This is a genomic window from Arthrobacter sp. NPDC093125 (assembly GCF_044754225.1).
Lineage (GTDB): Bacteria > Actinomycetota > Actinomycetes > Actinomycetales > Micrococcaceae > Arthrobacter.
The window spans coordinates 1-51,359 of the sequence record NZ_JBIVOQ010000006.1 but is presented as its reverse complement, the minus strand read 5'-3'; the positions used below and the strand labels follow the sequence as shown (position 1 = coordinate 51,359).

23 protein-coding genes and 3 pseudogenes are annotated in these 51,359 nt (G+C 61.7%); 17 read left to right on the top strand and 9 right to left on the bottom strand.

The window, feature by feature from the left end; genetic code table 11:
- Window positions 1-919, top strand: a pseudogene (locus tag ACIP9X_RS13100) (hypothetical protein); the annotation flags it as partial.
- Window positions 920-1,437: 518 nt separating this feature from the next.
- On the opposite strand, the gene ACIP9X_RS13095 reads toward ACIP9X_RS13100, so the two are convergent.
- Window positions 1,438-1,680: a hypothetical protein gene (locus ACIP9X_RS13095; RefSeq protein ID WP_400480183.1), complete on the bottom strand. Its 243-nt coding sequence runs from the start codon at window positions 1,678-1,680 to the stop codon at window positions 1,438-1,440.
- A 79-nt stretch (window positions 1,681-1,759) separates the two neighbouring features.
- On the opposite strand from ACIP9X_RS13095, the gene ACIP9X_RS13090 reads away from it, so the two are divergent.
- A complete protein-coding gene (locus ACIP9X_RS13090; protein ID WP_400480182.1) occupies window positions 1,760-2,095 on the top strand; it encodes a cupin domain-containing protein in 336 nt (111 codons plus the stop codon).
- 125 nt (window positions 2,096-2,220) lie between these two features.
- Here ACIP9X_RS13090 and ACIP9X_RS13085 read toward each other — a convergent pair whose 3' ends face one another.
- The 3 genes from ACIP9X_RS13085 to ACIP9X_RS13075 all read right to left on the bottom strand — a co-directional run bounded on the left by ACIP9X_RS13085 (window position 2,221) and on the right by ACIP9X_RS13075 (window position 5,613).
- A complete protein-coding gene (locus ACIP9X_RS13085) occupies window positions 2,221-3,336 on the bottom strand; it encodes a hypothetical protein (protein WP_400480181.1) in 1,116 nt (371 codons plus the stop codon).
- Window positions 3,337-4,032: 696 nt separating this feature from the next.
- Window positions 4,033-5,268, bottom strand: coding sequence for an MFS transporter (locus ACIP9X_RS13080; protein WP_400480180.1), 1,236 nt, complete (start codon window positions 5,266-5,268; stop codon window positions 4,033-4,035).
- Window positions 5,269-5,475: 207 nt separating this feature from the next.
- Window positions 5,476-5,613 (bottom strand): hypothetical protein, encoded by a 138-nt coding sequence (locus tag ACIP9X_RS13075; RefSeq protein ID WP_400480179.1) that lies wholly within the window; start codon window positions 5,611-5,613, stop codon window positions 5,476-5,478.
- 1,361 nt (window positions 5,614-6,974) lie between these two features.
- Between ACIP9X_RS13075 and ACIP9X_RS13070 the strand changes: the two are divergent.
- Window positions 6,975-7,360 (top strand): annotated as a pseudogene (locus tag ACIP9X_RS13070) (NAD-dependent epimerase/dehydratase family protein); the annotation flags it as partial.
- Window positions 7,361-7,372: 12 nt separating this feature from the next.
- On the opposite strand, the gene ACIP9X_RS13065 reads toward ACIP9X_RS13070, so the two are convergent.
- Entirely contained in the window at window positions 7,373-7,882 is a 510-nt protein-coding gene (locus ACIP9X_RS13065) for a GNAT family N-acetyltransferase (RefSeq protein WP_400480178.1), read from the bottom strand.
- 422 nt (window positions 7,883-8,304) lie between these two features.
- Between ACIP9X_RS13065 and ACIP9X_RS13060 the strand changes: the two genes are divergently transcribed.
- Both ACIP9X_RS13060 and ACIP9X_RS13055 read left to right on the top strand, forming a co-directional pair.
- Complete coding sequence (locus tag ACIP9X_RS13060) at window positions 8,305-10,992, top strand: trehalase-like domain-containing protein (protein WP_400480177.1); 2,688 nt, start codon at window positions 8,305-8,307, stop codon at window positions 10,990-10,992.
- 1 nt (window position 10,993) lies between these two features.
- Window positions 10,994-11,752, top strand: a complete 759-nt coding sequence (locus tag ACIP9X_RS13055; protein WP_400480176.1) for an aspartate/glutamate racemase family protein — start codon at window positions 10,994-10,996, stop codon at window positions 11,750-11,752.
- On the opposite strand, the gene ACIP9X_RS13050 is transcribed toward ACIP9X_RS13055, so the two are convergent.
- Window positions 11,727-12,656, bottom strand: coding sequence for an NADP-dependent oxidoreductase (locus ACIP9X_RS13050; RefSeq protein WP_400480175.1), 930 nt, complete (start codon window positions 12,654-12,656; stop codon window positions 11,727-11,729). The genes ACIP9X_RS13055 and ACIP9X_RS13050 overlap by 26 nt on opposite strands.
- 20 nt (window positions 12,657-12,676) lie before the next feature.
- Between ACIP9X_RS13050 and ACIP9X_RS13045 the strand changes: the two genes are divergently transcribed.
- Together ACIP9X_RS13045 and ACIP9X_RS13040 are read left to right on the top strand one after the other, a co-directional pair.
- A complete protein-coding gene (locus tag ACIP9X_RS13045; RefSeq protein ID WP_400480174.1) occupies window positions 12,677-13,690 on the top strand; it encodes an aminotransferase class I/II-fold pyridoxal phosphate-dependent enzyme in 1,014 nt (337 codons plus the stop codon).
- 40 nt (window positions 13,691-13,730) lie between these two features.
- Window positions 13,731-15,142 (top strand): annotated as a pseudogene (locus ACIP9X_RS13040) (amino acid permease).
- Between the two features lie 146 nt (window positions 15,143-15,288).
- Here the strand turns inward: ACIP9X_RS13040 and ACIP9X_RS13035 are convergent.
- Together ACIP9X_RS13035 and ACIP9X_RS13030 are read right to left on the bottom strand one after the other, a co-directional pair.
- The gene (locus ACIP9X_RS13035; RefSeq protein ID WP_400480173.1) at window positions 15,289-15,912 is read right to left on the bottom strand and encodes a hypothetical protein; all 624 of its coding nucleotides are present in this window, start codon (window positions 15,910-15,912) and stop codon (window positions 15,289-15,291) included.
- 271 nt (window positions 15,913-16,183) lie between these two features.
- Window positions 16,184-17,497, bottom strand: a complete 1,314-nt coding sequence (locus ACIP9X_RS13030) for a hypothetical protein (protein WP_400480172.1) — start codon at window positions 17,495-17,497, stop codon at window positions 16,184-16,186.
- Between the two features lie 505 nt (window positions 17,498-18,002).
- On the opposite strand from ACIP9X_RS13030, the gene ACIP9X_RS13025 reads away from it, so the two are divergent.
- The 10 genes from ACIP9X_RS13025 (at window position 18,003) to ACIP9X_RS12980 (ending at window position 50,964) form a co-directional block, all read left to right on the top strand.
- The gene (locus ACIP9X_RS13025) at window positions 18,003-21,122 is read left to right on the top strand and encodes a DUF3427 domain-containing protein (RefSeq protein ID WP_400480371.1); all 3,120 of its coding nucleotides are present in this window, start codon (window positions 18,003-18,005) and stop codon (window positions 21,120-21,122) included.
- Between the two features lie 231 nt (window positions 21,123-21,353).
- Window positions 21,354-22,673 (top strand): AAA family ATPase, encoded by a 1,320-nt coding sequence (locus ACIP9X_RS13020; protein WP_400480171.1) that lies wholly within the window; start codon window positions 21,354-21,356, stop codon window positions 22,671-22,673.
- Window positions 22,670-23,644: a hypothetical protein gene (locus ACIP9X_RS13015; protein ID WP_400480170.1), complete on the top strand. Its 975-nt coding sequence runs from the start codon at window positions 22,670-22,672 to the stop codon at window positions 23,642-23,644. The genes ACIP9X_RS13020 and ACIP9X_RS13015 overlap by 4 nt, the downstream gene beginning before the upstream one ends.
- A gap of 251 nt (window positions 23,645-23,895) precedes the next feature.
- Window positions 23,896-26,817 (top strand): helicase-related protein, encoded by a 2,922-nt coding sequence (locus ACIP9X_RS13010; protein ID WP_400480169.1) that lies wholly within the window; start codon window positions 23,896-23,898, stop codon window positions 26,815-26,817.
- 1 nt (window position 26,818) lies between these two features.
- The gene (locus tag ACIP9X_RS13005) at window positions 26,819-31,399 is read left to right on the top strand and encodes an Eco57I restriction-modification methylase domain-containing protein (RefSeq protein ID WP_400480168.1); all 4,581 of its coding nucleotides are present in this window, start codon (window positions 26,819-26,821) and stop codon (window positions 31,397-31,399) included.
- 302 nt (window positions 31,400-31,701) lie between these two features.
- Window positions 31,702-37,761 (top strand): DEAD/DEAH box helicase, encoded by a 6,060-nt coding sequence (locus tag ACIP9X_RS13000; protein ID WP_400480167.1) that lies wholly within the window; start codon window positions 31,702-31,704, stop codon window positions 37,759-37,761.
- Window positions 37,761-39,980 (top strand): 3'-5' exonuclease, encoded by a 2,220-nt coding sequence (locus tag ACIP9X_RS12995; RefSeq protein ID WP_400480166.1) that lies wholly within the window; start codon window positions 37,761-37,763, stop codon window positions 39,978-39,980. Before ACIP9X_RS13000 ends, ACIP9X_RS12995 begins: the two co-directional genes overlap by 1 nt.
- Window positions 39,981-40,306: 326 nt before the next feature.
- The gene (locus ACIP9X_RS12990) at window positions 40,307-42,529 is read left to right on the top strand and encodes a HelD family protein (protein WP_400480165.1); all 2,223 of its coding nucleotides are present in this window, start codon (window positions 40,307-40,309) and stop codon (window positions 42,527-42,529) included.
- Between the two features lie 87 nt (window positions 42,530-42,616).
- Complete coding sequence (locus ACIP9X_RS12985; RefSeq protein ID WP_400480164.1) at window positions 42,617-48,175, top strand: DUF3320 domain-containing protein; 5,559 nt, start codon at window positions 42,617-42,619, stop codon at window positions 48,173-48,175.
- A 173-nt stretch (window positions 48,176-48,348) separates the two neighbouring features.
- Window positions 48,349-50,964, top strand: a complete 2,616-nt coding sequence (locus tag ACIP9X_RS12980; RefSeq protein ID WP_400480163.1) for a DUF4268 domain-containing protein — start codon at window positions 48,349-48,351, stop codon at window positions 50,962-50,964.
- Window positions 50,965-50,993: 29 nt separating this feature from the next.
- On the opposite strand, the gene ACIP9X_RS12975 is transcribed toward ACIP9X_RS12980, so the two are convergent.
- On the bottom strand, window positions 50,994-51,359 hold a 366-nt coding region (locus tag ACIP9X_RS12975), incomplete at its 5' end, for a hypothetical protein (protein ID WP_400480162.1).

The window sequence follows — 51,359 nt, the reverse complement described above, 5'->3', positions numbered from 1 at the left end:
CGGCAAGCCCAAGGATGACGGTTACAACAGCGGCAAGCCCAAGGATGACGGTTACAACAGCGGCAAGCCCAAGGATGACGGTTACAACAGCGGCAAGCCCAAGGATGACGGTTACAACAGCGGCAAGCCCAAGGATGACGGCTACAACAGCGGCAAGCCCAAGGACGACGGCTACAAGAACGACAAGCCCAAGGACGGGAACCACAAGACGCCCGGCGCGGGACCGTGGATCAATGCGGTGACCTCCGGTGATCACAGCATTCTCTCCGGAAACCAGGTCATCGTCCCGGTTACTGCCCCTGTTACCGTGGGTGCCGTTTCGACGGCCGTTCTGGGTGATTCCACTGCCATCAATAAGGACGGCGGTTACAAGGACGGGAACCCCAAGGGGTCCGCGGCGGGACCTCGGATCGATGCGGTGACGTCCGGTGATCACAGCATTCTCTCCGGAAACCAGGTCATTGCCCCGGTTACTGCCCCTGTCACGGTGGGTGCCGTTTCGACGGCGGTCCTGGGTGATTCCACTGCCATCAACAAGGGCGGCGGGAACCACAAGGAGTCCGCGGCGGGACCGCGGATCGATGCGGTGACGTCCGGTGATCACAGCATTCTCTCCGGAAACCAGGTCATTGCCCCGGTTACTGCCCCTGTCACGGTGCGTGCCGTTTCGGCGGCGGTCCTGGGTGATTCCACTGCCATCAACAAGGGCGGCGGGAACCACAAGGGGTCCGCGGCGGGACCTCGGATCGATGCGGTGACGTCTGGTGATCACAGCATTCTCTCCGGAAACCAGGTTATTGCCCCGGTTACTGCCCCTGTTACCGTGGGTGCCGTTTCGGCGGCGGTCCTGGGTGATTCCACTGCCATCAACAAGGGCGGCGGGAACCACAAGGATGGCAACTACCACGGTGGCGATTAAACCGGTGCCCCGTTAGGGAACTCTCACCGTCCGGTGGCCGGCAAGCGTGCCGGTCACCGGACGTGGCTTGCCCTTCCTTTCGGGCACTGCCCGGCTTCCCGAGGCAGGACGTAATCGAGTTGTGGCAGCTCACTGCCGGCGAATCCCTGCAGTCTCGTGTATCGGCCAGCGGCCACGGCATCCGATAGCGGGCTCCAGGCGGCCCGGCAGTAGGCAGGTCTCGCTGCCCACTGTGCCGTCCCGAAAGCGGTCCAGCAGGCGCGGCCGGCGGGGTTTAGCAGTGTGGTCGCGGCCGGAAGTGCTGGAGGGCGTGCGGCGCCGGTTTGCGGGGACCACGCCGGAGCGAGGTCAGGGTCCGCGCCGAGGCGAGCAGCGTGAGCGCCGTAGATGTGCAGGCCGTAGCGGGCTCTTGACGCATCCGCCGCGGTTCCCGTTTGCGCGTTCCTGGTTGAAAGCGGCAGATAGCTGCGTATGGGCCGACTGACAGGATTCCCGACGTCGGAACTTCCGTCTTGCTGCTACCGCTGAAGCAGTGCTTCTTTGACTTCGGGTTCTGACCGGACTGACTCTTTGCGGCCGGGCGGGTAGGCGTGCTTCCTGCCGGCGAGCGTGATGAAAAGGGCGACGACGACCGGCAGCGCCGCGGCGACAGGCACCATGAGCGGGTCGGCCAGGACCAGGGCCGCGGAGCCGTAGAGCGCTCCGATGGTGATGCCGAGGGTGTTCGTCCATCGCCCCAGGTCCTTGGCCGCGTCCGACAACCGCGTCGATGGAGATCATGGGCAAGATCGGTCCCATCCAATCGAGGATGCCCGGGCGTTCCGCCGGTACCGTGGCCTCATGCAGAAGATATCGATCGATGCCCTGGCCCGTCAGCAGCTCACAGCAGCCGTGGCGGCGCCCAGCGGGCGCGCCGCGGACACGGCGTTCGGCGGCCACGAAAAGAAGCTGCGCCAGACCGTCATGGCCTTCCGCGCGGGCACCCAGCTCAGTGAACACCAGAACCCCGGCGAGGCGACGGTTTACGTGCTCACGGGGTCGGTCTGGCTGAAGTCCGGCGGCGAGGCGTGGCAGGGCAAACCCGGAGACCTGCTGATTGTTCCGGACGGGCTGCACAGCCTGGAGGCGGAAGAGGACTCTGCGGTGCTTTTCACCGTGGTCAAGACGGACCGTTAACGGACTTACAAGAAGTACGACGGCGGCGCCCGGCTAGGTCCGGTGCGGCACCTGCCTGCCTGCTGACGCGGCCTGATGGTGCGTCAGTAAGCGGCCTGTACCGCACCGGAAAAGTTATGCCTGGCTCACCGGCTGTAATAGTGCCAGTACCGGCTTGTGGCGTTCACATCGGCAAGCACCAGCAGTCCGCTGTTGGCCGTACCCCGGGCCGTGCTGTTGAGGTTCTGCTTCGTTGAGGTCACGTTGTGGACATACTGGTCGGCGTCCACTATGCGGGCCGTCTTCGTGGTGGTGAAGCTGATGCCGCTCAGCGGGGTGGACTTCTCGTAGATCGCACCCCCCGAGCTGGTGCAGACGCCGGCGTTGGTCGTGCCGCTGGGCTTGGGATAGGTCGCGAAGGTCCGCAGCCTCTGCGTGCTCTCGTCAATCATGACGATCACCCGGTTCGGGCACTCCGCCACGGTCGCGATCGTGTGCGCCGACCATGAGGATGTCGCATTATTCAATGCCAGCAGCTGGATCAGCGGCTGCGACGCCGACGTGAACGACGTCTTGATGGCGGCGAAAACCCTGCCACCGGAGGAGTCCAGCCACTTCAGGTTCATGTGGTCATCACCGCTGCGCTGCCCCTTAACCGCCGCCACTGGAGAGGTCCAGGTGGTTTTCGACGCTCCATCGACGTGGTAGCTCCAGTACATGCCGTCGGTGGCGTCACCGACCTGCCGACTCCACATCACCCCCATCTTGCCGGGTCCGAACGCGATCACAGCAGAGGTGTCGTCCACCGAGACGTTGCTCAACGATGCAGGATGCGGGAACGGCGTCCCCCAGGTCTTCCCGTCCGTGCCCGTGACGTTCAGATAGATCCGGTTGCCCTGCTGCCACGTGGCCCACACCTGGCCCTTCGAGTCCTTGTCGATGGTCAGGGCCTCAACGCGTTGGTTGTTGATGTTCCCAGAATCCCGCAGCGAATACGTCTTCGTACTCGAGTTGTAGCTGTAACGCCGCATCGTCGTCGGGAAGTTCGGCTCAGCCGGCACACCATCGTCGACGAACCGGTAGCTCGCCACATGCAAGGTCGTCCCGTCCCACAACACGTCATGGTGAGTATTGGCCCGCGTGTCCGTGGCGACACCCGTATCCACCCACGAGCTCGTCGAGGCGTTGAACCGGAAGATATGAAAATCCGAGCTGGCAGTGTCCCACAGGTTCCCCCACCAGAGCCCGTCGTTGAACCACAAGCTACTTGTCGCCCGCTTCGAACCCGTCGGCGTCCCCGTCCCCGAGTGTGACCGACCCTCAATCCCGACATCACCCGGGGCAGCCGACGCCGCAACCGGCACCACCAGAACACCACTCAGCGCCAACAGCAACGATGTCAGCAGTGCAGGGAGCCGCAGATTCCGCGAGCCGCGCAGACGAAGGCCAGCCGAGCGGGCACCTCCGCGCCCTACGCCAGGCCAGGAAGTCCTGCGGCCTCTACCGCGCCCGCCCGCGCGAAAAAGTGTTGCTCGCCGGAGTTTAACGTCGGTCTGTTTAGGGTTGGTCACTAGCCTCACCACTCTTTGGAGTTGTTTGCCTATGCCAGTCCTGAGCGACGTTCCCGGTTGGGCGTGAGAAATCGAAGCTTACTGCTGTCCTGGCAACTTACGCGCACTCCCCTCGGACCATGCTCAGCCGAACAACCTATAGAAAGCTTCGGAATTTCTTTAACCGGCCGGGTTCAGCGGTTGAGAGACCTCTGGGTACGCAGTTATCGGCCTGTGGTTTCTCATCTGGCTGACCTGGTACCGGAAGGCTTTCGGGGTCAGGGCAGCCTCGTCTCGCCGCTGAGCTATTGCCACGCGTCTTCAATCGCGTGAGGTCGCGGATCGGTACCGCCGCGGCGTGGTTCTCCGGGAAGCCAGCATCTGACTGGCAGTTTGCGGAGACACACCTCAGTGCTGGAGCGCCGGTTCCTTGAGCTCCGGCTCTTCCCATCCGCGCTCTTTCCGGCCGGCCGGGTAGGCGTGCTTCCTGCCGGCCAGTGTGATGAAAAGTGCGACGACGACCGGCAGCGCAGCTGCAACGGGGACAAGGAGCGGGCCGGCCAGGACCAGGGCGGCGGAACCATACAGTGCGCCGATGGTGATGCCGAGCTGGATGGTCAGGACGGTGAGGCCGTTGGCGGCGTCCCGGTACTCGCCTCCGGCGCGGAGGATGGCGGCCTGGTTGTAGATGCCTATCGCGCCCAGGCCTGCGCCCCAGATCGTCATGAGGACCATAGCGCCGGGGATGCTTCCACTGCCCAGCGGGAGGAGGAGCATCGCGACGGCGACTGCCGCCGTCGTGATTATCAGCGAGCGGCGGGGCCGGGAGTCCACGGTGATGCCCGCAATCCAGATGCGGATGAGGCCGGAGGCGCCGAGGACAGTGAGGGAGAGGCTGATGGCGTAGTCGGGCAGACCGGCTTCGCGGATGAACGGCGCGATGTAGGTGAAGAGCGCGAAGTGGGCGAGGACCAGCAGCGGCCAGGCGATGGCCACGGACTTCACGCCGGGCTGGGCGATGGCCTTGCGCATCGAGGGGCGGACGGCGTCGGGGATCCGGCGGACCTGCGGAAGCAGCCAGACGGCCAGGCCGGTGAGGAGCAGGCTGAAGCCGGCTAGGAAGAGGAAGGACGCGCGCCAGCCGAGGAGTCCGCCGAGCGCAGTGCCGACCGGGGCACCGATGGCCATGCCCAGGCTGTTGCCGCTGAAGACGATGGCGAGGGCCTTGCCCACTTTGTCGGCCGGGACCACGCGGGAGACGAACGGCGCCACGGTGGTCCAGAGCAGGCCGTGCGCCAGGCCGCCGACCAGCCGTGCGCCCATGGCCGCTTCGAAGTTGGGGGCGAGGCCGACGAGGAGGTTGCTGAGCGCGAAGATCAGCACGAGTGAGACGAGCAGGGTCTTCCGCGGAATTCTGGCCAGCAGCCGGGCGGCCGGGATCACTGTGACAACGATGACCGCGGCATACGCTGCGGCGAGGTAGCCGGCCACTGGCTCGGACACGTTCAGGCCTTCGCTGATCTGCGGCAGCAGGCCGGACGGCATGAGTTCGGTGGTGATGGCCGTGAAGGTGATGGTGGCGAGAACCAGCATCGCGGCGAGCGGGAAGCGTTTGGGCGCGGGCAGGGGCGGGGCGGAAGACATGGGGGAGCGGATCCATTCAAAGGGGGAGGAGCGGAAAGGGACGTCGCTGGCCCGGAAGTTCCAACCACAAAGTTAGCGGATTTATTCTGCGCGAGGCAGGGTCTGCCAGTCCCTGTTTAGAGGCGTTCCCCGTAGGTCACTTGGATTGAACGGTATGAACGGTCCGTTTTCAGACCGCTGGTGGTGACGCGCTGGCGGCGTTTCTCATCAGCCCGCCGGGGACATCCAGAATCCGGCGACGGCAGTGCGGACAGGCTCCTTGGTCTTGCGAGTGATGTGGACGGACACTGATCCTGCTTCAAGATCCAGTTTCGCGCGCGCTGTGGTTCCGCAGTCGAGGGTCACTTCATGCGTCGTTCCCTCTCGTGGGTCGGACTGGAAAATAGTGAGTGATGCTTTGAGTGTTCCGACGCATTCAGCGGTAACTGTATAGCTTCCCTTTGGTACTTCAGTCGTGGACGACCGAAATCCGTCATTGCCCAGTCCGCCCGACCCGCCCAAGACAAGGCCGTCAGGCGGGAGTCCCAAGCGACTCTCCAGTTGCGCCTGGTTTCGTACCTGGACTTGGGCAAGAGCGGGGTCGGCCTTTGGCACGAGTGGGGGAGATGGCGGGGAGATTAAGGCTGACGGCTCGGCCGTTGGCGCGGGTGATGGCTCAGGCGGGGAGACTACGTCTGGCGATTCAGACGTAACCGGGCTGGCGTCCTGGTACTCGCAGGCACTGAGTGCGAATGCGGAACTGGCCAGAACCAGCACTAGCGCGATACCCCGCGGCCAACGACATCCCCCATGTACTGCCATACCCCAACCCTAGTGGCGTGGGGAGGAGCCGACGCGCTGATGGTCGATGACGACACGGCCGGTGCAGATTGATCGGGGTGTGGGAGGGCCTCGACGTGGACCCGGCACGTCCGCAGGGAGCGGCGTTGGCCAAGCTATTCCTCACGAATGGCCTCGTAGTATCCGTCGCCCTTGTTGTTTTTGGTCGGGTAAGCAGGACGACGGCGCAGTCACCTCATCGCTGATGCGTGCCGCAGCCAGATCCTCGGCGGCGATGCCGCAATCCTCTATGACGTCGTGCAGCCAGGCGGCCGCGACGTTCTTAGGGTCGACCGATCTGGCTGCCACCCACCGAACGGCGCCGCGGCTTTAAGGGGTGCGGCCCTCTTTTGCGCGTTTGCAGCTTAGCCAACGGGCCGCCGTCGTGAACGTACGACGGCGGCCCGTTGGCTTTGGGCTCCAGGGTTGGCGCGGGTGGGCCTGCTCGAATTATGAGGAGCCCTGCCCGGCCGCAAGGAGGGCGAGATCGTAGATAAGCCGCTGGACTTCGCGCTCGCGGCCGCTGGGATTGGAGGGCGGCGTTTGAGGGGCAGCGGGTTGTGCGCTTGGAGGAGCAGGAAGTGGCCGACGGACTGCCATCAGTGCCGCGGACACCGGTTCTTCAACTGCAAATGGAGCACGCAGATCTCTACGCTCCACTGCCTTGGCTTCATCGCAGCTGCTGCCTGCGTCAGTAATTATCAAGAATGACCCCCTAGTTCAGCTTGTGGCACCACCATAGGAAGCAGTTACGGCAATCCGGAAGGCTATTTGTCCATCGAGCGGAGTAATTGTGCGATTCTTGAGCAAACCTTGATGGACTGCCGTCTGACCTGCGCATACGTCCAACAGGGCGCATTTTCGGTAGCCCTTCGACGGCAAAAACGATAGGGCAGCGTCCGGCAGTGGGCGTGAGGTTCGGTGGAGAAGTTGCGAGGCTGCTGGTGCGCCAAGGCCATGACGTGTCCACCTTCCAGCGCCGCCCCCAGGGGTTCGACGGCGCGACCGACTACTCCGGCTCCATCACCGACGAGGAGGCGCTTCGGGTAGCGGTCGACGGGGCTGAAGGAGTCATCCATCCGGCGGCGAAGGTTTCCTTCACGGGCCGCGCTGCGGAGTTTGACGAGGTGAGCGTCGAGGGGACCCGCCTGCTCCAATGCGCGTGAGGGGGGTGCGGGACGTGGTGTTCGTGTCCTCGCCGTCAGTGGCCAATTCCGGCGTCGCAATTGCCGGGCCGGGCGCCGGGCCGGCGGACCCCAAGCGCGCCCATGGCTGCTGACGGGTCCTAGTCGTCCGCCGCAGGGTGAGTGAAGCGCCGGAAGTCTTGGGATAGGTAAAAGGCGATGGCAGCGGCGTTGTTGGTGTTGACGGTCACGGCCAGGGTTCGGTGTCCCGAGTCGTGGAGGGCCTGCATGGCGTGCGTGAGGAGATCCTCGGCGAGGCCATTTCTCCGGTGCTCGGGATGAGTGAAGAGCTCTGCGATGAAGGCAGTTCTCGTTCCCCGCTCCCCGAATGCCCGGTCCGTAGTGATGATGGCGGCGATGATGCGCCCGTCTGCATCAGCGGTAAAGAGGGATGCTTGGGGGATGAGGGTTCCGTGGGTACCTTCCAAGACGGCGCGGATCCTGTCCGCTGCCTTTTCTGCGCCCGGATGGCCGGTCCCGTTGGGGTGGGCATGCAAAAAAAGACGTGCAAGTTTCGGCAGGTCCGTGGCACTGATTCTCAGCGGAGATCGGACCGCAGGTTCCAGGTGCTGCGGTTCAAGGAGGGTTCCCAGCGTGATGAGAGAGACCATGACCTGACTTCCGTCCGATATCGAAACAACATTCCATACGCAGAAATGTGGGAGTGACTATGTGCGGCCTGTGCACGTAGTTCATTCTGTCCGGTGGCAGCTCCGGGAATGGGGCTAGCCTCATTTCCCGCCTCGAGCCTAGGCACAAGAGGTTGCTGTGGCATTTCCGCGCAGTGATGGTCCGGTTTAATTCCGGTGTTTCGCACCCTGCTGGGAACCACGGGCCAGTCCCACGTGGGCGCCGTCGTCGTTGTATACGCCGCAGACTTAACACCGCGGCAATCATCGGGACATTCAGGGGAAACTGCCCGGGCGGACGATGAGGAGTGTCCCGCCGGAGTCCTCTGGAATATCGGTGAGGGCATCGCCCGGTCGCCGCTGGCAATGCTGCGGCTGCCCTTCCTGCCATAAGGGGTGCACGAATGCCAACGCCGTTGAACCAAACCGTGGCGGATTCCGCGCTGCTCACCCGGTCCCTTCCACTGGGGCTACTCCGTTCGTTCGTCCAAGCGGAGGCGGCGGACGATGGGCTGACGCCTTCCCTGCTGGCCGAACTTAAGGTCCTCGCAAGGGTCCCGGGGTTGCTGGTGGCCTGCAATTACGGCGGAACGCTGTGCGATGCGGAGGGCATTTCCACCGAGACCCTGCCATTGGGAAGCGCCGCAATTGCCCTCCGGGCTCTGGCCGCACTGCCCAACACTCATGCTGCAGTGATTTCCGGGCGCTCCCTCCGTGACTTGGCGGCAGTGTCCCGACTGCCGGCGGAAGTGCATCTGATTGGCTCCCACGGTGCCGAGTCGGACATGCGGTTCGCACACGTACAGCCACTGGCCACGGAAGCTGTCCTGCAGAAGGTCAACTCGGCGCTCAACGAAGCGGTGGGATTCCAGAAAGGTATCTGGCTCGAGCGGAAACCCGTGGCCGTGTCCATTCACACCAGGCCGGCCACGGCAGACGTAGTGGCGGAAGTAACTGCTACTGCCCGGGACATCGCACGTGAGCACGGGCTGTTCTTTATTGTGGACGGGTCCGTCCTGGACCTGTCCGTGTTGGAACCGTGCAAAGCAGATGCCCTGGAAAATCTCCGGTCCGGGCTGGGTGCCAGCGCCGCCCTGTATGCCGGCGACGCGGACAGCGACGAACTCGCGATCGCAACCCTGCGGGGCCCGGACATGGGCCTGCGCGTCGGGCCGGGAGAGACACGGGCGGGGCACCGGCTGCGCGATCCCGAGTCCTTCGCCAGGGTCCTCGCAATCCTGTTTGAACTGCGGCGGGCATGGCTTTTTGGCGAGGACGCCGTAGGGCTGGAACGGCACTCGATGATCGGCAACGGCTCCTCCACGGCGCTGATCACACCGGACGCCAAAATCTGCTGGATGAGCCACCCCCTGCCGGACTCTGGCTCCCTGTTTGCCCATATTCTGGGTGGAGACGCGGCGGGCCATTTTTCGGTGGAGCCGGTCAAGGCCTCCCAGGTGCTGGGCCAGCGCTACGTGGACAGCACCATGATCATAGAGACGCGATGGGCGGACGTCACTGTTACGGATTACCTGGAACCAGCTCCGGAAGGAATCACGAGCCTTGTCCGGGTGCTGTCAGGAAGCGGCGCGGCGAGGATCGTGTTCGCGCCCCGCCCGGACTACGCCAACGCGCCGTTCAGCATGGAGGCCCGGGGCGACGAGCTGCACATAGTGGGAACGTCTGATCCCATCACCCTCTTTGCGTCGGGTGTGTGCTTTGCCGTTGCCTCGGATGGCCGGCATGCCACCGCCACGGCAGCAGTCAACCTGCAGGACGGTCCCGTGGTACTCAACCTGCGCTGCGGTGACACCGAGCCGCGTCAAGCGGACCCCGGCGGAGAAACCGAGCGGCGGGCCGGCGTCGCACTCTCCTCCCGCAGCTGGGTGCAGAGCCTGGAGCTGCCCACGGTCAAACCCTCCCTTGTACGCCGGTCCGCACTGGTGCTCCGCGCCCTGGTCCACGAACCCACCGGCGCAGTGCTGGCCGCCCCCACCACGTCCTTGCCCGAAGGCATCGGCGGCACCCGCAACTGGGATTACCGTTACTGCTGGCTGCGTGACGGGTCCATGACCGTCAACGCCCTGGTGGACCTGGGGTCCACGCAGGAAGCCGCCGGATTCCTGCATTGGCTGGGACGGATCCTCGAACACGCCCCGGGCCCGGAGTGGCTGCATCCCCTCTATTCCGTCACCGGGGCACCGCTCTCCACGGAAGCCGTAATCGACAGCCTGCCCGGGTATGCCGGCTCCAGGCCCGTCCGGATCGGTAACGCGGCGGACCACCAGGTCCAACTGGACGTTTTCGGTCCCATCGCGGAACTCATCCACGCCCTCAGCGCCAGGGAAGAAGCGCTCGACGACGGCCACTGGGAACTGATGGTGCAGATGGCCTCGGCGGTGCTGGCCCGCTGGCAGGAGCCGGACCACGGCATCTGGGAGGCCCGGCGGGCACCCCGGCACCACGTCTACACCAAAGTCATGTGCTGGGTGACCCTTGACCGGGCGCTGCGCACCGCCCGCCGCCACGGACGCACCCCTGAAGCCGCCTGGGAACCGACGGCCACCGCTATCCGGGACGAGGTGCTGCGGGAAGGCTGGGATGACTCGGCCTCCTCATACACTGTGGCCTATGACAGTCCGGACCTGGACGCCGCGGTGCTGCACATCGGGCTGTCCGGCCTGCTGGACGTCACGGACCAGCGCTTCCTGGATACCGTGCGTGCCGTGGAGCGGGAACTCCGGGTAGGGCCCACCGTTTTCCGGTACAAGTACGACGACGGTCTGCCGGGCCTGGAGGGCGGCTTCCACATCTGCACCACATGGCTGATTGAGGCATACGTGGCCGTAGGCCGGATTGAGGAGGCCTGGGATCTGTTCGACCAGTTGGTGAACCTCTTTGGCCCCACCGGTCTTTTGCCCGAAGAGTATGATCCGGGCACCGAAACACACCTTGGGAACCACCCGCAGGCGTACTCGCACCTCGGTTTCATCCGTTGTGCCCGCCTGCTTGCTGCCCACCAGGAGGGCCCGGAAACGCGAAAGCACCTGCTTAGCGCAGTAATTGTTGAGTCGGCTAGGGAAAGGAACTGAGATGCGCGTAGGACTTATTCGGGTTATGACGACGTCGGACCGGCGTCTGCTGCATGCCCATGGGAAGCTGCTGCAGGAGACGTTCGGCTTCACGGTCACCTCCCGCTCTATTCCGGACCAGCCACATGGCGTGTACGACGAAGCGTCGCTTCTGGCCGCCGCGCCAAAAGTCGTCGAGCTGGCACGGGAAATGGCCGAAGAGGCCGATGCGCTGATCATCAGCTGCGCTTCGGAGCCCGGTTTGGCGGAAGCCCGCGCCCTGGTGGGCATCCCCGTTATAGGTGCAGGTTCCGCCGCTGCGGCCGCGGCTTTGGCGTTCGGCGGCAGGGTGGGCGTGTTGGGGCTTCGGCACCAGGTGCCGGCTCCGGTTTCGCAACTCCTGGGCGAACGGATGGTCCTCATCGACGGTCCCGAAAGTGTCGAGACACCTGACGCGTTCCTCATGCCCACGGGCATCTTCGACGCACTCGCCGCCGCCCAGATGCTCATCGATGCCGGGGCTGATGTCATCGTTCAGGCGAGCGCCGGGCTGAGCAGCATCGGCATGGCCGAGGTTCTCCGCCGCAAGCTCGGGGTCCCGGTCATTGACGCGTCACAGCCGCCGGATCCATGCTCGTTTCGGCCCTCGCAGCCCGGGAGCTGCAGAAGATCTGATCCTTGGGAAGCGTCCGTGAAGGCGGCGCTGCGGCTGCAGCGCCGCCTTCCACGCTTAGTGGGCCTTAGCCGTCCCCGGTTCAGGACTCCTGGTCTACAGCAATGACGATCTTGCCGCGGGTATGCCCTTCCATGTTGGACCGGAAGGCATCAGCGGCCTTTTCTAGGGGAAAAACCTCCGCAACTTCCACGCGGAGTTTCCGGTTGTCCACTAAATCTGCGAGTTCCTGCAGGTCGGCTCCCACCGGTTTGACCCACATCCACTCGCCGCCGTGCTCTTCCACTTCACTGTCGGCGATCGAGGCATGCCGGCCTCCTTCGGCCAGCACGTCCAGTGTCGCCTGGAGGTTTCCGCCTACGAAATCGGCGACAACGTCCACACCGTTCGGACGCAGCGCATGAACGCGCTCTGCGAGCCCGTCCCCGTAGGCAACCGGCTCGGCTCCCAGGGAGCGGAGGAACTCGTGGTTCTTCTCCGAGGCCGTGGCGATGACATTGGCACCCAAGGCTACAGCGATCTGGATACCGAGGGAGCCCACGCCTCCGGAACCTCCGTGGATCAGGACGGTTTCGCCGGACTTCAGGCCCAGCCGGTGCAGAACTTGATACGCGGTCAGCCCGGCCAGCGGCAGGCCCGCCGCTTCGTTCCACCCCAGCGAGGCAGGCTTCCGGGCGAGGACCCGCTCCGGCAGCGCGATGTACTCGGCAAAGCTTCCCCCGTGAACGTAGTCCTTGCGGCCGTAAGCGATGACCTCGTCGCCGGGCTGGAACTGCCGGGCGTCAATTCCCACCGACTCCACAACCCCTGCTACGTCCCATCCGGGAATGGCGGGAAACTGGAGATCCATCACGGCATCCAAATACCCCGCCGTGATTTTCCAGTCCACCGGGTTCACTGCGGCCGCCTTGACTCGGACCAGGACCATTCCCGGCCCCACTTTCGGCATCGGCTGATCCCCAAATTCAAGGACATCAGGGTTTCCGTAGGTGCTGTAAGTAATTGCTTTCATGCCTTCCACAAGGCACCGGCATGCTTCGCTATTCCGGATCCCGGCGCAGAGAATTCAGTGGCAGGGGAGTGATCGGCCTGCCCGCCGCCACCGCCGCAGTGGCCGAAGCGGCCGGCAGGATGAACCGCTACCCGGCCATGGCCGCCGTCGAACTCCGAGTACGGCTCGCCCGGCACCTGGGCGTCACAGCGGAGGAAGTGGCGGTGAGGCCGGGCAGCGTGGGCGTCCTGCAGCAGATCATCACCGGACTGTGCGACGCCGGCGATGAAGTGGTCTTCGCGGGGCGCTCCTTCGAGGCCTATCCCATCCTGGTGGAGCTGGCAGGCGCCCGGTCGGTCCGCATCCCGCTGGACGACGCCGAGGGCCACGACCTCGACGCCATGGCCGCCGCCGTCACCGGCCGTACCAAGGTGATCCTGCTCTGCACGCCCAACAACCCCACCGGCGTGCCGATCAGCCACGACCGCCTCGAGGCCTTCCTGCAGGCCGTCCGCTCCGACGTCCTGGTGGTGATCGACGAGGCCTACGTGGAATACGCCGACGCCGGTGCCGGCCCCGATGCCGTGACGCTCTACCGCCGGTACCCGAACGTCTGCATCCTGCGCATCTTCTCCAAGGCCTACGGGCTCGCCGGCCTGCGCGTCGGGTACGCAATCACGACGGCGGCAATCGCCGAAGGATTGCGCCGCACCGCCCTGCCCTTCGCCGTGAGCGCACTGGCGCAGAGGGCGGCCATCGCGTCGCTGGACGCGGGGGAGGAGATGGAAGCCCGTGTTTCCGCCGTCAAGCAGGAGCGCGCCCGGATGGCCGCGGAACTGGATGCCCAGGGCTGGAGACTGCAGCGGGGCAGGGCAATTTTCTGTGGATCCGCGCCGATAAGCGGCTGCTCGCGAGGCTGGTGGACGCGTTTGACGCCGCGGGCATCCTGGTCCGCGCGTACCCGGGCGACGGAGTGCAGATCACCGTGGCCGACGCCGACTCCAACAACCGCGTGCTCCGGCTCCTCGCAGCCCACACGGCCTGACACTCTTTGACCTCCTACCAAACCGTTCCACCTACAACCAGAGGATTCCCATGGAACAACGGACAACGACGTCTGACCGCGCCCTCGGCGCGGCCCTGAAACCCCGCCAGCTCACCATGATGGGCCTGGGCAGCGCCATCGGCGCACGCCTCTTCATCGGCTCCGGCGCGGGCATCCAGGTCGCCAGCCCGGCCGTGCTTATCTCCTACCTCGTGGCCGGCACCCTCATCATCCTGGTGATGTGGGCGCTCGGCTAGATGGCTGCCGCCAACCCGGACAGCGGCGCCGTCTCCGTCTACACCGCCAAGGCCTACGGGCCGGTGGCCGGCGCCACGGTCGGCTGGCTCTGGTGGATCCAGCTCGTGGTGGTCATCGCCGCCGAGGCCCTTGGCGCGGCAGGCCTGCTCGCCACTATTTTCCCGGCCCTGCCGTGTGGCTGATGGCCTTTGTATTCATCGTGGTGCTCAGCGCCGTTAACCTCACCAGCGTGCAGAATTTCGGCGAGTTCGAGTTCTGCTTCGCCCTGTTCAAGGTGGCAGCGATCGTCGGGTTCCTGCTGGTGGGCGCCGCGCTGCTTTTCGGCTGGCTCCCGGGCGTGCAGTCGCCTGGCCTTGGGACTTCATGGGGGAGGGCTTCGCGCCGAGCGGCTTCGGCCGGATTGCGACCGCACTGTTGGTAGTGGCATTCGCATTCGGAGGCACCGAGATCGTTTCCGTGGCGGCAGCCGAGACCGCTGAGCCGGCCCGCAGCGTGAAGAAGGCGGTCCGCACCGTCCTGGGGCACATCCTAGTCTTCTACATCGGCGCCATCTTCGTGATCGCTGCTGTGGTTCCGGTGAGTTCGGCAGGTCTGAAAGAGCCCGTTCGCCGCCGTGCTGGACGCCGCCGGGATGCCGGGCGCGCCCACAGCCATCACCCTCGTGGCCGTCGCCGCCCTGCTCTCCGCCCTCAACGCCAACCTATATGGTGCATCCCGGATGGCGTACTCCCTGGCCGAAAGGGGCGATGCGCCGCGCGTGCTTGCCTCCGTGTCCAATGCCCAGGTCCCGGCGGTCGCTGTCCTGGCGAGCGTCGCGTTCGGCGGGGTCACGGTGGTACTGGAGCTGGCCTTCCCCGAGAAAGTTCTTCCCGTCCTGCTGAACGTCGTGGGCTCGACATGCCTGTTGGTGTGGACGTCCGCGCTTCGCGCCCAGTTCGCGCTGCGTCTCCGCGCCGGCCGGGTGGGAACGGAACTTCCGCTGCGGATGCCCGGTTTCCCGTGGCTTACAGTAGTTGGCCTGCTCATCCTCGCGGCCATCTTCACCGTGGGCTTCATCGAGGAGGACTCCCGGCCGCAGCTCCTGAGTACTTTCGCCCTCGTGACTGTGCTGGCTGCGGGGTGCTGGGTGAACCGTCGGTCCCGGAAATTCTCGGCCGCCGTTGGATCTCCGGACGAGACCAGGCAGTCGGTTCTTATCGACTGAAGCAGGCGCTGCTAACCCTTTTACAGGTTCTCGCACACGATAGGCGCGTCCGGTCTCGCCGGGCGCGCTCATCGGGTACAGCAGGCGGTGTCCTATAAAACGGAAAACGCCTTCCAGTTTTTTCGAGTCAGTCCGGCCGCTTCTGATTAGCGCCCTACCTCGATCTCGCAGAGGACTCGCAGGTCCACTTCGGGCTCTAGGGAGCCTGATTTCATCAGATAGCGCTTGGGCGTGCCGCTTAGGAGGTCGACGATTTTAACTATTTCGCTCGCTCTGGCACGGATGGAGTCAATTCCCACTATGTCGATCTGCTGTGCTGAGGAAGAACGATACTTTCCATCCTTGGAAGCGGTCGAGTCGACGATACGTATAGCCCAAGCACTCGGGTCCTGCGGAACTTTCGTCTGCCCGTCGCGATGTGCGCCATATTTGTTTCGCACTGTTGTTTTGATGGGATTGATCGCGGTGCGGAAGCTCTTAATCCTGTTCTGAATTTCTGTCGCTGTCGCCGGGGGTAAATGTTCTTTGACATCCTTGAAAGCGGTCCTGAAACAGACTTGGTTGTTTGCCTCATCGTCAAACCGGCAGACCCGAAGCGCCAGCATCGTCTCGGATTCTCTAGCCGTCACGTTGTGGAAGTGGAGCTGTTCCCGACTTTCAAATTGCGACCAGGGCTTAGCGGTCAGCGCATCGTATGCCGCCAAAGCGAGAAGTAACTCCAGGCAGTCGCTCTGGAGAAGGTCAAGAACGGAGGAAGACGTTGTAGCCACGCGATAGCACCCCTTGTTGTCGTGAGATTGATCTTCTCATGTAGGTGGTCCTTGGAATTCCGGGTGATGATGACGTTACCTGTAGCGCAGTGGGTCTCGGCGGCGGAATCAACGGAAGGATCACCCGGAACACTGCGATGGGCCAGGCCTTCCGACCTCCCCGCGAGACGTGGACAATTCCGGCGGGTACGGAGAAATAAGGAACCCTCGGGGTCTAACGCTGGTCGGATTGCCGGTGGGCGGATCGTGGTCGATACCCCCGCGTCCCCGCCTATGACGGAGCAGCCCAAGGCAGACTGCCCCATTGCACGGCAGCCCAGAGGTCACGAAAGGCTGCATCGTTTTCAGGAGTCGAGATCTGGCGAAGGTCGAGGAGCCGTTCGGCAACCCATCGAGCATCTTTAAGGATCGAGCGAGCCCCGCCGATTTTGGCAAGTCTGCGCGTCGCGTCACCGCCATGGGCGATTGCGCTGCGAACCTGGTAGACCTGCTCGTAGCGGTCGAATCTTGCGGAACGAGCTGAGGGGACGCGCTCGAGCAAAGCAAAGCGACCCTTACTCACTGCTCCAGGAACGGCTTCTTTGCCAGTAAGCATTGAGTCGAGTGCGACGCTGACGGCGAGAGCGGCGTCATCCTCGGCGTGACTCCAAAAGGCTCGAGCATACCAGCGAGCTGCCACTCGAAGGCGCTGCGCGATTGCATCTTGTGCTTGAAGTAAATCCTTCAGAAGGGGGAGCAACTCTTCGTCGAAAAGATGATCCAGTTGCATCGGATCTGCGCTTTGCCAGCGAAAATGCTCGCCTGCATCCCAGCTTGTAATTCTCAGGATACGAGCGCGGAGTTCGCCTACGCCATCCTGGGCAATTAGGTCTCTTAGCTTGCCATGGTCGAACGTGGCGCCCCGGATACCCGGCCTATTGCTCTCACCGCGCAGCGAGTAGATGCCGTGTTCGCCGAGGCGACTGGACAGCATCAGCGTGAGACCGATCAGGTCCTCGACGCAGCGTTCAAAGTCCTCGTAAGCCAACTCACCCTGCCTGGCACTAGCCGCCGTTGCCACAACGTAGTCACCAAGCTCCTTAAGTTGTTTCTGTGAATGGGAGATAAGTACCTCCGTCTCCTGGGCGTCGAGGCTGAGCGTCTTCGCGAGCGACGCGGCGTCATCATCTGTCTGGAGGTGAGCGATCGTGAGACCACCGACTGTCACCGGCCCAGCCTCCCAGGTCACATTTGCGAGTGCCGCAAATATGCGAACCGGTCTGGGCTTGATAACCATGCGAACTGCAGCATCGAGGTCGATCGTGTCGTTGTCTTTTGCAGCGGCGAGCAGGGACAAGACTACGGTCCAGAGGTCGTCATCGAGCCACTTTTCCCTTACTCGCTGGTCGCCCATAAGGGCATTCATGGCGGCCTCAAGCGCTTGCATGCCGCCGTCGTCTACAGTGAGTGCGCCCGTCCCGGCAGGGAACGCTCGGGTTGGCGACGCACGATAGGCCTGGGCGGTCCACGCCCATCCACTGCGCGGCTCCGCGTTCGTCTCGCGAACTGCGGCCTTCACTGTAGCCAGCTCCGCTGCAATATCCATAGTGTCACCCCCTCATCTTTCGTGTATCTTACTGACCTCACGTGTCAACGAACATCTCGGCGCGTATATGGCCTCGAAGGAGCTAGAGGTCCTGGGTTCTTGATGAGAGCTGTCAGCGCAGCGATGGACCCCCGATAGCCTTCGGCACTTTTGACTGCTCGCTGCTGTTAGCCGACTGTGGGACCTGATACTCAACCTCAACGCCGTGGACCGCATGGAAGTCTGAGACGGCAGAGTCTTCAGCGAGGGCCGTAAGGATTTCATCCAACGGCCCAATGCTTTTTCAGCCTCTTGGGGAGTCCAAAGCGTGCCCGCTGGTTTAGCCAGGCCGGCTCAATATGATTCTCTGCGGCTGGCCGCTTCCAGGATGCAGTTTCACAGTCTCCTACGGGAGTAACCACATCCTAGGGTCCATCTTTTGCGGATAGCGCTTTTAGGTTTTGTCGCTGCAACCAAATAGCCTGGCGCAGTGAGCACATTTATTGGGGGACCAGGCAAGCCGGTGCTGCCCGAAGGGCTGTATGAACTTCTTAAGACCCGAGACCTCGAAGCTCGCCTGGATGCTGCTCCGGCTTTCAAGCCTGTATTCGAGACTATCGCCGATGATAACTCGGCGGATCTCCTCGCCCACCACGTGGCAGAGGTCGTGAGGACTACTCTGGCTGAAGTGGGCCCTGGCGAGCGCGTTCATCTCGCGAACCGCCTGCTCGCCGAACTCGGCCACAATGATCCTATCGCTGATGGGCCGCAGCAGTTGCGCGCCTTGCACCGCCCAGACGCGCTCAAGCGCCGCCAACTCCGCCGTCCCACGACCAAGCTCAGTGAATCCGCCCTGCTCACCAACAGCAAGGACGACCCCAACCTCGCCGCGGAACTCCGGGCCGAGATGGCATCCGCGAACACCGTTGATCTACTCTGCGCCTTCGTGCGCTGGACGGGCCTGCGGCTCTTGGAGCCAGCCTTTGAACAACTGAAAGAACGCGGAGCAAAGCTCCGAGTCATCACCACCACATATATAGGCGCCACCGAACGCCGCGCCATTGACGAGCTCGTCAACCGGTACGGGGCCGAGGTAAAGATCAGCTACGAAACGCAGGCAACTCGATTGCACGCCAAGGCCTGGCTGTTCCGCCGGAACACCGGATTCGATACCGCGTACGTGGGTAGCTCAAACCTGAGCCAGGCTGCACTCCTGGACGGGCTGGAATGGAACGTCCGGCTTAGTTCCGTCGCAACACCCGCCCTCCTGCAAAAGTTTGAGATCACCTTCGACAGCTACTGGGAGCAGCGGGCTTTCCAGTGCTATGACCCGGAGCGCGACGGCGAAAAGCTGGACGCTGCGTTGGAACGGAACGGCGGCCGTCGCACAGCGGCGCCGGATGTGACTACCGGTCTTGAGGTTCAGCCGTTCCTTCACCAGGAGGAGATGCTGGAGGACCTGGAAGCCGAGCGGCTCAAGGGCTTCAATCACAACCTCCTGGTCGCGGCCACCGGGACCGGCAAGACGGTCATCGCCGCCCTGGACTACAAACGGCTGTCCGAAGGTGCCGGCCGCGACCTCAAACTCCTCTTCGTCGCCCATCGCCAGGAGATTCTCAAGCAGGCGATGCGCACCTACCGTGACGTCATGCAGGACGGCGCCTTCGGTGAGCTCTACGTGGGGGACCACAAGCCGCATGAGTGGAAGCACATCTTCGCGTCCGTCCAGTCGCTGTCTTCCCTCGGCATCGAGCAGCTGGAGCCTGACTTCTTCGACGTCGTCGTCATCGATGAATTCCACCACGCCATGGCGCCCACCTACCGCCGCCTGCTCGAATACCTGAAACCGCAGCAGCTCCTCGGGCTAACAGCGACTCCGGAACGCGGCGACGGTGTCGACATCGCCGCGCAGTTTTTCAACGGCCGCACCGCCAGCGAACTGCGGCTTTGGGACGCCCTCGACGCCGACCTGCTGGTGCCGTTCCACTACTTCGGTGTCTCGGACGACGTGGACCTGAGCCAGTTGGAATGGAAACGCGGCAACTACGACACCACCCAACTGAGCGCCCTCTACACCGGAAACGATGCCCGCGCCGCCAAGGTGATCCGCGAACTCAGGGACAAAGTCACCAGCACCGACCAGATGCGCGCCATCGGCTTCTGCGTCTCCGTGCAGCACGCCCGCTACATGGCCGAGGTATTCAACCGGGCCGGCATTGCGTCCGTCGCCGTCGACGGCACCACTGACAACGCTGACCGGGAGGAAGCCCTCCGGCGCCTGAGGCGGCGGGAGATCAACTGCATCTTCGCCGTCGACCTTTTCAACGAAGGACTGGATCTGCCGCAGGTGGACACCATCCTGCTGCTCCGGCCCACGCAAAGTGCCACCATTTTCCTCCAACAGCTCGGACGCGGGCTGCGCCGTGCAGAGGGCAAGGCAGTGCTGACGGTCCTGGACTTCATCGGCCAGCAGCGCCGTGAGTTCCGCTTTGACCTGCGCTACCGGGCGCTGACCGGCTACGGGCGCAGGGAGCTGGAGAAGGCTGTCGAGGACGAATTCCCGTATCTGCCGTCCGGCTCGCAGATCGTGTTGGACCGCGTCGCTCAGAAGGTGGTGCTGGACAACATTAAGGCACAGCTGCGGTACAACCGGGCACAGCTGGTCCGGGACATCGCCTCGTACGCCGAGACTGAGCTGGAGGCCTATCTGGAGCGGTCGGGGAATGACGTGAAGACGATTTACCGGTCCACCAAGGACTCGTGGACCGGTTACCTTCGGCAGGCAGGGCTGGTCGAAGGGCTCTCACCCCTGGAGACTGTGCTCCGGGGGAAGATCGAGGAGCTGTCGGACTCGGAGGAAAAGAAGCTGCTGGGCCGCATGGCCGCGCTGATTCACGTGGACGATCCGGAACGTGCGGCCGCCTATTCGATGCTGGTTGCCTCGGACGCGCCCCGCTATGCGGACCTCGGCATGCGTGAGCAGGCTTTCGCGCGCATGCTTTTCTACACGTTGTGGGATGACGGCGGAGGATTCAAGATGTACGACGACGGCCTGGACCACCTGCGCGGCTACCAGTTTGTGTGCCGCGAGATCCGCCAGGTGGTGAAGCTGGGAGTGGCGGCGTCGAAACACGCAGCGAAGAGCCTAGGCGCAGGGCTGCAGCACATCCCGCTACTGTCCCATGCCACCTACAGGCGCGAGGAGGTTCTGGCGGCGTTGCAGTACGGTTCGCTGGAGCAGGGAAAGAACGTGCAGCACCGCGAGGGCGTTGCATGGTGTCCTGCAACTTCCACAGATGCCTTCTTTGTCACCCTGAACAAGGACGACAAGAAACACTCCTCAACCACGATGTACAAGGACTACGCCATCAGTCCTGAGCTGTTTCACTGGGAGTCGCAGAATGCAACGTCACCTAGCAGCCCGACGGGACGGCGCTACCTTGACCCGGCCTCCCACGGTTCGAGGGTTGTGATCTTCACGAGAGGCACCGCGGACGACGAGACCGGACTGACGGTTCCATACACCTGCCTGGGCCAGGTGAAATACGTCCAGCACAAGGGCGAAAAACCAATCGCCATCACCTGGAAGCTGCATCGGCCGATGCCAGCGGATGTGTACGCTTCAGCTGCTGCCGTTGCGCAATGATGGCTCTCTTCCAGGGATGCTCTTCTTCCGCGGTAGCGCGTGCACCTGCTAAGGGGTGGCTTGCCTGTTTGCCAAGAAATGTAGGTGGATCGCTCCCACCTGGTTCTGTGGCTTAGGGACGGAGGTGGCCCCGCGCCACGTGGCGTGCTCCAAGAGCTTTACCGGTCAAGCTGTCCTGCCGAGCCGATTTCTAGTGTATATTACGATCGGCAATTACAAGCGATGGATAATATGAACAATTTGCATTCGACTGGCCAGTTGCGGGAGATTCGCATACAAGGACTTTTTGGTCAGCGTGACCTCAGGCTGGTATTAGGCAGAGAGCACCCCACAGTTCTTACTGGCCCAAATGGCAGCGGTAAATCAACAGTTCTGCGTATCGTCTACGCTGCGGGCAAACTTGATACCTTCCAGCTGCTCTCGTACAGGTTCCAACGTCTTCAATTGCTGTTCGATGCTGGGGATGAATTCATTGTAGAGAAGGATGACGAAGCTAATCGAGCATTTATCACCTGGCGGGGCCGCACCCACGATCTGCGCCAGAGTGAAAGCCTTCACAATCTGCCGTTGGCAGTGCGAGAGCTGCTTATAGACAGTGATTACGATCCGGAGAGGGCTCTTGTCCGACTGACTGAGCGGGGGCCGAGAGGTGCCAGGTCACTCGCAGACTACCGCCTGGCTCGGTCGGTATTAGCTGACCTAGACTCCAACACGGTGAAGCCAGAGCTCCCAACGTGGCTAGAAGACTTCACCAAGTATTTTCCCGTTGAATTCATCAGTGACAGACGCCTTCAAGAAGCGTTGGACGTTCCCGACCTTAGTGCCCGTGGCCTGCATGACGAACGAGCCATCGTGGTTGCGGCTAACCATATCGGAATGTTGCTTTCTCAGGCCCAGGCTCGTTACGGACGAGGGACAGAGCGCCTAGACATGCGCCTTTCGCGGCGGGTGGTGGAAGCTATGAGATCGGGCAGTAGTCCTTCACAGGAGGAGGTTCTCCAATTAGCGGACGCTGTGAGGGCGCGCAGTCGCGACCTAAGAGCTGTAGGCCTGCTCGAAACGCGCGAACAAGAGGACGACATCTTTTTGACTGACGCTGATGACCCGGTATCCGTCCGGCAGGTGGTGGCCGCCATTTTGCAGTCCACTCTTGAGCGGCTTGACCAGCTGAATGAGGTTGAACACCAGCTGCGAGCCTTCAAGCACTTTCTCGATAGGCGCCTGAGTGACAAACTGGTCCATTTGGGAGGGCGAAGGGGAATGATGTTTGAAACTCTATACGGCCACCAAATTCGTCCAGATCAGCTCAGTTCCGGCGAGCAGCATTTGGTTATTCTTGCCTTTGATCTGATTTTTGGGCGACGACGTAACTCGTTAGTCATCATTGATGAGCCAGAAATATCTCTTCATGTCGCATGGCAGGATCACCTTCTAGCGGACTTCATGAACCTTGGAAGAGGCAGGAAGCTGAAGTTCCTCATGGCGTCGCATGCTCCTTCTCTCATTGCTCAGATGCCCGAGTGCGAGTTTCCGATGGGGGCGGTCAGATGAGCATCCTGCAGTTTAACGGACCCCAATTGGGGCAAAAAATTCGGATGGTTCTGCAGACTCTTCCCTCAGATCATGCCGTCCTAGTAGCTGAAAGCAACGCAGATACGAGCGCTCTTTCGGGAATTCTCTCCGACGCCGTACATGTTCAAAAAGGTATGGGCAAGATTAATTGCGTGGGCGCACATCGATACTTAACGGACGAAGAGCGGCGCCGTGCCCTATTTCTGGTCGATTGTGATGGTGAGGACAATCAGGAGTTGCTTTCAAAAGACGCTCTCATTTTAAGTGAAAATCGCGACTTAGAATCGGATATGTTTTTTCGAATGCGCAGCTTCGAAGAGCTTCTTGTCCGGCATTTCGCCCAACAAGACGGCTCTTTGTCAAATTTTCGAAGCGCGGCCCGGGAATGCCACGACTTTGTACTTGAAACGGCAACGCGCGTGGGTCTAATCCGCGATATTGCAAATCGACTGGGACTACAGACTCGGCTTGATGACATACTCACCGGGAAACGGAGAAAGGTGGGTGTGCGTGACCTGAAGGACATTGACATATATTGCTCGAGCCTACAAGCGCCAACATTCGGGACGATCCTTGCCGAATTCCGGGATCTGTTGGGATGGACAAGCGTAGAAATGATCAAAGTTCGTAATAGTTCGGAGAATAACTCCGCAAAAAAGTGCCGTATGCACAACGAAAGCGACTGCCTTGCCTGTAAAGGGCGCAGGTTTGCCAATGGGCATGAGTTAGTCGATCTCGGGGCTCGCGTCCTTGCCTTCAAAAGGCACGGCAGCGAAGGCCTACAGACACCTGGCTTCCGCGAGTTTGAGCACCTACTACGGGCGTCGGTAACTAGCGAGGCATGTGCTGATTGGCCAACGGTCGCGAGAATTCGCCGCTTCGAAAGCTGGGGGGGCTTTTCCATCCTGCGCACTCCAGGGCCCCTGCAGCAAGACCTTCATTCTTACTAGCTTTGTTTACAGCCCGCAAGCCTAGAAGAGGATATTCAAGATGAGCTTGATCCGGACCTTTGAGGGCTCAGGGTTTGTGGGCTCTGTGTGACCGCATGGTAAGCCACTGAAGCGGGTTGGGGTGCGCCGACAATCGTTCGAGGCGTTATTGCTCCCTTTGCGCCTTTGAGTGATTAGATGTGTCTTGAGCCTCGGGTCACTGCTGCCCAGGCCAGACCGGCAGCTATGGGGACAGAAGAAAGCAAGGATCAGTGTCAGCTCCAGTTAACGAGAAGGCCGAGCTCAACGTCGCACCGGGGTCGGTTGTCCACGTCCGGGACGAGGAGTGGCTCGTCACGGGCGTCGAGGAAACTGGTGACGGCCTCCTCATAAGGGTCCGCGGACTCAGCGAGCTTGTACGCGACACGACAGCGGCGTTCTATAAGAGCCTGGATGACATCGAAGTCGTCGATCCCGCCGAGGCCATCCCGGTAGCCGATGCCAGCCCCAACTACCGTCGCGCCCGCCTGTGGCTCGAGTCCACCATCCGCAAGACGCCCATCCCGCAGGACCATGAGGGCCTCACCGTCTCCACGCGCATGCTCGCGGACAAGCTCGAGTACCAGCGCATCGCCGTCGCACGCGCCTTGGACCCCCAGAACGTGCGCCCCAGAATCCTCATCGCAGACGCCGTCGGCCTCGGTAAGACCCTTGAAATCGGTATGATCCTGAGCGAGCTGGCCCGGCGCGGACGGGCGGAGCGCGTCCTGGTCGTCACGCCCCGGCATGTCCTCGAGCAGATGCAGCACGAGCTTTGGTGCCGCTTCGCCCTCCCGTTCGTCCGCCTGGACTCCGCCGGCATCCAGAAGGTCCGCCAGACCCTCCCGGCTACGCGCAACCCCTTCACCTACTTCAAGCGTGCCATCATCTCGATCGACACCCTGAAGTCAGCCCGCTACAAGGCGCACCTTCAGAAGATCCGCTGGGACGCCGTCGTCATCGACGAATCCCACAACCTTACCAATGCGGGAACGCTCAATAATGAGCTCGCGAGGATTCTGGCCCCCAACACTGAGGCCCTGATCCTGGCATCCGCAACGCCGCACAACGGCAAGCAGGAATCCTTCGCCGAGCTGATCCGTCTCCTTGACCCAACCGCCATCCGTCCGGACGGCACCTTCGACGGAAACGATATTCAGCGCCTCATCATCCGGCGTCACCGGCACAGTCCCGAGGTAGCCGCTGAGGTGGGCGCCAACTGGATGGAGCGCCTCGAACCAGACAACCGTCTGATCGCGGCAAGTCCTGCCGAGAACGCCGTCGCCCAAGAAATCGCAGATACGTGGCTCTATCCCCAAAACGGTTCCAGCCCCTACTCCGGCGCGAACAGTTCCCTCTTCCCCTGGACACTCGCGAAAGCCTTCCTCTCAAGCCCGGCAGCGCTTTTCGAAACGGTCAAGGAGCGCCTCCGCAAGGTCGCGGACCCGAAGCTGCCAGCGGAGCACCGGGAGCACGAAGCTCTTGAACACCTCAGGGCTCTCACCGAGGAGTCCCTCAAGAAGCCTTCAGCCAAGTACCAAGAGCTCTCCCACTATCTGAAGGGAATCGGCGTCGGTCCAAAGTCGGGCATGCGTGCCGTCGTTTTTGCCGAGCGGGTTCCCACGCTCATGTGGCTCGAGCGGCACCTGCCTAAGGACCTCGGCCTGAAGCAAGAGAATGTCCGTATCCTTCACGGCGGCCTCAGCGACATCGAGCAGCAGGAGATTGTTGAGAGCTTCAAGCAGGAGGCTTCACCTATCCGCGTGCTTGTCACAGGAGACGTCGCCTCCGAAGGTGTGAACTTGCACAGCCAGTGCCATCACCTCATCCACTTCGACATCCCGTGGTCGCTTATTCGCATTGAGCAGCGCAACGGCCGCATCGACCGGTACGGCCAGAAGAAGAATCCCCAGATCACCACGCTCCTCCTTCACCCGGACCACGAGAAGTTCGCCGGAGATCTCAAGGTCCTCACCCGCCTCATGGAACGCGAGCACGTGGCCCACGGCGCCCTCAACGACGTCGGCTCCCTCATGGGCGAGCACAGCGTCAAGGCGGAGGAAGAAGCGATCCTCGCCGTCCTGAGCGGCCGGAAGTCTGAGGATCAGGTCGTGCGGACCGTCGAGGATGTCCTCGACCCGACCCACACCGACGACGGTGCCTTCGATGATTTCGACAGTTTCTTCGAGCAGCTCACCGCGGACGAGGGCGGCGGCTCGCCCCGGGTGCCGACGGGCACCGGAGCAGGGCTCTATTCGAGCGAGCTGGAGTACCTCGACGACGCCCTCCACGAAGCCTTCGATAACCCCGAGGAGCCACCTGCCAACGGCATCGGGGGAGGGGTGAACTGGAGGGTCCACGCCCAGCACCAGGTCGCAGAACTCGAACCGCCCCGCGACCTCCGGCAGCGGCTCGCGCACCTGCCGCAGGGCTACCTTGCCGACCGCAAGGTCACGGAAAAGCTCAAACTGGCCACTACCTTGGACAAGGGCCAACATGAGCTCGATGCCGCCAGGAAGGCTATCCCGGCGAAGGGTGAGAAGGCCACCACGTGGCCAGAGGCCCACTTCCTCGGCCCGCTACACCCCGTCCTTGAATGGGCCAGCGACCGCGCCCTCGCGTCCATGGCTGGCAACGAGGTTCCCGTGGTCCGCGCCGACGTCGAGGAGCCGAGCATCATCCTCATGGGCACACTGATGAACCGCCGAGGACAGGTCATCTCCCAAGCGTTCTTCGTCACTCAGGGCGGCAAGCTGTGCATCCCCGAGCAGATCGGCAGTCTCGCCGAGTACCTCCGCGGCATCGGCCTCACGGACAAGTCGATCAACACCGGGCCCGTCGCAGACGCCGGGGTGTACCAGCCTTACATCGCCGGGGCCGTCAAGAACACCACTGGCTCGCTCGATATCACGTTTGAGGCCGCCGCCCAGGCGGCCGACCATCGGCTCGATGAATGGCACGGCCGAGCGGACGCGTGGAGCGAAGTCAACGGGCAGGCACAGCTCCCCGGCATGAGTACGCGGCGCCTCAAAGAGAACAAAGCACGCGTTGAGCAGGAACAGGAGATCGTCTCCTCCCTTGCCCCGGACCGCCGGCTCGTGCGGCCGCTGCTTGTCGTCGTGCCCCTCAACACCCCTGCGGAAGGAGAGCACTGAGATGCCCTCGTTCGATTCGTTTGTCGTCGGCGAGGACTTCGTCAGCGAGCACTTCTTCACCACAGACACCACCAAGGCCGGCGAGTCCTTCCAGTCCGAAGTCCTCAAGCTCCGCAAGCAATGGGACGACACGTCCAAAGAAGGCCACGAGTCCCCGCTGGACCGATTCCGAAAGGCACGCGGCCAACTCCAGATCGACCTCGGCACCCTCGCCGAGGAGCCCGGTAACGCTTCTCGCGTCTACCAGGACCTGCGCCAAGCCCTTGGCTTCCAAGGCACGAGCACTACGTTCAAGGCCGAACGAAGCGGTGCCGAACTCCTGGCCCACAACGTCTGGTCTACACCGAACAACGACGTCCTCTTCATTGAAGCCCAGCCTGCCGACTCCCTCGAAGACGCCCTCGCCAAGGACCGCGGCGACCTCCTCCAGAAGCCTCTCGTGGATGACAAGGAAGCGAACTACTCGGCCAGCAAGCTCATCTCGGAGCTCTACCAGACCGACGAGGCCCCGCAGTTCATAGTCCTCATGGCCGGCCGCTGGCTCGTCCTCACCGAGCGGGAACGGTGGCCCGAGGGCAGGTACCTCGCCGGTGACGGGCTGCTCGCCGTCGAACGGAACGACACCAAGCGCGGAGGCGAGCTGGACCGCTTCATCGCCGTCTTCGGGCGCCACTCGCTCCACCCGGACGCGAACGAGCAGATCTGGTGGAACGGCGTCATCGAGTCCTCGGTCAAGCACACCGTGGGCGTCTCGAAGGACCTCCGCGAGGGCATCCGGCTTTCCATCGAAATCATCGCCAACGACGTCCTCACCCGCCGCGCCGCGGCAGGGATGTCGAACGACGACGTCGACGGCCAGTCGCTTGCACGCCAGTCCCTGCGCTTCCTCTACCGGATCCTGTTCCTGCTCTACGCCGAGGCCTCGCCGGAGATGGGAGTCATCCCCGTCGGCGACGAGCAATACGACCAGGGCTACGGCCTGGACCGAATCCGCGAGCTCGTCCTCAACCCGATCACCTCCGAAAAGGCCAAGCGCGGAACCCATCTTTACGAGTCCCTCAACCTCCTCTTCACCCTGGTGAACGCGGGCCACCGGCCGACGCAGAGTGACGACGCGCTCACCTTCGAGAACCTCGAAGCTGATCTCTTTTCGCCGTTGCGGACTGCGGACATTGACGGGGTCAAGCTGGGCAACGCCCCGCTCCAGAAGGTGCTTGAGCACCTCCTGCTGAGCAAGGAGGCCCGCGGCAAGGACCGCGGCTTCATCTCCTACGCCGAGCTCGGCGTCAACCAGCTCGGGGCTGTATACGAGGGACTCATGTCCTACACAGGCTTCATTGCGCAGGAGGACCTCCACGAGGTCGCCAAGGACGGCGACTCGTCCAAGGGCTCATGGGTTGTTCCCGTAAATCGCTCCGCCGAGATCGATGCCAAGCATTTCGTCATGACCCAGGACGAGATCACCGGACAGCCCAAGCCCGTCCTCCATCAGAAAGGCACCTTCGTCTTCCGGCTTGCCGGGCGCGAACGCCAGCAGTCGGCCTCGTACTACACGCCGGAGGTACTGACAAAGTTCGTCGTCTCCCAGGCTCTGGAGGAACTACTGGACCAGAACGGCACGACGACGGCTGCCGACGAGGTCCTCAATCTCACCGTCTGTGAGCCCGCCCTCGGTTCTGGCGCGTTCGCGATTGAAGCCGTGCGTCAGCTCGCCGCGCAGTACCTCGAGCGCAAGCAGAAGGAGCTCGACGTCCGTATCCCTGCCGACGAGTACCCGCTCGAGCTGCAGAAGGTAAAGGCCCAGATCGCGCTGCACCAGGTGCACGGCGTAGACCTCAACGCGACGGCGGTGGAGCTCGCCGAGGTGTCCCTGTGGCTGGACACGATGGTGGCGGGCCTGCAGGCGCCGTGGTTCGGCCTCCGGCTTCGCCGCGGCAACTCGCTTATTGGGGCTCGCCGCGCGACATACTCTGCCGGTCAGGTCAGGGACAGGTCCTGGCTCACCTCGACTCCGCAGGACGCCCCCGTTAGCGGGCTGGTTGCCGGGCTCGGGACGGACGACGACGACCCCGCCGTGGTCGGACGGGTCCACCACTTCCTCCTCCCCGCTCAGGGGTGGGGCGCAGCCTCGGACGCCAAGGAGGTCAAGGACCTCGCCGGCGACGCGCAGAAGGCCCTCGGGGCGTGGCGCAAGTCTGTGCGGGCGAAGCCGACAAAGCAGCAGCTCGACCGCCTGCTCAATCTTTCCCGACGGGTCGAGTCTCTGTGGAAGCTCACGCTGCGCCGCTTTGAGATTGCAGATCAGGAAGCGCGCCGGGAGATCGACTATTTCGGCAAACCGGCGGCGCCTAAGCCTGTTGAAACCACACGAGCGGTCACCCGTGCCGAGATTGAAGAGGCAATCAACGACCCAAACGGTGCCTACCGGCGACTCCGTCGCGTGATGGACGCTTGGAACGCGTTATGGTTCTGGCCGCTGACGGACCAAGCCACGAAGGGAGTCGTCCCGCCGAGCCTCGACCAATGGCTCGACACTTTAGAAGCCCTGCTCGGTCGAACCGGTAAGGAATCCCGGATGGTGGGCCAGCGCGCCCTCAGCGCGGGTGCAAACTGGGACGAGCTGAACGACGCCGAGCACGCCGACCTCCAGCTCGCACTGACGAGGGACGTTCAGGATCTGCTCTCAGAACATCGATGGCTGTCCGTATGCGACCGCGTAGCTCGAGACCAGGGATTCTTCCACTGGGAGCTGGACTTCGCCTCCGTCTTCCGGCGCGGTGGTTTCGACCTGCAGGTGGGAAATCCGCCGTGGGTCAGGCCGCGATCCGATGAGGCCGCGCTTCTCGCAGAAGGTGATCCTTGGTGGCAGCTGGTCGAGAAGCCCACGCAGGCTCAGATTCGTTTGAAACGCGAGGCAACACTGGCCCTCGATGGAATGCGCGAGTACTTCGTCGATAGCGCGATCGTCGTCCCTCAGGTGGCCGGGTTCGTCGGTGATCCGACCGTGTATCCGCTCTTGGCGGGACTTCAGCCTGACCTTTATCGCGTCTTCATGGAACGGGTGTGGAAGTCAGCTTCACAGCGTGGAGCAGCGGCGCTGCTCCATCCCGAGTCGCATTTTACCGAGAAGAAGGCGGCTATGCTGCGGGCGGAGACCTATCGCCGACTGCGGCGCCACTGGCAGTTCATTAATGAGCTGTCTCTGTTCGAGATCCACCATCTGGTCTCGTATGGGGTTCACGTCTACGGTCCCCGCCGAAATAGCCCGCGGTTCAAGATGGCCGCCTCCCTGTATCATCCGGACACTGTTGTACGATCCCTTGCCCACAATGGCGAAGGACCAGTGCCTGGGCTGAAGGACGACGAGGGCAATTGGGACCTCCGGCCCCATCCAGAACGGATCATCGATGTCGACGAATCGGTCCTCACAGTATGGGCGGACATCCTCGACGAGCCCGGGACGCCACCAGTCCAAGCCCGTATGGTCTACCCCGTGAACCGCGCCAGCTCGCAGGTTCTGGAGAAGCTCAGCAAGGCGCCGCGTCTTCGCGAGCTGGGCCTCCAGTATTCGCGCGGCTGGGATGAGTCGATCGACCGCAAGAAGGGCTACTTCGAGGTCGGATCTGCTGTGCCTCAGTCTTGGGACGATGTGATCCTGCAGGGACCCCACTTCACAGTGGCCAACCCGTTCGCGAAGCAGCCCAACCCGACCATGAAGAACAACCTCGACTGGACTGAGATAGACCTCGAAGCCCTCCCGGAAGACTTCATCCCTCGCACGAGCTATCAGCCTTCTGGCGATCGGACTCGCTACAACTTGGACTACCCGCGCGTTTCGGCGGCTGACGGCCAGCGCTATTCCGCACGAGATTCCTACCGAATTGTTTGGCGAATGATGGCGAGTATTACCGGCGCTCGAACTTTGCACCTTTCGGTAATTCCTAAGGGGGCGGCACATATTCATGGAGTGCAAGCCGTTGCTTTGGAGGAGTCGAAGGATGTCCTTGCCGTAGCTGGAATGTGGTCGAGTACTGTGGTCGACTTCCTCTGTAAGGCAGCGGCTGTGGCAAACCTCCTCCCTGGTTTCATATCTGGTCTCCCGGCCGTAAAAACTCACCCGCTTCGCGAGAACTTGGTGGAAGAAGCCGCCGGGTTGATTTGTCTGACCCGCGCCTATTCCGACCTCTACCGCGACTGCCTAGGGCGCGAGTGGGAACGCAAAGCAATACGAGTAGCCGACGCGGACAGGCGCGAGGGAATGATCAGGCTCGATGTAATTTCAGCCCTGATTCTCGGAATTTCCGTTGAAGAGCTGTGTATCGCTTACCGCTCACAGTTTCCAGTTCTCTCTGGGTATGAGCAGACCGATCTTTACGACAGAAACGGCCGCAAGGTCCCCGGCGAGATGAGCAAGCTGCATCGGCACCGCGGCGAGGACTTGACGCTCGAGGAGCGAACGTGGACTCATCCGCAGAGCAAGGTTGAGTACGTCTTCGAGTTCCCGTTCACCTCGTACGACCGTGAAGACGACATGCGGAAGGCCTACGCACACTTCGAGAAGCTTCTATCGGAGAAGAGCTAATGGCCGTTCTCCTGCCCACACATCAAGTCGAGGAGCTTCAGGTTGGGCTGATTGACTACCTGTCGACAACGTTTGCCCTAACCGACCGGGACGCGCGCAACGGCCTGCAAGGGTTCCTGGAGGATCCGCAGGATGGAATCTTCAAAGGTCCCTTCGTGCGCCTTAGACTTCCGTTCGAGCCAGCGGCGCATGGATGGCGCGAGAGCCTCGACTGGTGCAAGGGATTCGCACCCTACGGCCATCAGGCTCTTGCCTTTCAGCGGCTGACGTCGAAGGTTCGGACAACCTCAGCCACAACCTCCATGAGCGGCGCATTCCGCCGTCCCGAACCGACTCTGGTCACTACCGGCACAGGTTCCGGCAAGACCGAGTCGTTCCTGTACCCGATTATCGACCACGTGCTAAGGGCCAAGGCTGCGGGCATAACCGGCATAAAGGCGCTCATCCTCTACCCAATGAACGCCCTCGCCAACGACCAGGCTCAGCGTCTCGCCGGCCTGCTCACCGAGAACCCCGAACTCGGCGGCATCACCGCAGGCATCTACACAGGCCGGAAGGACGGCCAGAAGCACACGAAGGTCTCAGCGGCAGGGCTCATCAATACCCGCGAGATCTTCCGCAGCGAGGCCCCGGATATCCTCCTGACCAACTACAAAATGCTGGACATGCTCCTGCTCCGCAGCGAGGACGCGTCCATCTGGGAACAGTCGGCCACCTCGCTGCAGTACGTGGTCCTCGACGAGTTCCACACCTACGACGGAGCCCAGGGGACCGACGTCGCAATGCTCCTGCGCCGCCTCGGCCTCGCCCTCAAAAGCTATTGGCCCAAAGACCTCAGCACAGTTCCGCACGGCCCGACCGAGGAGGACCGGGCTCGCCCGCTCGGCCGTATAACACCGGTTGCGACCTCTGCGACGCTCGGCGCGAAGGGCGAGTCCGAGCCCATGCTCCGCTTTGCCCAGACTGTCTTTGGAGAAACCTTCCCTGACGACGCGGTCGTTACCGAGTCCCGCCTCAGCATCGATGCTTGGTGCGAGGCCTGGGCCGGTGATCCTGCCGCTGAGCTGGCCCGCGTTGCCGAAGGTATTGAGGACATCGGCAAGGCCATCGAGGCGGTTCTCGGCGTAGGAGCCGACGACACTAATGCGGTCATTATTGAGCATGTCTCCCAGCTTCTCTTTGGCGAACAGCCAGCGGACCTTCTTGGCGCTATCCGCAAGCATCCGCTCACCCGCGCAGTGCTTCACGAGGCGAGCGACGCCGTCGTCCTCGCCGACTTGGCCGAGAGCGTCTTCGGCGAGTTCAACACTTCAGGCGGTCCCCGCCGCCGCGCTACTCTCGCCGAGCGGCACACAGAATTCATGGCCCACTTCGTGGCCCTCCTCAGCCACGCCCGCGCGGTCCCCGAACCCAACCGCAACGCCATCTCCGTTGAGACGCACCTCTGGGTGCGTGAGCTGTCCCGCCTCGACAAGTCGGTGGATGGTGAGCACCATTACCGCTGGGGCGACGACGGCCCCCACACCGACCGGACCCTCTACCTTCCTGCAGTGTTCTGCCGCCACTGCGGCCGCTCCGGGTGGGGCGCCGTCCTTGGCCCCACAGGCACGGACCTCGAGAACGATGACTCGAAGATCCGCCGCGAGCAGGCTACCGGCAACCCGCGCTTCCGCGCGCTAATCCACGCCCCCAACGAGGACGCCCTCCGCGCCGAGAAGGGCGAGATCGCCGACAGCCTCGTCTGGCTCGATACGGTCAACCGCAGCATCCTGCACGAGCCGCCCGCCGAGGACACCGCCGAGGCCCACGAGGGCTACATCGTCCCCGTCCTCATGCTCCGGGGCCAGGATGCGGACGACGACTCCAAGCGCGAGGTCTGCCCTGCCTGCCAAACGGCGGACGGCATCCGCTTCCTGGGCAGCGCCATCGCCACCATGCTCTCCGTGAGCATTTCAAACCTCTTCGGCGCCGATGGCCTCGATTCGGGGGAGAAGAAGGCCCTCGTCTTTACCGACAGTGTCCAGGACGCCGCCCACCGTGCCGGCTTCGTTCAAGCCCGTTCGCACATCCTCACCCTGCGAGCCGCCTTCCGCAAGGCGCTCGAGGCTGCTGCACCGGACGGGGGAGTCGTTACCCTCAAGCAGCTGGTCGACAGGGCAATTGCGGACGCGGCCACTCCCGTCCGCAAGTACCAGCTCATCGCCCCCGACTACGCCGACAGGCCGCAGTTCCGCGCCTACTGGGATCCGGAGGCCAACGCACTGGAGAAGCGGAACGCGACACGCAACGCGGAGAAGCGCGTCCTTTTCGACGCCTCCCTCGAGTTCGGCCTCCAATCCCGCCTCGGCCGCACCCTCGAGCTCACCGGCAGCATGGTGGCCGAGACCGATGCCGGGTCACCCCCCGCGATGCTCGCAGTCGCCCGTGCTTCGCTCGAGGCGGTGCCCGGCACACTTGGCCTCGAAGACCAGCTCACAGACGACGGCGCGCTGCTCGCGTGGGTGCGCGGCGTCGTCGAACGCGTCCGCACCCAGGGCGGCGTCCGCCACCAGTGGCTTAACGACTACATGGTCGAGGCCGGGGAGAAAGCCCAGCGCTGGAAGGTGTGGGGCGGCCGGCGCCGCAGCGAGGGTATGCCCGCCTTCCCTTCCGGGCGGTCCAAGCCAGCCTTCCCGCGGCTCGGCGGCGGTGACTCCGGATACATGGCCCCAATAGCCCAGGCCCAAAGCTGGTACACGCGATGGACCGCGCTGTGCCTCAGCATCCCGAAGGCGGATGCCACCTTTGTGGCCAAGGCCCTATTCCGGCAGCTCGCCGGACAAGGCGTGCTCGAGACCGTGCAGGCCAAGGACGGTGCCACGATCTTTGCGCTTCCCACCGACCGGATCCTTCTTCAGGCACCCTCAGGTGAGGGACTCGGCGCGGGCCGCCACTTCCTCGCGTGCTCCGTGTGCCGTGCGGTTACACCAGGTTCGGCGACCGTGGTGGACCAGCTCGACGGTGCGCACTGCCTATATGTTCGATGCCCCGGCAGGCTCGCGCGCCAGCCGGAGGAGGAGAACTTCTATCTCAAGCTGTACGGAGCGCGGGAGCCGAAGCGCGTCGTCGCCAAGGAGCACACATCACTGCTGCCTGATGAGGAGCGGGTGCGTGCTGAGAATGAGTTCAAAGCCTCGGTGCAGACGCCGCAGGCGCCCAACGTACTGGTCGCAACACCTACTCTCGAGATGGGCATCGACATCGGTGACCTTTCCTGCGTCATGCTAGCCTCCCTGCCCACGTCCGTTTCTTCCTACTTGCAGCGAGTGGGGCGCGCCGGGCGCCTCACTGGAAACTCACTCGTCCTCGCCTACGCGCGCGGACGTGGAGAGCACCTGCCCAAGCTTCACGACCCGCTTTCTGTGATCAATGGACAGGTCCGTCCGCCGGCCACATTTCTCGACGCCGAGGAGATCCTGCAGAGGCAGTACCTGGCCCACCTGGTGGACAGGTTCGCACGCGACGCCGGCCGTCCTCACCCGCGCAAGGCCGCCGGCGCACTCGCCGGGGATGGACCGGGAACTTTCCTTGGCGATCTGATCGAGACAGCGCACTCCAAAGCGGAGGAATATATCAGCGAGTTCCTCGGCCAGTTCGGGGATCTTCTCGCTCCCGCCAGCGCCGTTAGGCTTCGGGACTGGGCTACCCCGTGTGCTGACGGTTCGAGCGAGCTTGCGGAGCACGTGGTCCGGGCCGCCAGGCTGTGGGCCGACGATTGCAACGAACTCAAGGCCCGCATCGACGATATCGAGAAGGCGATGCCCGAGCTTAAGGCCATGGCGGAGTCCAACGCGGCCACGGACGAGGACAAGCGTGCCCCTAAATCCGCCGAGGCCACACAGCGCATGCTGCGGGGACAGCTCTTCGGCCTGCGCGACGAATATTGGATCTCCGTGCTCGAGAAGTACGGTCTGCTGCCGAACTACACGCTCCTCGACGACTCGGTGAATCTCGACATCGGTGTGACCTGGCAGGAAGTCGAAACCCAGGACTACGTCACCGAGACGATCTCGCTGCAGCGCGGCGCTGCCATCGCGATCAACGAGCTTGCCCCGGGTGCAACGTTCTACTCGCGTGGCCTCGAGGTAAAGATCGACGCCTTGGACCTCGGCCCACAGCAGAGCCACATCCAGCGCTGGCAGGCATGCCCGGAGTGCGGGTGGATACACACCGACGTGGACGCCGCAGGTCCGGCCAAGTCGTGTGGCCGGTGCCATCTCGGCGGTATCGCCGACGTAAGCCAGCAATTCGACGTTGTGGTCATGAAGAACGTCTCAGCAGAGGTACGCCGCGACGAGGTGGCCATCGGTGATCGCTCTGACCAACGTGTTAAGGAACGCTTTAATACGCTCCTCGCAGCGGACATCGATCCCGAGCACCTCACCGACGAATGGTTCCTCGAGGACTTTGAGTTCGGCGCCAAATACGCGAACCGGGTACAGCTCAGGTGGCTCAACCTGGGACGTGCCTCTGCCAACGCAGCGCCCCGGATTATCGCTGGCAACGAGTCCAAGGCGCCCCTGTTTCGGGTCTGTTCGTACTGCGGCAAGCTGGACTCCGCCGGGCGTGCAAACAACCCTGATGAGCACCGCTTCTGGTGTAAGTACCGTAAGTCCGGCGACGAGCACGTGGCAGAGGTGGCGCTCGCACGCGTCCTCGCGACGCAGGGGGTTGCCCTCCGCCTCCCCGCCGGTCGCGTCTTGGGGGATGATTTCGCCCTCCCCAGCCTGACCGCTGCGTTACTCCTCGGCCTCCGCGAAGTGATCGGTGGCTCCCCGGACCACATCGCCGCAGTGCCGATCAACGAGCCTGCCGACGGTGGCACCGCCGTCTCTCTGCTCCTGCACGACAAAGTCCCCGGCGGCACTGGCTACCTCGCCGAATTCGCCGAGCCGGAGAAGGTATGGAACCTCTTATGGGCCGCATGGGATGTGGTGCGGAGCTGCGATTGCCGCGACGAGGAACGGCTCGCCTGCCATCGCTGCCTCCTTCCCTTCGCGTCCCCCTGGAACGTGGATAAGGTGGCACGCGTGACCGCGGAGCGTCTCTTGCGCAGCATCCTGGCGGGGCGTGACGGAGTTCCCGACGACGGTGATCCCAACTTCGAGGGCTGGACCGTCTCGAAGGTGCCGCCGCCCGCGCCGGCCCTGGAGTCACACCTCGAGGTCAAGTTCCGCAAGTCACTCGTGGACAGGCTTTCCGCCGTCGGTGCCAACGTTAAGGTCACCCCCGGTGTTCGCGCCGACACGGTGGAGTTCCGCTTACCGGGCGCCAAACACATCTGGTGGCTCGAACCCCAGGTCGACATTCACGGTACCCGCCCTGACTTCGTCCTTTCAACGGCGGACCCGAACATTCCGAAGATCGCGATCTACACCGACGGCTACGTGTTTCACGCGTCCCCTGAGCACAACCGCGTGGCCGACGATGCGGCCAAGCGGGAAGCTCTTCGGGCCGCTGGTGTTGTTCCGTGGGCCATCACATGGGAGGACATCGATGCCTTCTCCGGCGATGGGCAGTCGGTGCCCCCGTGGTTCACTGATAAGGCGGCCACCATCGTGCAAAAGGGGACGGTACCCCTTCAGCCCGCGCTGCTTGCCGCTGTCAAGTCCGACGCCATGAGCCAACTGTGGCAGTGGATCCGGGAACCGAACAGCGACGCATGGGCGGACCTGTCCGATGCCATCCCTCTGCTCATGCTGGCCAAGTGCACCAGGTTCGATGGATCCGTTGTGGATCTTCCAAACTTTGTGCAGGCCACTTTGGATGAGCCGAAAGCGGCGCCGGACTTGGGTATTGGGCGCGCTTGGATGTATGCGGAAGGCCCTCTCCGGTGCGCTGCGAACCTGACGTCGCCACTCATGGTGAGCGCCGACGTCGTGCTCGTCCTTGATGGACGGGACGAAGCAGTGGCGCAGCCGGGATACAAAAACGTGTGGCGGGAATGGCTGCGTCTAAGCAACCTGCTCGGATTCAGGCGGACAGCCCCGGCCATCGGCGCGGTCACTCTGGCCATGCCCTCCGTCCCGGTCATTATGGAACCCGGAGCGCTGGGTAAGCACCTCCAACCAGAATGGCAGGACCTTCTCGACATGGCGACGCCAGCAGAGCGCAAACTGTTGGAAGTGCTCGCCGAAGTAGACGAGTTGCCGCTGCCCGAACTCGGGTACGAGCTTGAGGATGGGACACCGCTGGACATTGCTTGGCCGGAGCGCAAACTGGCTGTCGTCTTCGATCCGGCGGGCGAGTATGAAGGCTGGACACTTGTGGCCGGCGATGCTTCGCAAGTTTTGAAAGCATTTAAGTTGAAGGAGAACGACTGATGGCATCGGTAACCCTGATGAAGGGCGCCAACAAGGTCGACGGATCGCTCAAGGGCAAGGTCCTGGACTTTCTTTACAAGCTTCAGGAAGACGACACTGCCCCCGGCCTCCACATCGAGCCGATGAAAACCTACAAGGACTCCCGGGCGCGCACAGGCCGCGTTGATCAGCAGTTCCGGGCGGTGCTTTTTAAGCTGAATGCTGGGACTGAACCGCACTACGTCTATGCGGGGACCTTCAACCACGATGAGGCGATCAAGAAGGCGCAGACGAGCATTCTGACCGTCAATCCTGTTAGTGGTATTGCTGAACTCATCAGTGCACCGGCAGAGGGGTCATCGCCCCCGCCGCTGGCCGCCGCGGTTCCCCCTGCAGCCACGGGTCCCGCATATGAGAACGGTCTCCACAAGGCCGGGTACACGCCGTCCTACCTTTTCGAGGAGCTGGGCATCCCCGAACGGACAGGCGCAGCTGCGATCGGGGCAGCTTCTGTGGAAGCGTTCGAACTGGTGGTCACCGACGAAGCAGTCCCGGAATGGCAGGGTCTTGCACTTATTGACCTAGAGGCAGGGAAGTCCCTCCAGGAAGTCAAAGAAGGCCTGGGGATTGGCGACTACGTCGATGACCCCACGAAGTCCGAGGATGAGAAGCTCGCTGAGGCGCTCAAGCACCCCGCCTCGAAGCTTGAGTTTACGTATGCCGAGGGGTTCGAAGACCTCGAGTACGTCATCAACAACGAGAGTTTTCAGGACTGGCTGGTATTCCTGCACCCAGCCCAAGCCCAGTACGCGGTAAAGGACCGCAACGGAGCCTTTCGGCTTTCCGGCGGGGCGGGTACGGGCAAAACCGTGGTGGCGATCCATCGTGCCAAACACTTGGCAGACCAGTACCCGGAATCGCGCATCCTGCTGACCACGTTCACTAAGACGCTGGCCGAGAGTCTGGCTCAGAACGTGGGGCGTCTGGATCCGGCACTGAAACAGAGCGACAAGCTCGCTGAAGCTCCGGTGACTGTAGCCGGTATCGACTCTGTTGCCGCCCAGGTCTGGTCAAAGGCGACACCCGAAGAACAAGCTGGCGCTTTTGGTGCTGTGCTGGGGGCTCCCGATGCCGCGGCGACGAGCAGATCGAATGACAAGGAATGGACTGAGGCCCTCGAGCAGGTGGAGCACAAGCTCGAGCCCGCTCTGGCGAACCCCACATTCCTCGGACAGGAGTACCTGTCCATCGTCCTTGCGAATTCAGTAACAGAAAGAGACGGGTACCTGACCGTTCCGCGAGGAGGTCGCGGAACGGCCCTGAACCGGATGAAACGGATCGAGGTTTGGAAGGTCATTGAGGCTTATCGGCGGATCTGCCGGAGCAAGGGAGCCGTGAGCTACCCGGAACTCGCAGCACTGGCCGCTGCGGTCCTTGATCAGCGGGCCGCTGGGGGAGGGGACCGCCCCTTCGACCACGTCATTGTTGATGAGGCTCAAGATTTTCACGCCGGCCATTGGCTCCTGCTGCGTGCACTGGTGGCACCTGGTGCCAACGACTTGTTCATCGCGGAGGACTCCCACCAGCGGATCTATGGGCAGAAGGTGCCCCTCAGCAGGTTTGGTATCCAGATCGTTGGGCGCTCGCGGCGTTTGACGCTCAACTACCGGACGACGGCCCAGAACCTCGCTTTCGCCGTCGGTCTCCTCTCTGGGATTCCGTTCACTGACATTGAGGACACGGCGGAGGAGTCCGCAGACTACCGGTCGGCCAGAAGCGGGCCGCACCCCCAGCTCGAGGGCAAGGAATCGCTCTCGAAGGAGCTCGATAACGCCGCTGACTGGATCAAGGCATGGACCACTGATCCGGACTTCGCGCCGGAAACCATCGGCGTACTTGTGCGCTCGGGCAAGCAGGTCGACTTCGTCGTCAGCGGACTGCTTGAGCGTGGAGTCTCTGCCCAGAAAGTATCCGGTGACAAAGAGGCGCATCCCGGCGAGCCCGTTGTGATGACCATGCATCGTGCCAAGGGCATGGAGTTCTCCAAAATCGTCCTCTTCGGCGTGGGGGAGGCGAACATGCCTCTGCAGTGGGCGCTTAAGGATCTCGGCGACGCCGAAAAATCCGATGCCCTGTTACAGGAGCGGTCGCTGTTATACGTCGCGGCAACTAGGGCACGTGACGAACTGGTGGTTTCGTGGAGCGGGAAGCCGTCGGAACTGCTCGGAGTTAGTTCCTAGCTGGGACGTTACTGAACCGGGGTGGGCAAGCTGGGGCGTTTACGTTGCGAATTTACCTCCTCACAACGCATGGCTTTCTACAATTGTCGGCCGTTCCAGCTACTTTATTGTTACTGAGCTAGAACGGCCCATTGGGGCCGACAAAACTGGGGGCAATAGTGGGTGTAGACGCCGGCGTCGGATCTCTCTCTAAGGCGGCTGAACTTCAACGGGAGCAGTCCTATTTCGATCGAGCGAAGCAGTACCGTGACAGCCAGGACGCAGCCTGGTCCCTGTCTACGGCTTCGGCGGGTTCAGCCGTTGAACGGCGTGCCTATAGGCAAGCCATGGAGAAGCGCAGGGTTGCCTCCCCTGATGACCCGATTGCGCTGTCGCGCATTGACTTTGAAGACGGCGACAGACTGTACATCGGTAAGGTTGCCATCTTCGATGAGGACAAGAATCTCCTGGTCGTAAACTGGCAGGCCCCAGCCGCGGCGGTAGCTAATCAGGCCTCCATACGAGATCCCATGGGGCTGCGCAGCAAGCGGGTCTTCGACGCGCCAGCGAACAAGATTCTCGATTTCGAAGACATAGTCTTCAAAGCTTTGGCCGAAGCCGTTAGCGAGCTCGACGAGCACACGTATATGGGGGATGCCCTCCTGCAGGCCTTGAGCCGCAAGCGCGGCTCGGAAATGACAGATATCGTCAAGACGATTCAGGCGGCCCAAGACAAGCTTGTTCGCGCGGACCCGGACCAGCTCCTTGTCATACAAGGTGGTCCCGGCACTGGCAAGACGGCGGTGGCCCTTCATCGTGTCTCGTGGCTCCTCTTCAACTATCAGTACGAATTGCCGCCAGAGGATGTCTTGGTCGTCGGACCCAATCCGACTTTCACCAAGTACATTCGAAGGGTTTTGCCCGATCTCGGAGACGACGATGTCGTCCAGCAAGCACTGCAGAACCTCTTGTCCAACGACGTCCGTGTCAGCGGGGAAGTCTCAACTGAGACGGCGAAGGTTAAGGGCTCGGCACGTATGAGCCAGGTCTTGAAAAACGGGCTGAAACAACGCATCCGAGTTCCGGCCACCGACGTACGAATTCAACGACGAAATACAGTCCTTACAGTTTCTCTCCCTGCAAACTCCGTCGCCGATGTCTTGAGTAACATGCAGTTCGAGACATTTGCTGACGGCCGCCGTCGCTTTAGGCAGCGGCTCGTCGAACTGTGTGCCCCTTTGCTTGGCAACATCCGTCAGGTTGCCCCGGAACAATTTCTCGATGTACGGGCTCTGGAAGCGGAGGTCGAAAAGATCTGGCCGCAGATAACTCCCCAGCAATTTTTGCGCGAACTCCTTGGCTCCAGGGAACGGCTCAAGCGGGCTGCCTACGGGCACCTGACGTCGGAAGAGATCGAGCTGCTGTACCGGCAGCAATCAGACAAAGTAGGAGATGAGGCTTGGACCGTCGCCGACCTCGCCCTGCTCGATGAGGCGCAGGCACTAATGCGCGAGTCACCACGCACATACGGACACATTGTGGTGGACGAAGCACAAGACCTGTCCAAGATGCAGCTTCGCGCGATCCGCAGACGTTCCAAAAACGGATCGATGACCGTAGTCGGTGATATAGCTCAGTCGACCGGGCCGTACTCACGCGATTCCTGGGACGATGTGGCGCAGATTCTCAGTGAGGGCACAGCGGACAGCACAGGCACCCGCGTGGTGGAGCTTGAGCACGGTTACCGGGTGCCGAAGCAGGTCTTTGACGTCGCCCTGCCGGTGCTCAGGTCAGCCGCACCTTCAATAACCCCTCCGCGCATCTTGAGGGAAGTTGACTACGAGCCCCGATTCGTTGGCGCCCACCAGGAGGAACTGGCCCTCGAAGTATCGCGATCCGTATTCACCCATAGTGGACGGGGGCGCTTTGTCGGCGTGATCGCCCCGACATACTTGTGGCCTGAGCTTAGAACCGCATTCCGGAGTGATGATCTGCAGTGGAGCGAATCAACCGAAGGTGAGCTGTCCACCGCCATCAATCTCGTTACGCCTGAGGATGCTAAGGGGCTCGAGTTTGACGCCGTCCTGGTGGTTGATCCGGCGGGAATCCTGGCAATGCCGCATGGCGAACGCATGCTGTACATCGCACTGACCCGAACAACTACTCATCTGGACGTGATTTATCCTTCGGGCTCGTTGCCGCAAATTCTTGGCGGTTCGGACAAACCTGAGCCATCAATGGCAGTTGACGCTGAACAGCCGCGACAGCCATCCAAAGCCGACGTAAAGATCTTGAATGATCCAGCTCCCGGATCCAACTCCGCTATCCCGGATGCCGCATCTACTATCACGCTAATAGATGCCCTTGTCTCCGACGTCGTCCAACCCCATACTGTTGGCGCTGCCCCGGAACGTTTTGTGGGGACGGAGATGTCCCGCCTGGATGGAATGCAGCAGGCGATGGCTGAGCATTGGGCCAAGTTCTTCGCGTCCCAGCTGCGGGATAACGTGCCGCCCAAGTTGGTTCCAGCTGTCGTCGAAGAGCTGGCCCGCATCGCGTCGGAGGAGTGAATACTCGGCAGAACTTGACTCAAAATTGAGGCTCCAGCCGTAGGTTGGACTGAAAACTCAGCAGACCAACTAGACAGATATCCTTCAGTGGACGATCGGCTCGAAAAGACCGAGACGCTGAATGCAATGCATCAATTCTCCGCGTGGGGCGGAAAGGTAGGAGAAGCCGTGTCGACAGGCAATGGTGTCTTGGACAAAAAGCTCGCGTTGCAGATGCAACGCTGGCGGGACGACCTGTTGTCGATCGACAGACGTCAGAGGCTTGTCTATTTCCAGCACCCCAAGAGTGGGACTTTCGAAATCGTTGAACCTGGCTGCTCAGGGGTAGAAGCCTTGGTGGCGGAGGGCGACGTCATGCTCGTCAGCAGTGAACCTGCAGACGATGAAGCGGGTGAATCGGCACAGGCCCTGCTGCTTCCCACGAAAGGATCACGAACCCTACGCGTCACTGGCAAAACCGCTGCCCAAATCCTGAGCACGTCAAAGCGGCTGCATCAACGCTCGGAACAAGAATATGCGGACCGCGGGGTATGGACCCTCTATTTAGGCCACGGCATGCTCAATTGGATTGATCCCGCTGACGGAAAGAAAATCTCAAGTCCATTGCTGCTGGTGCCCGTCCGTCTAGCCAAGGAGGGAAAGCAGTATGTGTTGAGGCGAACGGAAGACGAACCGGCACTGAACACGGCTCTCGGCCTTAAGCTCAGTAGGGACTTCGGCCTGGACCTCCCGGAGTTCGAGGTAGATGACCTGAACGTAGCGACGGTACTGTCCGGCGTGCGCAAGGCTATCGCGCAGTACGCAGACTGGAATGTTGACGAGCGGGTTGTCATGTCCATTTTCAGCTTCCACAAGGAAGCTATGTACCGTGACCTTGAGCAAAACGAAGCCAAGATTGTCGCCAACGGCATGATTCAACTCATGGCACTGGGCCCGGAGGCACCGAACTCCGAGGTGTTCGCCTTTGACCCTGTTTCTGACGAAGAGCTGGATTTCCGTCTGCCGCCCGAAAAGCTCCACAGCATTCTTGACGCCGACGGAAGTCAAAGAAAGTGCATTCTTGCGGCGAGAGAAGGCCGCAGCTTTATCATGGACGGCCCTCCAGGTACCGGCAAGAGCCAGACCATCGCCAACATCATCGCTGAGCTCATCGCAACAGGAAAAACGGTGCTATTCGTCAGTGAAAAGGCGGCCGCCCTGGACGTGGTGCGCGATCGGCTGACAAGCAGGCAGTTGGATCCATTCCTGCTTGAACTGCACAGCCATAAGGCGACCCGTAAGCAGGTGGTCCAGACGCTTCATGCTGAGCTCACCCGCCGCCCGGTAGTAAAGAGCTCTTTCTCGGAAACGGACCGATCTCAGCTCATCAAAAGCCGGACCAGGCTAAGCGACCATGCTGACGCAATGAACGAGGTCCGGAGCCCGTTAGGGCGGAGCCTCTTTGATGTCTTGGGACGGCTGGCCCAGCTAGCGAACGTGGGCGAATACCCTTCTGGGGATCCCAGCAAACTTGGCTTGCTGTCTGCGGACGCACTAGCAGACATCCTGCTTGCCGCCGCATCACTGTCGAAAGTGTGGGGCCCGGCTGCAGAAGGAGAATCATTCTCCTGGCGAGGTCTCGCCGGATCGAGCCTCACACAAGCACAAATCAAGGAGGCCGAGAAGTGTGTGGACGTTCTGGCCCTGGCAACAGAACGCCTCCTGCGGACAGTCAGGCTCTTTGACGCACAGATTCCATTCTGGCCTGTTGCCCTGGACGTTGCCGGCGTTCGTTCGCGAGCGGATCTTTCCGCCCATCTCTGTACAAGAAGGAACGTTCCCCGGCATTGGTATTCCGAGCCCAAATTCACTGATGTTCTTCGAAGGATCGACGGCCTTCAGGCAGACGACGTTGAATACCAGACCAAAAAATCTGAAATTGACAGTATTTGCGTGGACAGATGGGACAAGAACGACAAGAGCCTTACAGCCCCGCTTGAAACTTTCCTTGAGCACGATCCGGCAATTTTCAGTCGTCCTCTTAGCCAATTTCCGTTCGGCCAGCTTAGCGTCATCGAGCTGGGAACTTCCGGGGCTGCCTCCCTACTCGAAGCTCTACTCGACAAGGCCCAGCAACTAGGTGTGCTTTTCGATGTTGAACCGCAATCACTGACTCTAAACAAATGCCTAGCCCTCTCATCACTCGCAGAGCTCAGCCAACAGGGCAGCCTGCCGGAGCCACATTGGATCAACCCGAGTGTCCAAGGGGCTCTGGACGAAAGCGCGCGAATTCTTGGGGAGCTGGCTGCGATCGTACGCGACCGTCAGTCGGCAATGGAGTCAACCTTCAGCCCTGAAATCCTCGCACTGGATCTCAAAGGCCTTAAGGCCCGTTTTGAATTGCAACACAGAGGACTGAAAGCCTGGAGTAAACAAGCCCGGGCGGACAAGAAAACGCTTCGCGAGGTGACCGTTGCCGGGGTCGTCAACAAGGAGATCATTGCCATGCTTGGTGATGCCATCTCTTGGCAGACAGCACAGGAGAATCTCGCTAATAGCGAGCCCGAATATGGGCCTCGGCTCGGTAGTTATTACCGTGGCACTGCGACTGACTTTGCGAGGATCGCTCAGGCACTTGAGGTTGCCAGAACGGCTTTGAAGCTGGCCGGAGACGACATAGCGTCCTCCGCGCTGGCCCGGCAGCTGAGCAAAGCCAACACACCAGACGCAGAGCTGATCCCTCTGGCGAGAGACGTTGCCAATATGGTGGAGCGCTTCGGTGTCGACACGCATGCACTCTTCGGCACTGTTTTCCATGAACAGGTCGGTGATCTGCCACTGACTCATATTTTGGGAATTCTCAAGGCGGCCCAGGAGAACTTTTCGGCCGCCCAACTTTTGCGGGACCGACTTTCGAAGATGCTGGGCGAGACGGCAACACCGCTTGCGGCCAGTGCGGTTCTCCGGCAGATCGATGCGTTGGACGCGATGGATGAGAAAACCGCCGAACGTTCGCGGCACGATTCCGAGGTATTGGGCAAGCGATACAGTCCACGGAAAACAGACTGGGCAGCGGTGCGAGACGACTACGACTGGATCGCAGCTTTGCGCAGAATTGTCGGAGGACCAATCGAGGATGACGATGTCCGGTTCATTGAGGAGTTCGACGCTTCCGACCTTGATTTGGCAGAAGGCCTTTCCTCCTGGCTGGAAGCCCGAGACAAGCTGGTCGGCTTCTTTGATGCCGAGCGCTCGACCGAGCTCAGCGCCGAACTGAACCATGACCTTGAATACGCAGAGGAACTCCTTGCTGCCCTTGGTTTTAACCCGGCTGCTGATATCGATGTTTGGTTCGAATATAAAAGGCTCTTTGTTGCTCTTTCCGATGCCGGAGTGCCTGAGACGCTGACAGCCCTGTGCGACAGCCATGCGCCAGCGGACCAAGTAGTGCCAGCAATTGAAAGGGCTGCGCTGGAACCTTGGGTAGAAAGCATCATTGAAGGCGACGACAGGCTATCGGAACACCGTGCGTCCGGCCGCGAAAGCCTACTGAAACAGTTCAAGGAATTGGACGGAAACCTAATCGTCAATGCTTACGCCGACGTCGTAACAGCCTGTGTTGCCCGACGTCCACGCAGCATGGCCGGCCCTGCGGCAGTCATCGCGCACGAGGCCAACAAGAAGTCCCGTCACAAACCCATAAGGCGGTTGCTGGAAGAAACCGGCTCTGTAGTCCAGGGGCTGAAGCCCTGTTTCATGATGAGTCCTCTTTCCGTATCGCAGTATCTTCCTGCAGGGTTCGTCTTCGATGTCGTTATCTTCGATGAGGCCTCTCAGGTCATGCCCGCGGATTCCGTCAATTGCATCTACAGGGGCAAACAGTTGATCGTGGCTGGGGACCAGCGACAGCTCCCGCCAACGTCCTTCTTCTCGGCTGCAGATATTGAAAGCGACGACGAAGATGAACCGGACAACTTCGATAGCGTCTTGGACCTATGTAAGGCTTCGGGGGCTATGGTGTCCCTGCCGCTCTCATGGCACTACCGCAGCCTTCATGAAGATCTCATTACCTATTCGAACTACCGGATTTACGAGGGGAAACTCAATACATTCCCTGGCGCCACCCAGGAAGCTGATGACCTCGGGGTACATCACGAATTCGTTCAGGGTATCTATCAGCGAGGGGCTGGTAGCAAGAATCCCATTGAAGCAGAGCGCGTCGTGGACCGTGTCCTTGAACACCGCCGCGTTAACCCGGACCTCTCGCTCGGAGTCGTAACGTTCTCAACACAACAAGCCGAGGCTGTTTCCGAAGCTATTGAACGTCGCGCAGAGCTAGAGCCGCTGCTTACGGGTCTCATGGAAGACCATGATCGACTCCGCGGGTTCTTTGTGAAGAATCTCGAGTCCGTCCAGGGCGACGAGCGAGACATCATCATCTTCAGTATTGGCTACGGGCCCGATGAAGCGGGCAAGCTGGCAATGAACTTCGGACCCCTGACTCGGAAAGGCGGCGAACGGAGACTCAACGTGGCAATCACGCGCGCACGCCGAAGGGTCGAAGTAGTCAGCTCATTCCATGCTGGAGACATGTCTGACGGCGCGTCAGCAGGAAATCGTCACCTGAAGAATTATCTAGACTTTGCTGCCCGGGGCCGAGCGGCCTTAGCCTCTGACATATCCGGATCTGTGGGAGATGCCGAGAGCCCCTTTGAAGAGGAAGTCCTTCGCGTAATCAGGGCATGGGGTTACGACGCCGTGTCTCAGGTCGGGGCTGGTGGCTACAGGATAGATATAGGGGTTCGTCATCCTGACAAACCCGGGAACTTCATGCTGGGCATCGAGTGCGACGGAGCCGCTTATCATTCGGCAAAGAGCGCGCGTGACAGAGACCGCCTGAGGGAATCCGTGCTGCGGGGGCTCGGGTGGGATATCTATCGGATCTGGGGTTTGAGCTGGTACAGAGACCGGTCCACACAGGAGATCGCTCTCAAGCAGGCAATTGAGGACGCTGTGAGTGGGAACCACGGCGTTCCTGCTATTGCTCAGGCGGCGGAAAGTACCGGGCCCATGGAGTATGAAGAGATAGACCTGTCCGCCCCGCCCGCCTGGACGGTGCCATACACCTCCGCCTCAAAGCCTGCGCACCGGTATTGGTACCAACCGGGAGATGCCGACGCACTTACAGACCTCATCCAGTATGCGGCCCACGTCGTTAGCGTCGAAGCACCGCTGCACGTAGATACCTTTCACACTCGGTTGCGGGAGCACTGGGGAGCCGGCGCCATTGGTCCGCGCGCCAAAATCAACATTGAAAGAGCATTGTCACTTGCCAAAGTTAGCGGCATGAAAGTGAAGCTCGATAAAGAAGGCTTTATCCGAGTCGATGGCGCAAACGCAGTAAACGTCCGACGACCAACGGGACAAAGTGACATCCGTAAAGCAGGTGCAATCCCGCCTGAAGAGTTCGATGAGGCCGTACGTCTCGTAGTTGCCGACTCAATAGTCATTACAGAAGAAGAGTTACTCGTCGCCGTCCGTAACGTCTTCGGCTGGGCACGACGAGGCCCCGATATCCAGAATGCACTTCAGCGGAGCCTTCGGAGAGCCGTAAAGAAGGGTTACTGCCTGCGCCGGCCAGACGGCTCATACGAGACTGCGCAATAAGGTGTGTTTGAAGCGCCCACCAGGCGCGATCTTGGCGGGCGCTTCATGATCATGATTGGCAGGGGGTAAGCAAATCAAGCACATCGAGCCTTCCTCAAGACGCACAGGGCGGGGTGTGAATACTCGATCGATGTATTCTCATCCCTAAGCACTAAGACTCTAAGGAGACGCTTGTGGTTCGAGCGGAAAATGGGACGCTCGCGGGCGTTCTAGAAGGCAAGAAGCAGTACCAGGTTCCTCTGTATCAGCGGGTGTACTCGTGGGGGAAAAAGCAGCTCGACCAGTTGTGGTCAGACGTCGTGGAGCTGGAGCGGACCCTTCACGACGACCCGAAGGCCTCTCATTTCATCGGGTCCCTCGTCCTGGCGAGCAGCCCTGATTTCGGGGCTATCGGCGTCAATAAGTTTCTTGTCGTTGACGGCCAGCAGCGCCTGACCACTCTGACTCTTCTCCTGGCTGCACTCCGGGACCACTTGATCGAAACCGGGGAAACTGACCGAGCTGGCGGCATCGATGCCCAATACCTCATCAACGTTTACGACAATGGCAAGCCACTCAAGGTGATGCCGACGCAGACAGACCGGCCCGCCTATATGGCTGTTCTCAACCGTGCTCCTCAGGCCGGCGGTGAGGATACCATCGGCGACGCCTACCGATTCTTCCGCTCGAAGATCGCGGCGGCTGACGACCCAGACGATCCACACGACCTCTATCTGCTCGAAGCCGCCGTCGTCCGCGGACTCGCGCTCGTCGTCGTTACCGCCGAACCGTCAGACAACGCACACCGCATCTTCGAGTCCCTGAACAATACTGGTCTTCGCCTGACACAAAGCGACCTGCTCAAGAACTACCTGTTCATGAGGCTCGGTGACCGCGCAGAAACCGTCTACGACAATATTTGGCTTCCACTAGAGAAAAAGCTTGACTCTGAAAACCTCGAGTTGTTGTTCTGGCTCGATCTCGCTCAACGCGACGAACGGGCAAAACAGTCTGATACATACGTAGGACAGCAAAAGCGGCTCGAGAAACTCAAGACCATTGAGCAGGTAGAGGCTGAGGTAGTCCGTATAGCCCGATTGGGCGACGTGCTCGCTACAATTCTCAACCCTGCGGAGGAGAGACATACCGAGATTCGCAGGCGCCTCACCAGAATCAAGGCGTGGGGTTCGACCACTGCATATCCCGTGGTCATGCAGATCCTCGCCCGACGCGCCGCCGGCACCGCTGCCAATGATCAAGTGGTTCGCGCGTTGACTTATCTCGAGTCCTACTTCGTGCGGCGGATCATCATCGGACGCGCTACCGCCAACCTGAACCGGACACTGCTCCAAGCTGTTGGTGCGATCAGTGGTGCCGAGGACATCGACAAGGCACTACGCGACTACCTGTCGCAGGGTCGAAAATACTTTGCAACCGATCAGCAGGTCCGAGAGGCTGCTCGGGCTGTCGCCTTCTACTGGCAGGGCCGTGGAACACAGAAAAAACTAATCCTGCAGTGGCTTGAAGAAGCCTACCGCCCGAAGGAGATCGTCGACCTTGACCCCAGGCACCTGACCATCGAGCATGTCTTGCCCCAGACTATGACTGAGCCCGTACGGGAAGCGTTCGCAGAGGGTTTCGACGCAGACGCAGACATTGATTACGAGCATGAGCGCGTCGTACACACCTTGGGCAACCTGACTCTCAGTGGGTACAACAGCGAGCTCAGCAACAAGCCGTTCCACGAGAAGCGGGAATTGCTGGCTAAGAGCGGCGTTTCGATGAATCAAGCGATTGCCACGCACGCCACATGGGGTGCCAAGGAGATCAACGCGCGCAGCTCCGAATTGGCAGAGAAGATCATCGATCAATGGCCAGGCCCTGACGAAAGCATTATTGCTGTGGGCGAGGAGCCGTCAGCTCTGCGCAGCCAAATTGCTGCGGTCGTAGCTGAGATCCCGGCCGGCCGATGGAGCTCCTATGGGGATGTCGCCATCGTGGCGAACACCTGGCCACAACCACTGGCCGGGATACTTGCGAGCTATCCGATAGCGAACGCCTGGCGAGTCCTGCAAAGTGGCGGGACCATCTCGCCTGGTTTCCGTTGGATAGAGCCAGACCGCAATGATGACCCACGGGTGGTTCTCGAGGAGGAAGGAATTCGATTCGATGCTGAAGGACGCGCGGATCGCGACCAATTTATTGGTGCAGAGGAGCTTGCCAACGCGGCAGGTCTCGACGTCGACGAGAATGTGATCTCCGCGCGACGCAATAGGGTGAGCGGTCAGGCTCGCGCGGAAAACAACGTGGCGCTGAAGAATGCACAGCTGGACTTCTTCGAGCGAGTACGAAACTTCGGGCTCGCTAATGCGACCAACATCAAGACGTGGCGTAAACCGTCACCACAAAACTGGTATGACGTGAGCCTCGGGGACTCCCGTGGTGTGATCTCGCTTTCGGTTAACTCGCAGAGCAAGCTCGTAACCGCGCAATTCTGGATCAATAACGACAAGGGTCTTTACGGGGAGTTACTTGCCCAGCGCACCGCTATCGAAGCCGCTCTAGGGTTTGAGGTGGAGTGGGACGACAAGCCCGGCCGCAAGGCCTCCAAGCTTGTCAGCAGGCGGCCCGGCGACTTCCTTGATGAAGCCCAATCACAGAAACTCGTGGAATGGCTCGTGACGAGAGCCGACAGGTTTGTGCAGGTATTGGCGAAGTACCTGCAAAACCCGGATCTGCAAGGGATTCCGGAGGATCAACTCGTCTTGGAGTGGGAACCGGACCTGGCGCAACAGTCCCCGGAAGGTTGATGATGAACTAGCAGGGCTTGTGCCCGTTGCTACTTCTTCCGCATCTTGTCTATTACTGCCGCTACCTTGCGGTAGGTCTCTTTGGCTTCAGGGCTTGTTGCTGCACGATAAATTCTCTTCCCGTCCACAAGCAGCTTCTCGGCCTTGGCCTGCATCTCCGGGTCCTTGGCGAGAACGTAAAGTCTGGTAGTGGCGGCTTTCGCCTTTTGTCCGACGTCCTTCATCGCGGCTGCCGCTTTGTCTGCCTTTCCGGCCATGGTCTCCTCCACATCTGAGATGGCTGTTCTTGTCAGGTAAACGGGCCCTTCGCATTTAGGCATGGTTGAGGGTGTTCTTCCGATAGGGTCGGTGGCCGCCGGCGGCGAGTAGGCATCTGAGTCTGTAGTTGGTGAAGT

What these genes read in the sequence shown, in the direction of transcription:
- ACIP9X_RS13090 (WP_400480182.1), top strand. Translation starts at nt 1,760, where the DNA reads ATGCAGAAGATATCGATCGATGCCCTGGCCCGTCAGCAGCTCACAGCA.
- ACIP9X_RS13080 (WP_400480180.1), bottom strand. Translation starts at nt 5,268, where the DNA reads ATGTCTTCCGCCCCGCCCCTGCCCGCGCCCAAACGCTTCCCGCTCGCC.
- ACIP9X_RS13065 (WP_400480178.1), bottom strand. Translation starts at nt 7,882, where the DNA reads ATGGTCTCTCTCATCACGCTGGGAACCCTCCTTGAACCGCAGCACCTG.
- ACIP9X_RS13060 (WP_400480177.1), top strand. Translation starts at nt 8,305, where the DNA reads ATGCCAACGCCGTTGAACCAAACCGTGGCGGATTCCGCGCTGCTCACC.
- ACIP9X_RS13055 (WP_400480176.1), top strand. Translation starts at nt 10,994, where the DNA reads ATGCGCGTAGGACTTATTCGGGTTATGACGACGTCGGACCGGCGTCTG.
- ACIP9X_RS13050 (WP_400480175.1), bottom strand. Translation starts at nt 12,656, where the DNA reads ATGAAAGCAATTACTTACAGCACCTACGGAAACCCTGATGTCCTTGAA.
- ACIP9X_RS13045 (WP_400480174.1), top strand. Translation starts at nt 12,677, where the DNA reads ATGCTTCGCTATTCCGGATCCCGGCGCAGAGAATTCAGTGGCAGGGGA.
- ACIP9X_RS13030 (WP_400480172.1), bottom strand. Translation starts at nt 17,497, where the DNA reads ATGGATATTGCAGCGGAGCTGGCTACAGTGAAGGCCGCAGTTCGCGAG.
- ACIP9X_RS13020 (WP_400480171.1), top strand. Translation starts at nt 21,354, where the DNA reads ATGAACAATTTGCATTCGACTGGCCAGTTGCGGGAGATTCGCATACAA.
- ACIP9X_RS13015 (WP_400480170.1), top strand. Translation starts at nt 22,670, where the DNA reads ATGAGCATCCTGCAGTTTAACGGACCCCAATTGGGGCAAAAAATTCGG.
- ACIP9X_RS13005 (WP_400480168.1), top strand. Translation starts at nt 26,819, where the DNA reads ATGCCCTCGTTCGATTCGTTTGTCGTCGGCGAGGACTTCGTCAGCGAG.
- ACIP9X_RS13000 (WP_400480167.1), top strand. Translation starts at nt 31,702, where the DNA reads ATGAGCGGCGCATTCCGCCGTCCCGAACCGACTCTGGTCACTACCGGC.
- ACIP9X_RS12995 (WP_400480166.1), top strand. Translation starts at nt 37,761, where the DNA reads ATGGCATCGGTAACCCTGATGAAGGGCGCCAACAAGGTCGACGGATCG.
- ACIP9X_RS12990 (WP_400480165.1), top strand. Translation starts at nt 40,307, where the DNA reads ATGGAGAAGCGCAGGGTTGCCTCCCCTGATGACCCGATTGCGCTGTCG.